Raw genomic sequence first — 57,671 nt, 5'->3', positions numbered from 1 at the left:
AAAGTCCTAGGACGGTCCATGCAGCTGGAATCCCAGCTTTCTCGATCAGTTCCTTCAATTCATCTTCTGCATGACCTAGAATAACCCCTTGACCGAATACGATCATGGGTTTCTTGGCAGCATTGATCATTTGGGCAGCGGCTTCTATTGCCGATGCATCGGGTTTTGGCACCGGATTATAACTGCGAATACCCGTACAATGTTCATAACTGAAATCCAATTCATCGATCTGGGCATTTTTGGTTATATCCACAAGTACGGGTCCTGGACGACCCGATCTTGCGATATAGAATGCCTTGGCCAAAATCTCTGGAATCTCCTCAGCCCTTGTAACCTGATAATTCCACTTGGTTACCGGGGTTGAAATTCCAATAATATCAGTCTCCTGAAAAGCATCGGATCCCAATAACTGGCGTGTTACCTGTCCTGTTATACATACCATTGGGGTAGAGTCGATTTGCGCATCTGCCAAACCTGTGACCATATTCGTGGCCCCAGGTCCCGATGTAGCCATTGCTACACCGACTTTACCCGTTACCCTTGCATATCCTTGGGCAGCATGGGTAGCCCCTTGTTCGTGTCGGGTTAGGATATGGGTCAGTTTATCCTGAAACTTATAAAGTTCATCATAGACTGGCATAATTGCCCCACCAGGGTACCCATAAAGTAAATCAACACCTTCTGCCAACAAACAATGTATTATTGCTTCAGCTCCACTTATCCTAATGGTAGCAGGGTTTTTTGCTTCTTTTTTCTTTTCTTTCAAAGTCTCCATAACTATTAACACTTATTGGGCGGTCGTAATCATCACCCCTTAACTCCCCAAATAAGGGGTACATTTCAATTATAATTTCCTAGAATTCATCGGTAACACAACCTTGGGCTGCCGATGAGACAGAACGGGCATATTTATACAATACCCCTTTTTTGAATTTCAATTCCGGTTGTACCCACTCAGCTTTACGCTGTGCAAGTTCGTTTTCTGAGACTTCTACATTGATGGAATTCGTTTCGGCATCAATTATAATGGTATCACCATCCTTCACCAAGGCTATAACACCACCTTCTTGTGCTTCAGGTGATATATGCCCAACTACAAATCCATGGGTACCCCCTGAAAAACGACCATCAGTGATCAATGCCACTTCTTTTCCCAAACCTGCCCCCATAATGGCAGCAGTTGGTTTTAACATTTCGGGCATTCCCGGTCCTCCCTTAGGACCTTCATACCGAATTACAACGACATCCCCTTTTTTTACGAGTCCGTCACGTATACCATCATTGGCATCATATTCACTATCGAATACCTTTGCCTTACCTTTGAAAAGCAGACCTTCCTTACCTGTAATCTTTGCCACTGACCCATTTTCCGCCAAGTTGCCGTAAAGCATGCGCAAATGGCCGGTAGCCTTGATAGGCTTGTCCAAAGGCATAATTACATCCTGACCTTCCTGCAAATCGGGAACATTCTCCAAGTTCTCCGCCAAGGTCTTACCGGTAACCGTCAAACAATCACCATGCAAAAGACCATTCTTCAATAAATATTTCAATACCGCTGGAATACCTCCAACACGGTGAACATCTTCCATCAAATATTTGCCACTTGGTTTTAAGTCGGCGATAAAAGGCGTTGTATCACTAATATGTTGAAAATCCTGCAAAGTAAAATCGATATCTGCCGCCCTGGCAATAGCAAGGAAGTGAAGTACCGCATTTGTCGAACCTCCTAAAATCGTTACCAAACGAATGGCATTTTCCAAGGATTTTCGGGTTACGATGTCCAAAGGTTTAATATCTTTTTCAATAAGGACCCGCATTTGTTTCCCGGCTTCCAAACATTCCGCTTCCTTATCCTTACTGATCGCTGGGTTAGAGGAATTATAAGGCAATGACATTCCCAAAGCCTCTATGGCAGAAGCCATGGTATTGGCTGTGTACATACCGCCACACGCCCCAGCTCCTGGAATCGATTTCTTAATGATACTTTTGAATTCCGATTCCTCCATGGTCCCGGCAACCTTCTCGCCCCATGCCTCAAAAGCCGAAACGATATCCAATTTTTTATGGTTATGACAACCCGAGGCTATAGTTCCCCCATATACCAAAATAGCGGGTCTGTTTAAACGCAACATGGCCATCAAGGCTCCTGGCATGTTTTTATCACACCCAACCACTGTCACCAAAGCATCATAAGACATGCCCTGTACAACGGTTTCCATAGAATCCGCAATAATATCCCTTGACGGTAAGGAAAAACGCATACCCGGAGTTCCCATTGATATACCATCGCTAACACCAATGGTATTGAATATCAATCCGACGGTTTCCCTTGAATTGACCCCTTCCTTCACCAATTTGGCCAAATCATTCAAATGCATATTACAGGGGTTACCTTCGTATCCTGTACTTGCAATGCCGACCAACGGTTTATTAAAATCCTCATCCTTAAAACCAATACCGTACAACATGGCCTGAGCCGCGGGTTGCGTAGGGTCTTGGGTTACATTTTTGCTATATTTATTCAATTCCATCTAGAAAATAATTATTGATGATTTATGCTACCGCATGTTATTTAACAATCAAATATAATTCAATAATGAAAGCTAAATTTTTAACAATGATGCCTGCTCTAAATCCAAGACTTGTATAATCTACACAAAATACTGTTTATCAATTGTTTAACTTGACTTTTTATACCATATTCAATACTTTTAATATCTTAAAAAAGACATGTTCCCAAGTAAAAACCAAGCCTTTCCCATTACAGGGTAAAAGACAAGGGTGGAATTACTTTGGCTTATTGGTAAGCCCTTTTATCCGGATAGGTCCAATAGCGTTGTAAGCATGACGGTCATCTTTTTATTCGCTACATTTGATTTCATTTCAATCGTATGGATATACTTAAAAGACAACGTGATTTTTTTGATTCCCAACAAACAAAAAATTTGGCTTTTCGCAAAAAGGCCCTAAAGGATTTGCAAAAGGAAATCGAATTGAGGGAAGATGCTATTTGTGATGCGTTATATGCCGATTTCAAGAAGCCCAAGTTCGAAACCTTGGCTGCCGAAACCCAGTTTGTCCTTGCCGAATTGAAATTGGCCATAAAGAATCTTGCCTTGTGGGCGCGCCCCGAGCGAAAATCGGGTACGTTATTGAATTGGCCTTCCTCTGATTGGATCTACAAGGAGCCTTATGGTTCGGTTTTGATCATTGCGCCTTGGAACTATCCTTTTCAATTGGTGTTTGCCCCGCTAATCGGAGCCATTGCCGCAGGCAATACCGCCGTGGTAAAACCCTCTGAAGCCACACCCAATACATCAAGGATCGTTCAGGAAATCATAACCACTGTATTTATGCCGGAACATGTGTCGGTTGTAGAAGGTGGTGTGGAGGTCTCCCAACGATTACTCTCACAAAAATGGGACTATATCTTCTTTACGGGGAGCACCCGTGTAGGCAAGATCGTTTACGAAAGTGCGGCAAAGCATTTAACACCGGTTACCCTGGAATTGGGAGGTAAAAACCCATGTATCGTTGATGACACCGCTGCAATAAACCTTGCTGCCAAAAGAATTGTCTGGGGTAAATTTTTAAATGCCGGACAAACCTGTATTGCACCGGATTATATTTTAGTACATAGCCGTGTAAAGGATAAACTTATTGAGGCCTTAAAACGAAGTATTGAACATAGTTTTGGGAAGTCCGTCGAAACCTCCCCGGATTATACCCGTCTTGTGGATGAAAAACATTATAACGGTTTAAAAGCAATGTTGCAGGGCGAGGCTATTTTATATGGCGGGGAGACCAATGATAGCGACAACTTTCTAGCTCCCACCTTGGTCAATGAACCTAAAGTGGATAGCAAACTCATGGAAGGGGAAATATTTGGCCCTATACTTCCAATCATAGCCTATGACAACCATGAGGTTATTCACAATTATATCACTCGTTATGGTAAACCCTTGGCCACCTACGTGTTTTCCACCAATAAAAAATTCCAAAATAAAATCATCACAGAATATGGCTTTGGAGGTGGGGCCATTAATGATACGGTAATCCAAATCACGAACAAGAAACTCCCTTTTGGTGGTGTTGGTGCCAGCGGCATTGGAGCCTATCACGGAAAGTCCTCCTTCGAATTGTTCTCCCATCAGAAGGCAATCATTAAAAAAGCCAATTGGTTGGATGCCCCACTTCGGTATCCCCCCTACAACCTCCCTTTAAAATTGATAAAAAAAGTAAAACATCTTTTTTAAAACCATGGAAAAAACAGTTACAGAAGCAATTGCATATCGCCGTTCGGTTCGTATCTACAAGGATGATGTTGCCTTGGATGACGAAAAAGTAAAACAATGTCTGGTTAATGCCTCCCTAGCCCCAACCAGCAGTAATATGCAATTATGGGAGTTTTATCATGTGACCGACAAAACAAAACTCAAGGCCTTGGCAAAGGCTTGTTTTGACCAACCTGCCGCCAAAACCGCACAGCAATTGGTGGTAGTCGTTACCCGCAAGGACCTTTGGCGTAAACGGAGTAAGGCAAATCTTGAATTTTTAAAAAAGGGGTATGGCAATAAATCGAAGGAAGATTATTCTACCCGGGAAAAATTCACGCTGAAATATTACAGTCAACTTATCCCTACGCTCTATATGGAGTTCTTGGGTATTTTTGGGGCATTGAAATATGTCTTTTTTCAGACTGTAGGCCTTTTTAGACCTATTTACAGGCAAGTACGAAATTCAGATATGCGTATCGTAGCCCATAAAAGTGCTGCCTTGGCTTCAGAGAATTTTATGGTATCGATGGCAGCTATCGGTTATGATACCTGTCCTATGGAAGGCAGTGATACCTTAAGGGTCAAAAAGATCTTAAATCTACCAAGGGGAGCAGAAATCAATATGGTCATCGGCTGCGGCCTACGGGATGATAAAGGGGTTTACGGACCAAGGTTTAGAATACCCTTTGAAGAGGTATACCATAAAGTCTAGGACATACTTTGCCTATTCGTATACCGGAAGATAATTTCAGGTAAGAACCTTAAGCCAATTTAAAAGTAACTTTATCGCCTAATTTCTTTTGTGCCAAAATAGAGATGGCCTTGTCCCTTAATTGTAGGATCCTAGGATATCCCCCGGTTGTTTGTCCGTCTTTCATCAAAACGATCAATTTGCCCGAAGGTGTTAGTTGCACCGTACCCGGCAGTGTCGCGGAAGTCAACATAGACCAATCATGGCCCTTGATCTTTTCGTTGAATTGGTACCCCATCCTATTGTATTCCTTGGCTACGGTAAATTCCTTAATAAAAATATTCTCCAGTTGCTCATCGTCCAATAACTTGAATTCCGGTCCTTTCGAAACTTCCAAAACCTTTTCATCCAAGAGCGATTTTACCTTTAGCTCACTTATTTTAGGTTCAAAATCAATATACGGGTCATACTTCAATTCCTCATGATCTTTGAGTGAACCTCTTTTCGTTATCGGATAATACTGAGATCGGCTTCCCAACACCTCTTTGGTTTTAAAACCGTTCTTAATGGCTAAATAAGCCCTAAAACCATTAATCAATCTACCATAGGAAAGAATATCACCTGCCTTTACCTTATGGACTTTATTGTTTGAAATCGGTTCATTGTTCAGGGTTGTCGCAAATTCCGCCCCAGCCAATGCAATGTACGTATCCCGTTCAAATTGTAAGGTCGGACCCGTCATGGTTATTTCCAAAACGGCTGCATCGTGATCATTCTCCAATAATATATTGGCATTACGAACCACACCTACATCCATTACCCCTGATACGGGAACACCCTTATCGCGATATCCAAAACGCCCCTCATCCTGAAGGGTTGTGTAAAAACCGGATTTCAATACCTTAAACATCCAACTTTATTTTTTCAAATTGGTAAATTCCTACTTCCCCTTGAATCTTATGCAAATCGTATTCCGCACGGGAAATAGCATAAAACTGTATTCGATCACCCACATTCACAAAACAGGGTTCCTCCCTTTTAGCATCAAAGATAGGAACCGAGCAATTGCCGATTATATTCCACCCTCCAGGTGATTCCTGTGGATAAATCCCGGTTTGTTTACCTGCCAGGCCTACCGCCCCTTTCGCAACCTTCTGACGGGGTTCCAAGCGTCTGGGTACTTCCAATTCCTTTGGCAATCCTCCCAAATACATGAAACCGGGCAAAAAACCGATACCGTATACCGTAAAAATATTTGATGTATGCAGTTCAATAATCCTCGCTACCGACTGTCCCAATCTTTCTGCAACTTCCTCAAGGTCTATGGCAAAATCGAGATCATAGCACACGGGCAATTTCCACAAATACCGCAACCTACTTTTGACCCCAACCCGTTCACGATACCAAGTTTTTAATTGTGCCTTGAACATCTGATAATCGATTGTTCGCTCCCTATCTATCAAGGTAAGGGAATTATAGGCCGGAACCATTTCCCATTCCTGTGGTTCCAAGCAATTTTGTTTTAGAAAGGACCTAAATTGAATTATGTCCTCCAAAATAGCATCATCTACTTCATTAGGCCATTCGATCAAAACAGCATGCTCACCAAAGGATCTAATTGAAATCGGATATTCCATCACTTTTTGATATAGATTTGTTGCTTGGGCAATTCCTGCGAAAGATACATTAAAATTTGAAACGCGTTCGGGGTATCTCCATGAAGACAATAGGTGTCTGCATGTAAGACTCGTTCAACACCATTGATCGTTATCACCTTTTCTTTTTCGACCATGGCAACCAAATGATCCAAAACAGCTTTAGGTTCCCTAATGACCGCTGAGGGAAGGCTTCTGGAAACCAGACTTAAATCATCATTATAATTTCTGTCCGCAAAGGCTTCAAACTTTATTGAGAAACCCTGTTCTTTAGCTTTTAGGGCTATAATGGAATCCGGGGGCACATATAATACCGCGGAGGGTTTATAAGGTTCAATGACCGATAAAAACAAATCGGCCAAAGCAGGGTTCTTGGCCAAATCGTTGTAGAGGGCCCCATGGGCCTTTATATGATTTAATGGAACCTGTTCCCTATTTAAAATGGTTGTCAGGTCGCTTATCTGGCGTTGAATATCTTTTTTTAGCAAATCGTCTTCAATAACCATTGTTGTACGCCCAAAATTCCCGCGATCAGGGTACGATGGATGCGCTCCGACAAGCACCCTATGCTTTTTTGCCAATGCCACGGTCCGGGCCATCGATTCAGCATCACCCGTATGTCCACCACAGGCAATATTGCAGGATGAGATCAAAGGGAGAATATCCGCTTCATTGCCTATCCCCTCACCTACATCACAATTGATATCGATAATTATCTTTTTCATTTATAGAAAACCCAATACTTTAATGATACTTTTTACCCCTAAAACCAACGCCAGAACTATGATCACAAAACCTAGTACATTCTGCATTTTAGAGTTTGTATACTTTCCCATAACCGTTGATTTGTTGACCACCCAGAACAGGAAAATAGCGATTACGGGCAGTAATATTCCGTTGGCCACTTGGGCAAATTTTATAATTTCAATCGGTTTGATTCCAAAGGAAAGAAAAAATACCCCCAACCCCAGAATAAACATCCAAACCATCCTAAATCGCTTATCCTTTAGACCGGCTTTCCAGCCAAAACAACTATTGGCAACATAGGCTGCCGCCAAAGGAGCGGTGATAGCGGATGTTATACCTGCCGCGAACAAACCTATTCCCATAAAGTAATGGGCACTATCCCCATATAGCGGTTCCAAGCCTTTCGCCAGGTCCATGACATTGGTTATCTCCCCACTGGGTATGGAAGCGGCCGCAATAACGATGGCCATGGATACCAATCCCCCTAAAGCTATTGCCATTATCGTATCCTTTCGGGCATATGGTAGATCGGATTCGTGCTTCCATTTTTCACTCACTAGGGAAGCATGTAGAAATAAGTTATAGGGTACCACCGTTGTGCCGACCAAGGCCATCATATTCAAGATACTACCTTCTGGTATTTTAGGTACGAAGGTCCCTTTCAATATGGCAACTAAATCGGGTTTAGTGACCATAGCCGTCAGAAGAAAGGAAAGGCTCATAATCAGGACCAAGGCAATAAACACCTTTTCCAAGACCTTATAACTGCCCACAAATAATAATACAAACGCCAAGGTTCCGATGATTATGGGATAATACACCGAATGTTCCGTTCCGAAAAGGGCGTTCATTCCTAAGGTGGCACCGCCGATATTACCTGCTTCATATGCCGCATTACCCAATACTATGGCGGCCAATACAATACCAATAAGCAGTGTACGGACCCATGGAATATTCAATTCGGCCTTTATGGCATCTGCCAAACCATTTTGGGTGATTATCCCCAACCTAGCAGACATTTCCTGTAAAACACCAGTAGCGATGATAGAAAGTAATAAAGCCCATAAAAGTGCAAAACCAAAGCCCACTCCAGCCAAGGTACAGGCCGTTACAGTCCCTGGACCAATAAAGGCCGCTGCCACCAAAACTCCAGGGCCCATTTTTTTAAACATACTATTCCGAATGGTTTAAGGCGTACAGGGCAAACGTTCCCAACCAATGGGTACCCTCATAATTATCATCTACGATACTTGGCAACGAATAACTTAGATGCTCATCTGCTATTTTATTCAAATACGAATATTCCGGAAGCGTTTTGGCTATGCCATATAAGCACCATGCCCGGCTAAAATTAAGTCCATCGATATGTACCAGTTTCCCATCGGTACGATCGGACACCTTTCCGGGTTCCATAACAAAGGATGGTTTTGTCAATTGCGGTAAAAAATTCTTGATCCAATGTTTGAATTCCTTAGCTGTCAACACCTTTCGAACCACATCTGCCTCTTGAAGGCAAGGTGATAAAAAGTCGAAACCACTTGGCTCCCATTCCAATGGACATTCAATATCTTTTATATAAAAGCGTTTGACACTCTTTTTTATGATTTCTTGAAGCTCCAAATGATTCATTGTTTTCGCATAATCCCATGCCAATGACATACCGAAAGCGGTATTGCTATGTTCCCCAACACGAATGGGATAATTCAATTTGGGAAGAAAATCAATATAGCCCTGTACAATTATATCTACCAAGGGTTGAAGATTAACACTCAATTCCTCTGCCATGGGGTCATCCCAAGTATGGAGTTCCTCTGCCAATTTCAGCAACCAGGCCCAACCATACGTACGTTCATAAGTGGCATTCCCTTCCATCCGGAAATAGCTCACTTCGGATTCTATATTCTCCTTGGATAAGTTCGCTGTTAGTTTTGTTCGAATTGCGGCAGCTTCATTTATATTGGGAAATTGCTTTAAAAGTGAAACCAAGGACCAATGCCCATGCACCGAAGAATGCCAATCATAACAACCATAAAATGCCGGATGCAAGGATTTTGGATTCCTGAGATGGGACGAATCCTGCAATGTTTGCCCCAATCTATTCGGATATTCCGTCTGCATACACCCAAAAGGTAGGCTTGCGAGCCTATTGGCCTCCGACAAGTTCAATTCAGGTCTAATCGCTTCCTTTGTCGTTGTATTTTGTTGGTCAGCCCCTTCCTTACAACCAAACATCAAAAGCAATAAGAAAAGTATCGTGTTATATTTCATATAATTTCCAATCATAATATACCGTCTTGAATAACCCATAAAGTTACACATTATGACCCAATAGAGCGTACCATTCCTTACTGAAAAATATCATGTTTCAAAATGTGCGTTTCACCACAGTTTTAACATTCTAAAATGCAGTTCATCTAAAAAAATGCAGTTCATCTAAAAGTGGGATGCAGTACATCGAAAATTTATAATAATCCTAAAAGTATGCGGTTATAATAATCCCAAATCAAAATCAAACTAATTAAATGACCTGTTTAGAATGTAGTAAGAAACTCGATTACTTAGAACACAGAGAATCAATGGACCTTTTGGGTGTTGAACTTTGTGAAAACCACCAGACCCGAATGGTGAAGTTGATCGAGATGAAGAATACACCTACCGAAGCCATACAACTTTACTATGGCTTAAAAGAGGCCGGTGTAAGCGCCATGTTGGAATGGTGGGATGGCAATAAATCTGTTGATATCGCCATTTCGAGGGTGAAATTGAATATCGAAATCGATGCTGAATATAGTATGTTGACCCATGAACAAGCTATAAATGACTTGGAAAGAACCATGCATTCCTTTAAAAACGGGTTTACCACAATACGTATACCGCATGTTCTGATCAAACATTATTTAAAGGAAACCGTACATAACATCCTAGGAATAATGGAAGGATTAAGGGCAAATATTAAAGTTATTTAACCCTAATGGATAGCATAAGTACAACCATAAAATGCAGTCATGAGCAATACCAAAAAAATATTGACCCAACCCTTACGGATTTTCATTGTAGCCATGTTGATTGGTCTACTAATGAAAATCCTGGGTTGGCCCATGGCTTCACAAGTTATGTTTGTCTCTTTTACGACAATCGGTTTACTCTATGGTTTACGTTTTTGGAAAAAACCCATAAAGCAATTTAAGGATTACAACAAATTGATTTTGGTCCTTTTCTGGGTCATCAATGGTGTTTTAAGTATCTTGGATGTACAACATACGATTTTCATCCATTTGGTCATTGCCATATCCTTTGTGCTTTGGTTTGTACTGGAAGGTGCGGGCTATCTTATACACGGCAATCAACATACAAAAAACAGTACCCTACAATTACTATGGAATATCGCTATGGTCTTTGGCACCTTGGCCATAATCGCAGGGAGCTTAATGAAAATCCTAAATTGGGAATATGCACTTTCCTTACTCGTTCTCGGGATTGTGGTTGTTTGCGCCTATGTGTTCCGGGATACTTTTGCCGTAGAAGGATTAAAGAACGAAGATACGAATGGCGAGGAATTACAGGCATAGGGATTCGTGATCTCCATTCCCAAAACTATTCGTTGACTACCCATTACCCTAATTCAATCTATTGTTATGAAACGTAGGATATTATCCATTTGACAGGGTATTATCCTATCGACCAATATTTTTTTATAGGGTTTAGTTCCTATTTCCCAATCATTGATAAGACAAAATTTCGGGACATAAACAAAGAATCAACCCTACAACGAATTTATTTCCCTTTACTCGAAGCAAAAACGTATTAAGGCAAATTCAACGGTTATTTGTGTACCAAACAAATTAAAATGAAGAACCAAACCAAACCACAATATAGGTGTTACGCATTTTGCGCCTTTTGTTTTTAGGGGCCATGTACGTACTGCTTTTTTGGGCCTAACCATTGGCAGAAACTACCTTGACTTAGATACTACCCAAATAAAAACAAGACATTGATATAAAGCAGATTTTAAAGTATACCGGACACAACAACAGTACGAATACCTCTATAGTTCACCACTAGCGAACCAACCGCCCTGTCGTATTCCCCCCTAATATATTGGTTACTTCTTTGAGTGTTGTTAAATTAACATCACCTTCGTAGGTATGCTTTAGGGCACAAGCCGCACTTGCAAATTCAATAGCCTTATAATCATCATACTGCTGCAACCCATAGATGAGTCCAGCTGCAAAGGCATCACCGGTACCAATACGGTCAATAACATGGGTGATATCCAAATCCTCTGTTTCCCGAAACTCGATACCATTCCACATTCTTGCCCTGATTTTATGCCATGATGAATTTAAGGAGGTCCTGATTTTATCGAATACCTTTTCAATGGATGGAAAAGTCTGCATCAATTGTTTACTCGCTTCAATAAAGTCTTCATTGGAATACCCAAACGAAGTACCCAAGACCTCATTGATCTCATTTATACCTCCGATGAATATGGTTGAATAATGGAGTAATTCGACCAGGGCCTCTTTAGGATCTTGGTCATAATTCCATAAACCACTGCGATAGGTTGGATCGGCAGAGACGGTCATTCCTTTTTGTCTTGCCAGTTTAAGACCGGCCTTCAAGGTATCAAAAGCACCTTTGGACAGTGCCGGGGTAATACCCGTCCAGTGCATCCAAGAGCCGTTTTCCAAAGCTTTTTCCCAGTTGACTTTTTCGGGTACAATTTCAGAAAATGCGGAATGTGATCTATTGTATGATATGGTACTTGGTCGCATTACCGCCCCAACTTCCAAAAAATAAACCCCCAAGGGGCGCTTTGATAATGAAATCATGGAAGTGTCCACTCCGAACTTTCTGATATAAGAAATAGCTGCTTCCCCTATAAAATCATCTGAGACTGCACTTATGTGTTTTACATCCCCTCCGAAATTTGCAATGGAAACACCTACATTCAGCTCCGTACCCCCAAAATAAAATTCGACAATATTCGATTGGATGAATTTTTTATTGCTTGTTGGGGAAATACGCATTAAAACCTCCCCGAATGTTATTATTTGACCCATACTGTAAATTTGCCCCTAAATTACCAAAGGATCACCAAATAATAAACCCTTACCCGAAAAAAACACCCTTTTAAAACGCTTCTAAATTAGTTGTTTTACTACCTATACCGAGGCTTTCATTCCGCTGTTTAGGTTTATAACGTATTATGTTCATAGCGTTATAAAAATACAATCTGATTTCCTCTTGCTGCCGCTCGTTTGTAACGAGTGGTGTCCCATAACTGCCCAATTATCCTTCCCTGTCAAGACTCCTATATTGAATGGCTTCTCCAATATGGCAACCTAAGACTGCGTCGGTATTTTCCAAATGCACAATGGTCCGATCGACTTTAAGAATACGATCATAGGCACGGGTGCAAAGGTTCAAGCGTTCCAAGATTTTCCTTAAAAGTGATTTTGAAGCTTCATCCAACGTACAATACCCGCGATGGACTAGCGTAGTGGATGGTGTTCCTAATGCGTTTATTCATCCTATTCGCTTTTCTGGTTCTTATAGTTGTCTTTCTATTTCTGAAAATGCGATTGCGGGATTATTGTTATTTGTAAAATCCTTATCGAACAAATTAGTGACCAGACCCTTTGACTGCTTACTGAATATCATATCATGTCCTACGCACAACCCCATGGAAATATTCAATTCGGTGCCATGGTCGTTTAAATACTCGGCTTGTCCGGCCGGGTTGCACATTATTCGTTTACTATCCCCTCCAAGTATGTCTTTCTTCCTTACCTTATCATGCTTACAGCCCACTGTGAAAACCGTAAAATATTTGGAAAAGTAGCGCTCCAATACCTGGGCTTCATGAGAGAATGTTATACAGTGTGCAATACCTAATCGGCTGATATGCATTCCTCTCGCAATATTCAATATTTCTTCAATCCGATTTGACCTCATGCTTGTGTAGTCACAATTCGCTTGCATGATCTTGCGAAACCCTGAATTGTAAATTTCATTCATCTTTTACTTTTTTATGTTTTAATATGCTATATGGAAAGAATGAAGATCATTAATCCTCAGCGACCATTTAGAAAGGAAATTTGTATACGTAATAAAATCAATCCACAGGTTTAAGATTAACCATAAAAGGGATATGCAGGCCAAACACAATGTTCCTGCCAATATTATTGAGGTCCAATTGCTTCAAGGAAGACAAATGATCTATATATACTTTATCGAGCAAGTTGTTTACCGATACGTACCAATCAAAACTTTGTTTGCCCATATTGATTTCCGAACCGAAATTAATATTGAAAAGTTCATAGCTACGGCTATAGGTTTCTGACTGTCCCAAGTTTTTTTGACTTTGAAAAGATGAGAAGTTCAAAACAAAATAGGGTTCCTCAAGGACGCCAATTTTGTTCTGTTGCAATTTTACTTCAGCTACATATCTGTTCTGGGGTATTTGCGTCAAACTTCCGCCATCCTTAAGTTCTCCCCTTGTATAGGTGTAATTGGAATGTAGACCCAACCAATTATTCGGATGATAGTCCAAAGCGATTTCACCTCCATACAAAAGGGCGTCATTTTGTACATATTGCCAAATTTTCCCATCGCCTAGCGGTGCGTCCCCTTCTGTCTGAACAATGTAGATAAAGTCATTTACACTATTATAAAAAGGACTGATATCAAAGACCAATTTATCAATATGATAATGGTAATTAAGGTCCAATTGGTAATTTCGTTGTGCCTTTAGATCAATATCCCCCCTTTCAAAACGCGCTTGGTGTATGCCATTTTGTGTAAGCTCGGAGATATTGGGACTTCTAAAACCCGAAGCAATATTTAATTTGAACAAATGGTTGTTTATTTTGTAAGTCGAACCTAAAGAACCGCTTAAACTACTGTAATCATTATCTATTTCGTATTTGTCCAAACCTGTGGATTCAAAAGGGTACGATTTCATTGTCCTGATATCATACCGTAACCCTGCGTTTAGGGTCAATGCATCGGAAAGATCGATCTCGTCCACCACGAAAAACCCAAGGTCATTTATTTTTGTATCTGGCATGGGATTATTGTTTCCATAATAATCATCGGCATCATTCTCCATATAGGCACCATTGAACCCAAAAGTATATTTGCTTGTGTCTTTTCGTAAGCTGTACTTGGAACTATAGGATATCGTTGATAAATCCATAGAAGCAAAGACCATATCGGAATATGCGCTCGATGCATCAGAAATACCTTTTCTCATATTTTGTTGATAAGACATATTAATATCCAAGATGCCGTCCCCTATGAATAGCTTGTTTTTAGAGGCTAAAAGTTTATTATCCAAGTCCACATACCAAAAATCCATTGATCTATCATCATCGGTAATCAGGGTAGTTGATTTTTGATTGGTTAGACCATAGGTTGGTGCATTGTAATCAAAATATAAAGCAAAATTGCCCAATGCACTTCTGTACCCAATGTTCGAACTGAGATTCATGTCCTTAAATCGGCTATTGATAACTTGATCGCCGTTTCCGTCTTTATAATCTTTATGGTTTTTATTGGTAAAGGAAGCCCCTCCAAACCATTTTTCTCCACTTGCCTTTATATCAAAATTAGTAACCAAACCTTCCGTATTGCTGTGGTATTGTGTGTTCACTTTTGCCTCTAGCGTATTGGTGCTGGCGGGATTTTCCTTTATGACATTGATAACACCACCAACGGCATCAGATCCGTATATCAATGATACAGGACCTTTAATAACTTCTATTTTTTTTGCCGAAAATTCATCAGAGATAAAAGGGTGGTTGCTCGAAAATTGGAAATTTTCCGATTTGATGCCATTATTCAAGAAAACAATGTTCGTATTGCTCAACCCCCTAATTACAGGCTTGGTAATGCCAACACCATTACTGGCATTACTTAAACCGGGAAGTTTGGACAGGTTATCCGCCAAAGAAATCTTACCGGATTGGAACAGATCACTTTTCTTGACCGTTTCTATGGCTACGGATACTTTTTCACGACTCTTATTACTATCCCCAGTGATAATCACTTCTTGTAATTCAATGAAATTCTTCGCTAGCTTAATTGTATCAGTACTCGATGGACTTAATGTTATAATTTGGGTTTTGTAGCCATCAGCAGATATTTCAACTTGGATTTCGGACTTATCATTGGTACTTAAATTAAAACTCCCATTGTTATCCGTTACCACGGATTTATTCAATTCGTATGCATAAATAAGAACTTCCCGTATTGGAATTTCCGATTCAGCGTCTATGATTGTCCCTTTTATTTCGGTTTGAGCGACCATTATGTGGGATAAACATAAAGACAAAATGATAATGAAGGATTTCATATCCAATTATTTGAAATATATCTAGCAAATATACTTATTAATTCTTACTATTGTAACGTTGTTACATTAAGAAATGAAAAAAAGACAGACTAAATCCAAAAAGGCTGTATTGAACTGCCTCAAATGTTCCGATAACTATGGTTTAAAGGCAGAAGAGATTGAAAACCAATTGCCACAGTTCGACCGCGTTACCATTTATAGAATACTACAGGGTTTTCTAGATGATGGCATTATTCATAAAGTGATATCCAATGACGGTAAATTCTATTACTTCAAATGTCTTAATTGTAGTGAAATCCATTACCACAACCATTATCACTTTAAATGTGACCAATGCGGCAAAGTAGAATGTATGCACAACGAAATTGAAGTGAAAGTCCCTAAGGATTATATGGTGGAAAATGTAAATTTTTGGATAACCGGAGTATGTGCCCTTTGCAAAAACAACTAACATATTAGTGGGAGCCAAATTATGTTGAATGGTCGCTCCCAAAAATATAAAACACTAAATACTTTATGGAAATCGAAAGAGAATCATATTGACCATATAGGATATAAAGAATAAGAATTTTTAAAATAAATAATTATGGGATGTGCAAGTGGTGTAAAGCCGAGAAAGAAAATCATGGAAAATAATAATTTAAGTACGAATACAAAAGAAGAAGAAACTATGAGCTCAACAATGGTAAGGCAGCAAATGCCAGAATTTACAATGGATGCCTATGATGCTAAAACGGGGCATTACAAAACGGTATCAAGTGAGGATTATAAAGATAAATGGTCAGTGGTATGTTTTTATCCTGCCGATTTTACATTTGTCTGTCCAACAGAAATTGCAGCAATGAATGCCCATTATGATGATTTTCAAAAATTAGGGGTAGAAATTTTGGCTGTTTCCGTGGATTCACAATTTTCACATAAAAGGTTTGTGGAAACAGAACCAATATTAAAGGGATTGAAACTTACGATAGGCGCTGACACCAACCAAGAAGTTAGTCGTGCTTTTGGTGTCTTAATAGAAGAAGAAGGGATTGCCTTAAGAGGTCGTTTCCTGTTTAATGCCGATGGTATTTGTGTAGCCCAAGAAGTTCAGGCTGATTCCGTGGGACGAAATGTAAACGAATTTCTAAGGCAAGTACAGGCTTGGCAGCATGCAAGTAAAACCGGTGAAGTTTGTCCTGCTGGATGGAGACCCGGTAAAAAGACCCTTCCTGTAAATACGGATGCAGAGAACATGACCGGAAAGGTTGGTGACTATATCACTTTAGAAGAAATATTGAGCTAATTCAATGTACTATTGACAAGGGATATCTTAAAGGGCGATACGTTTTTCCGTATGGCCCTTTGTTTATGTAGTCAATTACCGATCTTTAGGAATGTAACTTCCTCTAGGAAACCTTAAAAGGGATATGCAGGCCAAACACAATGTTCCTGCCAATATTATTGAGATCCAATTGCATTAATAATATAGCCTGGATAGAACAAATTATTCGGCGATTTTCAACTTATATTACAATACCACAATGTAATATTAGAAGTTCTTGAATAAGGATAAACACACCTTTGAACCTTGAGATCTGTCTATTGCCCCGAATTCGAATTGACTTCGAAGCTCGAGATTCAATTTCGCCTGAGGTATATAACAAGTAACTTCAGGTCCGACAGCAAAGATTTTATCATGCAGCTCTGGATCATATAAAACATCGCTTCCCTTATCGTTGGATAATTGCCAATGCGAATACCCAGAAACCCCCACATTATAAATGGCTTTGGAAACGATCGTTTTGCCAATCCCCCATTCAAAGGTCAAATCATCCCCAGGGGTTACATCAAAATCCTTTTTCCCACTATGTACCTCATATCTATTTAAAATAGAAGCATGCCATGATTTGTTGGAATCGAAATAATAGGTCCCACCAAAAGTCAACATCCCAGACCAAAAACCTTTCCCGGGCGATGCGGCATTATGACTATCATAACTTCCTACTGGTGCAATTGCCGCTAAGGCCACGGATATATCATATCTTGATTTGTTCCATGACAATAAAAATGGTTCAATTACGATGTCCCCAATACCATATTTGCTATCATCTATACCAAATGCACCAATACGAATATCCGTATAGGTAGTAGGTATGAGTACATGTACCCCGTAATTGGCACCGAACATTACATCTTCCCATACATAAAGAAACCGGTGGACATTGGCGAACACATTCACATCAAAATCAATATCGGATTTATTTCCATCCCCATCATAATAGGTGTCTGCAGCATAAAATACATTATGCATGATGTAATAGAATCCGGGAGGAGGAAGTGTCCCAACTTTAATCCCTTGCACACCCGGGGTATAATGTCCGGTCTCTTGACCATACGATATTGTTGTCCCGATAACAAGCAACATCAATCCCAAAAGACATAACCCTTGCTTTAAACACTTACTATTTTCCATATTAAGTTGATTATTTATAGTTTTTAACCAATAGCTGTTTAGAGTATGTTATGAATGTTCGATTGTAACTCAAGGATTATCAATCCCAAGCATACCCATATCACAGCAATAACAATAGCCTCCCTTAAACGTTTACTTTTTTTCTTTTCCATTTATCCATTATCATTTTTCTTATATAGGTAAAATGTTCGGTGACAGGACCTAAGGGACATAGGTAGTTACACCAAGGCCTTTTAATGAACAAGGATGAAACCAGTACTATTCCCAATATTGCAAATTGAAAATTGCTTCCCGTTAATTTAAACAAGGTTCCGAATACCTCATAACTGGTAACACCGGGGTTTCTCAATAACAATGCGATCACAATCGCCAACAGGACCAGAATCCTCAAAGTCCATTTCAATACAATCTTAAATTTTCCTATTGGTCTGTGTTTTGCACCACCAATCACACCCATACATTCCTGTGCGGCCCCGAAAGGACAAAACCAAGAGCAGTACGGATTTTTATTGTCCACTGTAAATACAAGGAATACACCCCCCAATAACAAATACCAATATAATTGTGAATACAACGGAGGAAAATATCCTAAAAGTAATTGGTTAAACATCGAAAGTGTAAAAGGTTGATTGTAATAAAAACCGATTACGAATAAACCAATGAGCATTGTCCCCCACCGCGCCATTTTTTTATACTTAAAGGTGTTTTTATGGGCGAAATACCCAACGGCAAATAGTAATAACAATACTATTTCCTGAACACCGAACCGAAGTGCGGGTGTTTCATCCTTAGGAATTTCATAACCCAGTACCTTGGCCGCAACAAACCTATTCCCTTTTTTAGTGGCTTCGACTATGGCCCTAGAAGAATACGTTGCACTTGATACAGCATCAACCTCATTGCCTATCGAATATTCATCATCATAATTCTTACCTAAAAGTCCTTCTATAAAATCCGTTTTTAAAACCTTATCCAGATACGATGGTGTTTCCTTTGAATTGATTACCGCCAGATCGAATATCTTCCCTTTGTTATCAACAGCTACTGCCATTTGCAGTGGACCGCCGTACCCCATCGACGATTCTATGGTTACATACCCTAAAGGTTCTTCTTCAGCATTATAAATCTTGTATGATACTTTTCCTATTTCCTCAAGTTTAACGATTTCTGGCATTTTCGCCTTAATGGTGGAAACAATATCAGCTACTTCCAATTGGCCTCCGATAAACCAAGCGACTATAATCACCGCTATGGAAACAATAGCCAACTTAGCTTCAATTTTCTTTGAACTTGTTTTGTTATAGATCATTTAAATAGTTTACATGCTCGATTTTCAACTATTCAGAATGGACTTAATCGACTTGTTTTTTAGTATATCTTTTTCTTAGAGACCTGAATAAGACAACCCCCATTATGAGTACCGGGATTCCCATAAAAATCAATGAAAACCATGCAGCTTTCGGTTCAAACTCTTGAAATGATGCTATAAATGTTTGACACATCAACATAAAAACAAAATAAACCAGTATCATTAAAATCCACTCGTACCAGACCAATTTTAGGTGAACACTTTTTAGAATGTGCCAAATCAATACGGCGCCACCCCCCATTATAAATCCGACCAAAACATACCAAAACCAAATCCAACTTATTAATCTCATAATATCATTTTTTAGTTTTACGAACGTGATTTATCCAGACCATATACAGGAATATCCATTGGATCAAGATCCCATGCTGTTTTGCTCAGATCAGGCTCCTTACCATAGCCAAATACATCATCCATTTTTCGGATCGCGGCATTTAATTTAGAGGTAGACCCGATCGATAATTTGATTAGATCATGTATTACCGCATCATCGAATTTTGTAAACGGACATACGGTTTGACAACGACTACAATCCGGTTCGCCCCCTAACATGTAGGAGTAACATTTTTTATTATCCATATACCAGCCTTTAATTCCTTTTGCCTGACTGGCAGTATTACCTCCCCAGAATGGCTTATCCTCCATACTTATTGCTCCCGAAGGACACATTTCACCACACTTTTTACAAGTTTCGCAAAATTTGGAAATACCTGCATCTATTGGTTTTGTCACAGCCAACGGCAAGTCGGTAATCGTTACCATTACCGTTCTTATGTTGGTACCATATTGTGGACTCACAAGAATACCTGCTCTACCGTATTCCCCCATTCCCGACATGACACCAAAACCTACCAATCGTCCTACGGATTCCGTATCCCCGCCATAAGCTTGGTATCCCAATCCTCTTAGAAACACACTCAATCTATTCCCGTAGATATTGGCTCTTGAATAACTCATCGTATTACTCGATGCCCAGCTCATACGTTCGGTAAATTGCTGCATCCATAACGATTGTGGGATTACGGAGCATATGGCCCATAAATCTTTGTTCGGCAATACATATTTGTTTTTTTCAACCTCTGCATATCCTTTCTCTACGTTTTCAAATTTGATCTTGCCCCAGAGTAATTTTTTCGTTCTTTCGTCGAGTTTTACAAATCCCATATCCGAAGCCCCCATAATCCTTCCTGCAGTCCTAAGCATTCTGGAATTTTCTTCGGGAGTACCATTGTATTTAGGCACCCCATAATCTTCAGGGGTATAAAACATGGTTGGGTGTTCCCACATTGGATTGGCCTTCACTTCAGTACCGGCCCAAGGTGGAGCCAAATCAGCACCGGAACGTCCTCCCCAACCCCAACAGTTGGCATCAGCCAGTGCCCTATCCTTTAACGAAAGTCCGGGAACATTTTCTTGTACATTTTTTTTTGTCGATGCAATGTTCCTATCATAGATATCTTTATAATCTTGGGGATTCTCCCAAGAAGCAGGATTGAACAATGTCTTTTCAGGACCTTCGAATATTTCCATATTCTCCCAATCTATTTTTACCGTAGGTTCATCCACTTCTTTGACCCAGAACGGTAATTTGCGTTCAGCTAATGGGGAAGCCATCATTTCATCAAGATCTTTAAATCCCTCAGCACCGATTCCCGATGCCGCAAACCCGGCAGCCCCCAATCCTAGGGCACCGGCCCCTACACCCAACTTTTTCATGAAATCCCTTCGGCCAACGGTGGAGTGATACTTCTTATTTGACTTTGCCATAATAATCCCTTTTTAAAATTGAACTAATCAAATTTAACTTATTGATTTACTGCAAATAATTAACTAAATACGGATTATATGGTACTTTTCAACGATTTGGATATTACGTTTTCCGAAGGGTTTTACCAGGGTGAATTTGCTCCTTATTTAAAACTGCTTCTATTAAGTGTTTTACCTCTATAAGCCTTGACTTATTTCTTAAAAACACATAAGACCCATTTAGGAAGATAATCCCAAATAGGTCTTACTATTTTTGTAATTCAACCAGAGCAGGAAATGCTTGCTCTGATACTTACAAAAAGACTATTTTACAAGTTCGCCGTTTAAATAGCAGTTGGTATTCATATCCGTTGCATTTTTTAGTCCCTCGCCCGCAAAGCACAACGATAAAGATTTATTATAGAAGGTTTTTAATCGTTCTTGAGATTCATTTGATTCAATTATAATGTATGAATGAACGGTATCAGTATAACTAGCCATGTTGGTAGAATCTATAGCTTCCTGTCTGTAATCCATTTGGTTTTCAATACGATAGTCATTATAGTCCAAGCCCATCATTGCGCTAACCAATGTTGTTTGTGACGTTAAGCATAAAGCAGTTCCTGCCGTAAAGTATTCTAAAGAAGTTGGTGCTACAGGACGGTCATTAGCTCCCATAAATTCATCTGCGTATATTTCCCAAGTTTCTGACGAAGGTGTTGACAGCGTGATTTTGTTCAAATAGGGTCTATCACTGTTTTCGGTAGATTCAGAGATTGCAAATATTTCAAACTCCATATTCGCCAAGGCATCAAAGCCAATATCTCCTTCGTCCTTAACAACAGGCTTTAAATACTCCGGTTTTATGGATACCTTAGTAATAGAACTTAATTTAAGTCCATCAACAATAGATATCTCAGAAAGGGTTGTTCCTGACGTGGCATGATAATCTTCAAAGTCGTTATTATTTACAATTAAAGTAGGTTCAATCACTGTTTCATTTCGGATAGCTTCACCTGCAGTCCATGAATTTAGAGCCATTTTTTTTATTTCCCCAATTAGTTCTTTAGACACTTTACTTTTTATAATTATATTTGTAGTTGTTACATCTAGAAATCCAGCACCTTCAGGAGACATCATTTCATTCCAACGAAATTTATTTAATATTTCTACTTTAACATTATCTAATTCAACACCTTTGACTTCTGCGGCCTTAAGAATTTGCGTATGTAGATTTGCTGCCAAACCACTGGTGTAATAACTAAGGGGAGAAGGTCCAAAAGGGTTTGCTCCTTTCTTAGCACCTTCGTCAGCGATTAAATGCCATCCTGTGTAATCATCAATACCCGTAGCTTGTACCATTGCTTTTTTCATCATCTTTGAATTTTCATTCTTTACCATTTCGGTGATTGCAACTACATTACGATTATTATTTCCTGCAATTGTATCTGCGACATCAGGTTCAAAAGATGTTGGCACTAAGGCTTTATCATTACGGTCAATTACCTGATATTCTTGATAATTATCATAACTATCTCCGTTTAGTGTCATGAATGAAATCATGTGCCTTTGCTCACTGGGCATTGAAAACCAAAAGATGACCGCTATTACTGCTGCTGCGATTACAATCGCTATGCTAATCTTATATCCTTTTTTCATTTTTATTTCCTCCTCAATTATTTAATGGGTTTTCCGTTTTGATAAACACCGATTTCCGTTGTTGTTGCTCCTGTAACCGCTTCCACAGCGAAACAAGTACGAAGGGCATGTCTGGCATAATCGCCCATTACTTTCCCGCTATTCCCACTTTTTATAAGGATCCTTGTAGTTACCCCATCTACATGTCCTACTGCCGATGGCGTCATATAATTATCCACTTGATAATTGAATTGGTGTTCCACACGGAAATCATCGAATTCAATACCCTGATGTTTATAAAACTCCGACCACCCGGTTAGTTGACTCATTAAGCATAAACTAGTGCCTGCCGTAAACAGATCACTTGAAGTCGGGGCTTTGTCCACACCCTTAAATCCGTGACTGTCATCCGTATAAATATCCCATGCCAGATAGTTTTCCTGAATGGCCCTGATTTTCACTTTATGCAAATAAGGTCATTGGGTGTCATTGGCGGATTCCGAAACACTTACCACTTCGAAAATAAATGGATCGGTGAATTTCTCCATACTGGCATCAGCACCCAGTGAAAAACTTTCGGGTTGTGGGCTATTACCTTGTGAAGAGATTTTCAAACCATTATCAAACGAATCCGGACCGGCTACTTTCCCTGGCCTGGCAGAATCTGTTTCCCAAATTTTGGTATTATACTCAAATTGTGCATCCACAGGAGTAGTATTCATAATACATTCCCCAATAGCCCATGCCTGAACGGCCATCTTCTTCATCACTGCAATTTTTTCCGCAGGTTCATCACTTTCAATAAGGATATTGGCAATAAGTTTATCGGTATATCCTCTCCAATTCGGTGTCATAGGCTCATCGAATCTATAAAACACTTTCGCTTCAACTTTTGCACTGGCAACATTTAAATCCATAACCCTTATAGCCTGTTCCACACGTGTCAGCAAACTGGAAGAAATACCTCCTACCATATAACTTAATGGGTTTGGAGCCGATTGTTTGTAGGTATGGCCACCTTCATCACATAATAATTCCCATGCGCTAAATTCTTTTTCGCCAATAGGCTGCACGTTCACTTTTTTTAGCATGACCGTTTCTTCATTCAACACCCTGCTTGAAGCCGTAGCTACACTCTCACTATAGGCACCATTAGCAGGTGCTGCTTTTGTTGGTTGAAAGCCCGCTGGCCTAGGTCCAATATCACTTCTTGATATTACATTGTAGTCTTTATAAGCTTCTTTGTTTTGAGCTTGAACTGTTCCAGCACTAATTAAAAAAGCAACCAGTACGGTAATGAGGTTCACATTTTTTATTGTTTTCATTTTTCTCCTTTCAAATTATATATTATTTCTTAGTGAATACTTGCTTGTACCGTACAAATGTATTCGCGAAGAATTAGATATATAAGAGACTAAATACGGATAATATGGCACTTTTCAATGCCCATGGAAATAGGATCCTCTAGCTATTATGGCTTATAATTCCTTAGATTACCAAGATCGTAAGTAGTTACTGAAAATAATTGCATATAAATACACGCTTGTTATATGCTTCTTTTAGACTTTTAAATTTTTTAATGGACCCTTCAAAACCTCTTTGGTTCATTACACTAGCGGGTAGATTACCCTATCTATGTATAAAATGCATGCCTTTTAATTTCATATGGGTACCCTTTAAGAATATTTTTTCGAACCATACCTGCACAATTGCTAAAGGAATCATTACGAATATCCCAAAGAAGATTCCCATCTCATGTTTAAATTTACTGCCTTCCATTTTTCTTCCTTTCAACCTACTTTGCAATGCATCCAATGCAATACCGTGAATATTTCCGACCATGATCAGTCGTATCATAGCCATGATATCCGCTGCTTTCTGATTTCCATAGTGTTCAACAAATTTTACATAGGTTTTCTTGTCGGGATATCCATCGGTGTAAGCATAATGTTGGGCAAACAGAAGTGCCACGGATTCATCGCTACCGATTTCGCCGAATTCCCCATTAAGCATGGATTTTAATTCATCTTCCGAAGTTCCTGCATCAATTGCATTTTTAGTATGGAAATAATTACAATACCTACAACCATTCACGTGGGTAACTGCCAACATTATCTTGGACCGAAACGCTTTATTGACATTCCCGGTTTTTCTGGATTTAAGCACATCGGAAAAGTTAGCAATCACTATTTTTAAATGCCTGTAAAAGGTTGATGTTGTAAATATTTTAGCTTTTAATTTATTTGATTCCATGATACTTATTTTTAGAAGGCATACTTAAAAAAGCCCTGAACATCTATATATTCAAATACAAAGTTATTGGTACTGTAATTGGTAGATAAGACACTGATTACCGAAAGTATGGCACTTTTCAATGATTTAATCCAAAGGACTTTGAAATATTAAATCTTGATATTGTATTTCTTTCTGATTTCCTCTCTGTAGCGCGATGGACATTCACCGGTTTCACGCTTAAAAAACCTACTGAAATAGGAAGTATCCTCAAAATTAAGGGAATAACCGATTTCCGCCGTTGTTAATTCGGTATTCGCCAATCTTCTTTTTGCTTCAAAAATCAGTTCTTGTCGTATAAGTTGCCCTGGGGAATAACCAGTAATATTCTTTACGGTATCCCTAAGGTGCGTCGCACTGATTCCTATCAGATCGGCATACTCTTGAACGGAACGGACCCTAAGATAATTTTCAGAAACCAACTGTCGGAACTTACGAACCATTGCATTGGTATTATCTAAAATATCGCTTTTCTGGCCGTGGGCATAAACACGAAACAGATTCCCCAGTAAAATATGCAAGTAAGCACGGAGCATGGAAAGACTACAGTCGGATTGCCTCAAGAATTCTTCATTGATATTCTTTAATAATCCATGTATTTTAGAAAAATTATCATCGTCTAAGAGAACATAAGGCGCTTTACTTAACGTATTGAAAATCGCCAAATCCCCTTCTTGATTCAAAGCGGTTGTAGGAGGGATCAGAAATTCCCTTGGAAAAAGTAATACACTCCCTTGTAATCCTTTTGTCAATTTCCAAAAATGTATCTGTCCCTTAGACAGTAAATAAAAAGCAGGGGTTTGTATTTCGTATGATTCATAATCAATGATATGTTGTCCTGCGCCGTCTTCCAAAAATATGATTTCAAAATAATCATGGCGATGGGGAATTTCGGCCTGTGCCCTGCGACCCATCAGGTCGAATCTCGTCATTACAAATGGGAAATCAGGATTAATTGAAAGGGCAGGATGACCGTCCGTAATATTTACATATTTGTACGTCTCCGAATAATGATGGAATGGTATGTCCTTTGTAGTTTGCAAATGAACTTAACTTATGACTGATAATCTTATCGTAATTACTCCTTGGGTTTATTGCAATCAAACCAACTTTTTCCAAACATTGAACACAATAATACTTACGGGTATTAAGATAATGAAAATTAGCCTAAAAACATAGAAAACAATAGAGTTTTCCCTCTTTAATCCTAATAAAAAACAATTTGTCCAAGGTTGGAAATATTGAAAAAAAAGGGCCTACGCCTTTGATTATAATATTAGTTTCAAAAAGTGTTTCTAGAAAAAATAGTGAAGTTTTAACCCATTATCCGGGAACCTTCAAGATTGACTATACGCACTCGCTATTTAAACTTAAAACTTCGCACTTTCAACTACCCCAACCAACCTTCCCTGTCAAGACTCCTATATTGAATGGCTTCACTAATATGGTTTCCTGAGACTGCGTCGGTATTTTCCAAATCCGCAATGGTGCGGGCGACTTTAAGAATACGGTCATAGGCACGGGCGGAAAGGTTCAAACGCTCCATGGCGTTCTTTAAAAGCAGTTTTGAAGCTTCATCCAACTTACAATACTCCCGAATTTGTTTGGTATTCATTTGGGCATTGTAATGCACGTTTTCCAACTCCTTAAAACGTTCGGTCTGCAGTTCCCGCGCGGCAGTAACCCGCTTCCGTATCTCAACACTACTCTCCCCTTTCCGGTCTTCTGAAAGCTTTTCGAACGGTACAGGCGTTACTTCGATATGGATGTCAATACGATCCAAAAGTGGACCCGATATCTTACCCATATATCGCTGCATCTCCGCCGGGGATGAGGTCACGGGAGCATCCGGGTCATTGAAATAACCACCTGGACTAGGATTCATACTGGCGACGAGCATAAAACTACTGGGATAGGTTACGGTAAATCGCGCCCTTGAAATAGTGACTTCCCTATCTTCCAAAGGTTGGCGCATGACTTCGAGCACCCCTCTTTTAAATTCAGGAAGTTCGTCCAAGAACAACACCCCATTATGGGAAAGGGAAATCTCCCCTGGCTGCGGATAGGCGCCGCCACCGACAAGGGCAACATCCGAAATCGTATGGTGGGGACTACGGAAAGGGCGTTGACTCATTAACCCCATATTCTTTATCTTCCCGACAACACTATGTATTTTGGTCGTTTCCAAGGCTTCATGCAAGGTCATCGGTGGTAATATGGAGGGCAATCGTTTGGCAAGCATCGTTTTTCCTGACCCCGGAGGACCTATTAAGATTATATTATGTCCGCCAGCCGCTGCAATCTCCATACAGCGTTTTATACTTTCCTGTCCCTTTACATCTGAAAAATCAAATTCCGGAAAATCAAGTTTTTTGTAAAACTCAGCCCGGGTATCGACTATCGTTTGTTCCAAGGGTTCGTCCTTATCAAAAAAATCAATGACCTCTTTAATATTCTCAATGCCATACACCTGTAAATCGGAAACAATGGCAGCTTCCATGGCATTATCCTTCGGCAAAATAAAGCCCATAAAGCCTTCTTCCCTGGCTTTAACGGCTATGGGCAATGCCCCTTTTATGGGCTGCAGGCTACCATCCAACGACAGTTCCCCCATGATAAGGTATTTCTCCAAGTTGTTGGCCTTTATCTGTCCTGATGCAGTTAAAATCCCCAAGGCGAGGGTCAGGTCGTAGGCCGATCCTTCCTTGCGAAGATCCGCCGGAGCCATATTGATGGTGATTTTTTTTCCAGGGATCTTGTAACCATTGTTCAATAAGGCCGCTGCAATTCGATAATTACTTTCCTTAATCGCATTATCGGGCAATCCTACCAAATGATACCCCACTCCTTTGTCAATATTCACTTCTACCGTAATCGTTGTTGCCTCTACCCCAAATACGGCACTTCCAAAAACTTTTGTAAGCATACTATTTAATCTTGTGTAGGTTTAAATGTAAGTAAAGATTTTGAGGTGTCCTTAATTTCTTTTTCATTCAGCATCATTTTTCGAAATTCCCCTTTTACAAACATTTCAGCTTGATCGCTGTAATGTTCACTGAACGGATTACCTGATTGTCCCGTTGGTGATATCCCCAAACTGTTCTCTATATCGGCAAAATCAATAATACGTCTTGTAGACGGTCCTGCGGTAACTTCGTACATGCCATCACCATCATAATTGAATGCCATATTATTGATAACTTCCCTTGTGCCCGAAACAGGATAGGGCCCCACATTGAAAAACGAACGCAAAGCGGCCACCTGCCCTATAGGATGTGGATGTTCCAACGTATGCACTTTGTCCCATGTCCAACCCCCACTTTCGGGTCCAAAGTCATTCACCAAGGATTCATAGGCTTGGATAAAAGATGCTGTTACGATCTGTGATTTGGTTTCCTCTTGTTCCGTAGTTATATTATTCCACCAAACCGATTCCTTTTTTGATGCCATCGGGGCTATGGTTCTCTTTAATAAATGGGTGGACAAGAATTGTTTGAACATTTCTTCCCCTAATTCATCGGCAAAGGTGTTCTTTAGAAAAAAGTACACCCACCGATGGAATACCGTGGGCTCTGTATTGTCCAGATTGTTCTCTCCCTGCCAATCCAACAGTTTATCCAAGACCGAAATTTGGGCGTCGGATAATTCTTCCCTATTGACATCTCCATTCAAGTCCGCAATAATCGAAGGGTTTACGGAAGAGACGACATCATTGATCATTTCCTTGGCATCTTCCAAATCCCAATCATTTTTTGCCTCCAATAAGTTTACAATACGTTTGGCCCTATTTTCCGGTAAATAGTATCCTGGATATTGAATACCTGCAATGGAATCGGGTTGGTTGTTTGCAGAATACACATACTTCCATGGTGGGTTGATCGCCTGCGGATTCTGGGAAAAATCCAAATAACGTTCTGGTGCATTCAAATCGGAAGTATCCTGCAAAACGAATTTGGTATTTGTACTATTCACATCTTTATACAATTTTGCCGAGGCCCACCACGCTACATTTCCTTCAGCATCACCATACATAATATTCAAACCGGGGGCATGTATTTTGGGTAAGGCATTTTGAAATTCCGTTTTGTTCTTTGCATGGGTCATACCGTACAACGCATCCATCACCTCATTCTTATGCTGGGTGTACATCCACCACATGGCAATGGGCCGCTCCCCTGTTACTTGATCTGCGATTCCATTCATTATAGGTCCGTGTACCGTTTTCCTGTACGTGAACTTATAATCCGTAGAATCCTTTATCTTGATGATTTTATTCACCTCTTCATAGGTAGACCACCCTTCCTTAGTCCTGTACTTTTCTTTTTCCGTTGGATGTGTTTCCTCATAAAAAAAATCAATATCGTCATTTTCAAACATGGTCATCCCATACGCTAAATGATGGTCATGGGCCAATAAGGGGAAGGGTATACCCCCCATGAAAAACCCATATTTCTCAAAATTGGGGGCGCTTACATGGGCCTCATACCAAACAGCTGGTTGTGAAAACCCTATATGCGGGTCATTGGCAAATATCACCTTGCCATTCTTTGTCTTTTCCGGGGCTATCACCCAACTGTTACTACCTTCGAACAAAGGCAGGGAAAGGGCTCCCAAGGCTTGGGATACTGTCGCGGCAATGGAATTCCGTATTGTTTCTTTTGGTGCATCCTTATGGTTTTTTATCCAAATAGTATTCGGATCCACGGACAGGTCTAAATCGTCCAAATATTCCGGTCCCAATTTATCTTTGATGTTGGTCAGTAAGGGATCGGTCTTATGGGCCATGGCAAAACTAAAGGCCATATAGCCGACGGTATTGAAAATATCCTCCAATTGGAAAGGGGCTTTGTCAATGCCCGTTAAGTAAAATTCTATAGGAGTTGGTCCTTCTTCAATAAATTGGTTGATACCATCCAAATACGCTTGCGATAATTGAACCGTTGGATTATTCCCATCCAATTCAGCGACTTTTTGTTTTGTAGCCTCATCTATCCCAAGGGATAGGAAGAACTTGTCGGTATCCAACATTGTACCACCGAAAACCTCGGAAAGTCGACCTGAACCGATTCTTCGCAACAACTCCATTTGCCATAAACGGTCTTGGGCATGAACATAGCCCAAGGTTCGGAAAGCATCTTCCTCATTGGCTGCATAAATATGTGGGATTCCATAGGAATCGTAATATACATTGGTCTCATTCAAGAGTTTAGGAAGTGCCCTTTTCCCATCATATGTAGGCGATAGGGTGTTCACGGACACTCCTGCGAAGATGGCTATCACTGCTAGAATTACCACTACGATAATTCCAATTTTTTTAATACGTTTCATACAGGGGGTTTGAATCAATCAGAAAGATAGGATTATTTAGGGTATAAAAAAAGCACCCTCTTGGGGTGCCTTAAGTCTTATAAAGATTGAACATATCCTATTTGTCCATGCCTTTTTTATAGTTTTTCAACCCTTCCAACAACCAATCCCGATATTCATCCTTATCCGCGCTTTGAATGGCACTATTCAGGATCTCCATCTCTGGTGAAAGAAGCACATAATAGGGTTGGGAGGCCGAGTTGAAATTAATGGTCTGAAATGTACCCCACTTTTGCCCCACGGTGGTAATGGCCTTTACCCGACCGCTATCAAATTTATAATCGAACTGTTCTTCCTTGGGCAACTCCTTACGATCATCGATATACAGGGAAATCAACACATAATCATCTTTCAATAAACGGTATACTTCTGGGTCGCTCCATACATTTTCCTCCATCTTTCGACAGTTTACACAGGCCCATCCTGTAAAGTCCAACAAGACCGGCTTATTGACCGATTTGGCATGTGCCAACCCTTCTTCAAAATCCTTATAACAATCGATTCCCAATGGACAATCGCTCTCTTGCTGAAAAACACTATAGAATTGAGGTGGAGGAAAACCGCTCAATAGTTTTAGATTGACCAAATTGCCCAATCCAAGCCCCAGATAGACCGTAAAGGCCAAGCTTAGCAATCCAGTCATTTTTCTACCTAATGACAATTTCTGTTTGGGTCCGTCATGCTTGAACCTGATTACCCCAAAGAGATATAATGTCAACAATACAAAAAGTAAGATCCAAACCCCTAGGAAAATCTCCCGTTTAAAAATGCCCCAGTTACCCACCAAATCGGCATTGGAAAGGAATTTAAAGGCCAAGGCCAATTCCAAGAAACCAAGTACGACTTTTACGGTGGTCATCCATCCCCCGGATTTGGGAAGGGAGTTCAGCCATGCGGGGAACATTGCAAACAAGGCAAAGGGCAAGGCCAAGGCCACTCCGAAACCAGTCATGCCCGCAGTAAGATTATTGGCTACTTCACCTTCCGCCAAAGTAGTACTCCCCAGCAGTCCACCAAGAATTGGTCCCGTACATGAAAAAGATACGATTGCCAGGGTAACCGCCATAAAAAAGATTCCGATGCCACCACCTACCTTATTCGAGGCGGCATCCATCTTATTGGCCCATGAACTTGGGAGGGTCAATTCATAATACCCGAAAAACGAAAAGGCGAAAAAGACGAAAATGATAAAGAAGGCAAGGTTGAGCCAAATATTCGTAGCAATGGTATTCAATATCTGGGAATCGACCGAATCGAAAATATGGAAAGGCAGACTCAATAAAAAGTAAATCAGAACAATGAAAAACCCATAAAGAACCGCATTTACAATACCTTTTGACTTATTCTGCGATTGTTTGGTAAAGAAAGATACGGTCAACGGAATCATCGGGAATACACATGGGGTCAAAAGGGCTATGAGTCCTCCCAAAAAACCCAATCCAAAGACCACCCATAAACTGGATTGGCCTTCATTCTGATCGTCACCCTCATTTAATATGTCCTTATTCTTAAGGTCCAATTTTAAGGCGGAGCCCATGGCCAAGCTTCGGTCATCAACCGTTTTTTCAACAGTTACGGCCTCACCCCCATCGAGCACAAAATGGAAATCCTTATCCACCGCCAAACACACCTCCTTACAAACCTGATAAAAGAGGTTTACATCGATTTGCCGAACATCGGGATTCAATAATTTAATCCTTTGGGTAAAAATGGCCTCTTTCTTAAAAAAGGTTTCATCGACCTCGAAGATATCGCTATAGGCGGTTTCAGTCGGACTCTCTTTGGTAGCTCCTACCAATTCATAATCGACCCCCGCTTTTTTATAGGTGAACTCACTCGGCAAAGAACCCCCATCCGATGTGAATTGGGAATACACATGCCAACCTTTGAAAATATCCCCTTTAATGATCAAGTCGTATTCCGTATCTGAAACCTTGTTCACTTCATGGGACCAGGATACCGGATTTTCATCGTCCTGGGCATAGGTTGATAAACTAAAAACCAATAGTGCAAATACAATTATTTGTCTCATCAATTCAATGTTATTTTTAAAATCTTCTTGGTACTGGGCGTTATTTTAAAACGATTGTCAAGGCGTTTGCCCACTACCCAAACAATATCGGTATCGGAACAAAGCAACCACTGCTTTTCCTTTGAAAAAACATCCATCTTCTCATCCTTAAAGAATTTGGACAATTTTTTACGGCCTTGCATTCCCAATGGATAAAAATAGTCGCCTTTTTGCCGCTTTCTTAACACTAGGGGATACTTTAACGTTTCTTTATCGATATATAGTACATCTGGGCCTGTTTCCCCAATATTATTCACCAACGTAATGGTCATCGCCACTGGCTCTTCTATAGCCGTGGTAGTTTCCTCAATGGTATAGGAATTGATTTGTTCTTCCTCTATTTTGCCCAAAATCAATTCGTCCCTATCCTTTAGCAATCGATGTGTCTTTGAACGTATCTCCTTTCCGCTCATCGCCGTAATCAACTGTACAACATCGCTCCAGGCGGTAAAACCATATGCATTGAACAAACCGTACATGTACGCCCCAATAGGATCGAGTGCCAGTAATGCTTCTGTTGAGATACGAACAACCTCACCATCTTCCCTGAAAAGTTCCTTTTTTAGGTTTGATAAATGGATATCGGAAATAGCTACGATTTGTTGCAGATTTCTTTGGGTGGTTTGAAAATTATGTAGAAACGTTGGGTGGGTTTCTTTCAATAGAGGGATAATATCATGACGAATCTTGTTTCGTAAATATTTCGTTTCGGCATTACTCCGATCCTCCCTCCATTGGATATTATTTTCCTTTGCATATTCCGACAACTGCACCCTGGAATAAGGTAAAAGGGGACGGGAAATCATGTCGGTTTTAGCTGGAATACCACTCAAACCCTTTAAACCTGTACCTCGGGAAAGGTTTATAAGAAAAGTTTCGAGGTTATCATCGGCATGATGGGCCGTAACCAAGGTTTTTATCTGATGCTTGGCCATCAAGTCCTTAAACCAATCATAGCGCAGTTCCCTTGCTGCCATTTGCACAGAAACCTTATGGTCATTTACATAAGCCTTGGTATTGAAATGTTCAACCCAAAGGGATTTATTCAATTGTTTGGCCAATTCCCTGACAAATTGCTCATCCTGATCACTATCGGTCCCACGGAGTTGAAAGTTACAATGGGCCAATGAAAAATCAAGTCCACATTGGTTACATAAATGGGCGAGCACAACACTGTCCAACCCCCCACTACAGGCCAAAAGAAATTTATTTTGCAATAATTCGGGGAAGTGTTCTTCTATATGTTTTCTAAATTCGTTCTGCACGCTGTAAATTTACTTAAAGTTGTTGCCGTAGCCAACTCTGTATGACATTGAATACTTCTTCGCGACAACGGTCGTGATGCAATTCGTGATATCCATCCTTAAAAAGCTCCAAAGTGGTAAAATCGGGGTTGTTTTTATGGAATTCCGCACTTCCGTTAAAATCAATTATGGGATCGGCCGTACCGTGTATCAGGAGTGTGGGTATACGCAGGTTGGCCGCATTGGCTATGGCCCATTCACCCGCCTCGATAATAGGAAACGAGAACATGGGACTTACCTTATCATGCACCATGGGGTCTGCCTTATACAGCGCTACTTCTTTCCCTATGCTGGATATTCCGTTGGGATCCAGACCTGAAGGCATCGTTAATGATGGCCAAATTTTCAACATGGCCTTCCCCAAGACCATTTTCCATTTGGGAGGTTGAAAAGCCAACCTTAGATAAGGACTGGAAGCAATGATACCCGTAAGGGAACTTTCATTCCGCAACGCATAGTTTAGAACCAAATTCCCACCCATACTATGACCATAAAGAAATTGGGGTACTTTTGGGAACAACGCCCCACTTTTTTCAAGCATTTCCGCCAATAGTTCCATAAGTGCCCCATAACTGGGACAATGCCCTCGTTTGCCACCGGATTTGCCATGTCCAAAATTATCGTAGAATAAAACAGCTAGGCCTGAATCGGTGAACATAGGGATCACGTCTTTTAAATAACGTCCGGAATGTTCCCCAAAACCATGAACCAACACCACTAGCCCCCTTATTGTTTTGGGCTGCACATACCCTCCATAAATAGGAATGCCACTTGATATTGTTTTGAAATGATGTATTTCCATAAAGCAACTATGACCATTATTCATTTGACTTCTCCAAAACCTCCCGCATCGCCTTCGCTTTCAACAAACATTCCTCATATTCGGCTTCTGGTGAAGCCTTGGCTGTTAATGCACTACCTACGGCGTAAGAAACATACCGCTTCGATGCATTGTATAAAATACTACGTATAACCACATTAAAATCAAAATCATTATCTGGGGTAAAATAACCTACCGCCCCACTATAAAGTCCTCTCTTAAAGGCTTCCATCTCCTCAATCAATTGCATGGCGGAAATTTTAGGGGCGCCCGTCATACTACCCATAGGAAAGGTTTCCCTGATTATATCGACGGGGTTCTTACCCGCTTCAACTTCAGCGACTACGGTCGATACCATTTGATGTACCTGATCATAGGAATACACCCCACATAACTCCTCTATTACCACGGAACCCTTTATTGCACTTTTGGACAGGTCATTCCTAACCAGATCAACAATCATGATATTCTCCGCACGTTCCTTGGGATCTAGCTTTAATCGATTCCTTAAACCGTCATCCTCTTTGGTGTCGGTAGATCTTTTAGCCGTCCCTTTGATAGGTTGCGAAATGATTTTACTCCCCTGTTTTCTTAAATAGCGTTCGGGAGAGGCCGATAACAGATACTTGTCATTCAATTTCAAGAATGTGGCAAAGGGTGCTTTTGAGATCGCATTCAAACTATTATAGGTCCGAAGGGGGTCTATTTGCGTATCCTCCGCATAAAACTCCTGACAAAAATTAGCTTCATAGATATCGCCCCTGTGAATGTGCTTAAGCATTTCATGGGCCCCATGAAAATACTCATCCTTGAAAATGCGCATTTTTATTCGGATATCCCTTGTGGGGGTGATGGGTACATACCCTGAAATACCTTTTATGATCGTATCAAAATCTTCCTCTATTTCATCGGCCACCATATTCAAGTAATGGAATTCAACCTTATTACCAATGATTTTGATGACCTTTTTGGGTTGAAAGAAGAAGAGCTCCGGAAAATGCAGCTGATCCGGGTTCCTTGAGGAAAGATTTTCCACATCGTTCTTTAGATCATAGGTAAGATAACCAAAAATCCAGTCCTTGGTTTCCTTCTGATAGGCCCTTAAATCCTCAAATGCACCTGTTGAATCCGTTTGGATCAAGGTAAGGGCGTCCACGGCCAAAACAGCATCAAATGAACTATAGTCCTTGGTATGCGCATTACTTTCCAGCCAAACCGCTTCATAAAATTCTTGGGACCACTGTAACAGATGATCCCTAAAGACCATTCCACTTAAAATTTCGAACGATTTTACGGTGCGCAAAGTACTATAATTGTTGTAAAAAGCTATCCAAGGCGATTTTATGCGCCAATCTTAATTCCTGATCAACAATACCTTGTGTCTCTTCGAAATTAGTATTGAAAGAAGGTAGGCTAAAGGTTGCTGATACTTCCCCCCCCACTCTAGGTAAAGTATTCTTAATGAACTCATGGGCACCTATGGCAGCTCTTTGTCCGGGTGAGGTGGACATTAAAAAAATCTTTGTGTTCTCTAAATAGTTTCTGTTGGATCGGGACATCCAATCCAATAAATTCTTAAAATAGGCTGAAGGCCCTCCATTATGTTCATTAACTGAAACCAAAATCGCATCGGATGTTTCTATTTTTTTTTGAAATTTAACCAACGCTTCGGGAAAACCTAGCTGTTTTTCCCGATCTTCACTGTACATGGGGAAAGTTTCACTGGCCATATTCACTAATTCAACTTCATGGCCATGGATTAAGGAGGATGTATATCTCACCAACTTAAAATTAATTGATGAGGCCGAATTGCTCCCAGCGAAAGCTAGTATTGACGACATAGTACGGATAGTTAGTTTGTGTTCAACCAAAAATACCTCAAATAACCTCTAAATGCGAGTATTTTATCTAATTTTGCAGGCAAAAACATCTAAATACCTTGTAATTCAAGTATATAGAAGAGATTAATTTTTCAAAAACATTGAATATATATTAATATTTTACCCTTGGAGAAGAAAACTGCCAGATTATTTTTTATCGACGCCATGCGTGCTTGGGCCATTTTGATGATGCTCCAAGGACACTTCATTGACGGACTTTTGGATGTTGCCTTTAAGGACAACACCAATACAACCTATACGATCTGGAAATATTTCAGGGGTATTACCGCTCCGGTATTTTTTACCGTTTCTGGTTTTATATTCACTTACCTACTTATTAAAGTACCTCAAAAAGGCTGGCAAAACCCAAGGGTTTTAAAGGGAATAAAACGGGGATTGCAATTGTTGTTCATCGGATATCTTTTAAGGGCCAATCTTTTTGGGATATTGAAAGGGGAAATCTATGATGCCTTTTTCTTGGTGGATGTACTCCATTGCATAGGTCTTTCCTTATTGGGGATCATAGGGATCTATCTCTTGGCGCAAAAAACCAACAAAGCATTGCTTTCAACCCTATTATTGGGGGTAACGGTACTCCTATTCCTGTTTGAGCCCCTTTACGAAAAATGGACTTTTGGTTTTTTACCCCAGGCTTTGGCTAATTTCCTTACCAGGGCCAATGGTTCTGTATTCACTATTATACCTTGGTTTGGTTATACCACATTCGGTGCATTCCTCTCAGTTTTGTTTACCCGCTATAAAAACCACAAATTTCTGTATGAATATGCCATTCTATTGTCGCTTTTGACCGGCATTGTTTTAATATTCTTTTCTTCGGATTTATTTTTAGGGTTGTCGGATTTGACTGGAGCAACCCTTTTCGAGGCCATTGCCATGAACAATTACCTTTTCATAAGATTGGGGGATGTCTTCCTGGTTTTTGCCGTTTTTATGCTCTTTAGGGGATTAATGACACACCCAACCCTACTCAAGATCGGTCAAAGCACCTTGAGTATTTACATTATTCATTTCATTATACTTTATGGCAGTTTTACAGGACTTGGGCTTTATAAGTTCTTTCATCATCAATTGAGTCCAATGATGGCCATTTCGGGCGCCATCGTTTTCATGACCGTATGCGCCTTTACGGCCCTCCAATATGAAAAAAACAAAGTAATGATCAAATCGGGCATATCGATAGGTACAAAGCAGTTGTATCGAAATCTGCAGCCTTGGTATTTGTTTTCACAAAAACTTATCAAAGGATACCTCTCCAAGGTATTGAGATCCGTTGGACGAACAAAAACCAACTAACTAATCAACCCACTTTAAATTTCTTTTTTAGCCGACTTTAAGAATTAGCATCAATCAACTTTAATTCTTCATCGGTAAACTCCAACTGATTCAATGCCCCTATATTCTCCTTAAGTTGTTTGGGGGAGCTTGCCCCTATTAAAACGGAAGCAACATTTGGCCTACCCAATAACCAAGCAATCGCCATTTGCGACAATTGTTGCCCTCGTTGATCGGCGATATCCGCAAGATTCCTGATCTTGGCCATATGGCTTTCGACCGCAGAGGCGTCCAAATAGGTAAAGTCCTTGGCTGCCCTGGAATCCGGTGGAATACCATTAACATATTTATTGGTAAGCAATCCTTGTGCCAATGGGGAAAAGGTTATACAGCCAACCCCCTCATTCCCCAAGGTTTCCAAAAGTCCATCCTCAACCCATCGATCAAAAATAGAATAACGTGCCTGATGCAAAATAAAAGGCACTTTCAATTCCTTTAATAATTTACTTGCTTCTGCGGTCTCCTTGGGTTGATAGTTGGAAATACCCACATAAAGCGCCTTTCCCTGGCGTACAATATCAGCCAAGGCAAGCATGGTCTCTTCAAGGGGTGTATCTGGATCGGGTCTATGGTGATAAAAAACATCGACATAGTCCAACCCCATTCTTTTTAGACTTTGATCCAGACTCGAAATCAAATATTTTCTGGATCCAAAATTCCCATATGGACCAGGCCACATGTCGTACCCCGCTTTTGAAGCAATGAAAAGCTCATCGCGGTAAGGCTTGAAATCCTTTTTGAAAAGTTGTCCGAAATTTTCCTCAGCCGAACCATATGGAGGTCCGTAATTATTGGCCAAATCAAAATGGGTAATCCCTAAATCAAAGGCACACCTCAAAATTTCCCGAGCGTTCTCGGTACTATCGACAAAACCGAAGTTGTGCCACAACCCAAGGGATAATGCCGGCAATAGAACGCCACTTTTTCCACATCGATTGTATTTCATGGATTCGTACCTATCCGCTACGGGTAGATAATCCTTAACTCCGGTTTTATCGTTGATTTCCATCATTATATTTTATAATTATCAGCTTCGATGTATACCTTATGGTACATATCAGTTATTATAGGAACTAAAAAAATTATCGAACCTTACTTAGACATGTAAGGCCCTATCATCAGTTGCAGCCAATGCCGCTTCCTTCACCGCTTCCGAATAGGTCGGATGCGCATGGCTCATTCTGGCGATATCCTCGGCAGATGCCCTAAATTCCATGGCAGTAACCCCTTCGCTGATCAAATCGGCACAACGTGCCCCGATCATGTGAACACCGAGTACTTCATCGGTACTGGCGTCGGCCAATATCTTCACAAAACCATCAACATCCATACTGGCACGGGCACGCCCTAAGGCCCGCATTGGGAATTGACCAACCTTATAGGCAATACCGGCTTCCTTCAATTGCTCTTCCGTTTTGCCGACTGCTGCGACTTCAGGCCAAGTATAGACAACCCCAGGAATCAAATTATAATCAATATGGGGTTTTTGACCCGCAAGGATCTCTGCCACCATGGTACCTTCCTCCTCTGCCTTATGGGCCAACATGGCACCACGAATCACATCCCCGATGGCATATATATTCGGGACATTCGTCTGTAAGTGGTCATTAACGGCTATCTTACCTCGATCATCCATTTGTACACCGGCCGCTTCTACGTTCAAACCATCAGTATAGGGGCGGCGACCAACGGAAACCAAACAATAATCACCCGTAAAGGTAACTTCGTTGCCCTTTTTGTCATCAGCCTTTACAATGACCTCTTTTCCCTTGCGCTCAACGGATTTTACCTTATGCGAAAGATTGAATTTCACCTTTTGCTTTTTCATCGCTTTCATCAGTTCCTTCGATAAACCGGCATCCATGGTTGGAATGATTCGATCCATATACTCAATAACCGAAACCTCTGAACCTAAGCGTTTGTACACTTGGCCCAACTCCAAACCGATGACACCGCCACCAATGACGATCATATGCTTGGGGATTTCCTTCAATTCCAAAGCTTCCGTAGAAGTGATAACACGTTCCTTATCCAATGTGATAAAGGGTAAGGTTGAAGGTTTTGAACCTGTGGCGATAATGGTATTTTTGGCTAGGATGGTTTCATTTTTACCATCGCTCTTTGCTATATCAATATGTGTGGCATCCTTAAAACTACCGACCCCCTCATAAACATCTATCTTATTTTTATCCATCAAAAATTGGATTCCTTTGGTCGTCATATCCACAACACCCTGTTTACGGGTAATCATTTGTTTTAAATTGACCTTTATCTCCCCGGGAATATCAATACCATGTTCCTGAAAATGTTTTACGGCGTCCTCATAATGGTGGGAAGAATCGAGCATCGCTTTGGAAGGAATGCACCCAACATTTAGGCAAGTACCACCCAAGGTGCTGTACTTTTCAATAATCGCTGTTTTCATTCCAAGTTGGGCGCAACGAATTGCAGCTACATATCCGCCAGGTCCAGAGCCGATTACGGCCACATCATATTCAGTCATAATAGTTTTTGATTTTTAATGTCTAACAAAATTAGCACTATTTTCCGATTTTATAAGGGTATTCTTGTGGTATGCTTAACCTCATTGATTACAAAAGAGCTTTGTGTGCTACCAATATGATTCAAGGCCGTGAGTTTGGTGACCATGAAATCCCTATACGCTTCCATATCGCGAACGTAGATTTTCAGAATATAGTCATAATCCCCACTGGTATGGTAACACTCGACCACTTCCTGCAAACCCTGCACTTCCTTTTCAAACTGGAGCACATAGGGTTTGGCGTGTTGTATCAGTTTAACATGGCAAAGTACAACAAAGGCCTTACCTACTTTTGCCTTATCAACCAAAGCCACATACTTTCTAATCATCCCTGATTTTTCCAAACGCTTAATACGCTCATAAACCGCTGTAACCGAAAGATTTAAATTATTCGCGTATTCTTTTGTTGTCTTTTTACTGTTCTCCTGCAATAATCCAAGTAGTCGACTATCGATTGTATCAAATTTCATTTGGAATATTTTTCGTTAAATAGGTGTTGTTCCATTCGGAAACAATTAATTATTCTATAAAAATACCATATAATAGTTTTATTATCCAAGTTATGTGTCAGTCATTGATTTTAAAACGCCATTATCGTAAATTTAATGTTTAAAATATAACTTTTATGAAAAATAAGGCTACGGATAATCTACAAGATCTACAATATTTCGGCGAATATGGGGGTGTTAATCCTTCCATATCCGATTCATCAACCTATACTTTCCTGTCAGCCAAAAAAATGTTCGACACTTTTGAGGGAAATACGGAAGGTTGTTATCTATATACACGGCATTCCTCTCCCTCCAACCTCTATTTGGGTGAAGCCTTGGCTGCATTGGAAGGAACCGAAACCGCTAATGTTACCGCCAGCGGTATGGGTGCCATTACAGCGGTTACCCTACAATTATGTGATGCAGGCGACCATATTGTGAGCAGTAGAACCATTTATGGAGGAACCTATGCCTTTATGAAGAATTTCCTCAAGAAATTCAATATTTCCACCTCCTTTGTGGATATCACCAATCTAGAGGTTGTTGAAAAAGCCATTACCCCTAGAACTAAAATGATCTATTGTGAGGCCGTAAGCAATCCCTTGTTGGAGATTGCCGATATCAAAGCCTTATCGGAATTGGCAAAAAAACATGGAATCCCCTTAGTCGTGGACAATACCTTTTCACCACTTTCGATTTCGCCCGCTAAACTTGGGGCCGACGTCGTGATCCACAGTTTGACAAAATTCATCAATGGTTCAAGTGACTGTGTGGCTGGAGTGGTTTGTGGTACAAATGATTTTTGCCTTGCCCTAAAGGATGTACACAGTGGGGCTGGAATGTTACTGGGCAGCACATTGGATAGCCTTAGGGCCGCATCAATCCTAAAAAACATGCGTACGCTTCATATCCGTATAAAGAAACATAGCGAAAACACCCAATATTTGGCCGAGAGTTTCGAAAAAGACGGACTCCGAGTGGTATACCCCGGATTAAAATCACATAAAGGCCATGAAAAATTAAAAAGTTTTATGAACCATGAGTTTGGATTCGGCGGACTAATGACCATAGATATGGGGTCATTGGACAAAGCCAATGCCCTTATGGAACTTATGCAAGAGCGAAAATTAGGTTATTTGGCCGTAAGCCTAGGTTTTTACAAAACACTTTTCAGTGCTCCAGGAACCTCTACGTCTTCCGAAATTCCTTTGGAAGAACAAAAACAGATGGGGCTCTCTGACGGATTGGTCCGTTTTTCAATAGGACTTGACAATGATATTGAAAGAACCTATAATATCATGCGGGAATGCATGGTAGAACTTAATATTCTTGAACCCAAAACGGCAATGGTTTAATGTCCTTTTATATTTAGGTTTGCAGAACAAATGGTAAAATCGTAATATTACGAACGAACCAAAACTAAGTCAATGCAAATAAACAATCCCGATGGACATAGAGCGGATGAGCATATCGTAAATAATAAGGAGCTGAGTATTTGGGAAGCCTTGATTCCCGTTATAGCATTGGTGGGTATGCTTGCCTACAACGTTTATGTTTTTGGGGATGAAGCTATTGGAGGTTCCAATCAGTTCATACTTTTACTTGGTGGTGCCGTGGCGGCGATTGTTGGTTTTTTAAACAACGTGAGCTACACACAGATGTTGAACGAGGTGGCCGAGAACATAAAATCGACCACTGGGGCATTACTTATCCTATTATTGGTGGGATCATTGGCCGGTACATGGCTGATAAGCGGAATCATTCCCGCTATGATTTATTATGGACTGCAAATATTGAACCCTACCATATTTTTGGCTGCATGTGTTGTCATCTGTGCCATCATATCCATTGCCACAGGGAGTAGCTGGACCACTTCGGCAACCGTTGGTATTGCCCTGATCGGTATTGGTGAGGCCTTGGGGATCTCATTGGGTATGACTGCCGGTGCCGTGCTATCCGGAGCCTATTTCGGCGATAAGATGTCACCCTTAAGTGATACGACCAATTTAGCCCCTGCCATGGCCGGGGGTGATCTGTTCGACCATATAAAATACATGTCACTCACTACCATACCCACGATAATCATTACCGTATTGGTCTTTATTGTCCTTGGGTTTGTGATAGACACCACGGGTTCGGCGGATACTGCCGCCATATTAAGTGATATCGACGCAACGTTCAATATCAATGGTTGGCTCTTTTTGGTGCCCATTGCTGTAATATTCCTAATCATTAAAAAAACACCCCCATTGGCCGCCTTATTGATCGGCACACTTTTGGGTGCCGTTTTCGCGCTTATTTTCCAACCGGAGATTGTAACCGGACTCACCAACTCTAAAAATCTGACTTTTGAATCTGGATATAAAGGGGTCTTAATGGCCATTACCGTCAAGACCCATGTGGCCACTGACAATCCCGCATTGAACGATTTATTCACCGGTAAAGGCATGGAAGGAATGCTCGGCACCATTTGGCTCATTGTATGTGCTATGTTCTTTGGTGGGGTTATGGATGGCATTGGCGCCTTATCCCGAATCACGAAGTCGTTACTGCACATGGCTAAAACAACATTCGGACTATTTGCCAGTACCGTTGGTAGCTGTATAGCCCTGAATATTACGGCCTCTGACCAATATTTAGCCATTGTGGTTCCTGGAAAAATGTTCGCCAAAGCCTATTCGGATAGAAATCTTGCCCCGGAAAATTTAAGTCGTACCCTTGAGGACTCAGGAACGGTCACTTCGGTGCTGATTCCTTGGAATACCTGCGGGGCATACCATAGCGGGGTTTTGGGTGTAGGAGTGGCCGAATACTTTCTATATGCCATTTTCAACTGGCTGAGCCCTATCATGACCTTGATTTTCGCGGCTTTCCAGATCAAAATAAAGCAATTGGTCAAGGGACATTGAACCCTTTGAAATTTTTTAAAAAACAAATTTGCGAAGTCGGTAATTTACACCCTTATTTTTTATCAAACCGACAACCACAGGCCTTTTTTAATTCCCTTTTTTTAACGAAATCCCTTTTTTTCAATTAGTATTTACAATAGTTATAAGGCTATTGATTTTACTAATTAACATATATCATTATCTTAGTATCATGTCTTAATTTTGCAAGAGAAATAATAAACTCTAAAAAATATTATATATGGCTTTTGTAGGAAAAAAATTTCCGGATTTAGATGTAAACGCAATGAATGAAATGGGTGATACTTTCAAATTGAACGTATTGGAAGAAGCCCAAAAGAACAATAAGAAGGTATTGCTTTTTTGGTACCCAAAGGATTTTACCTTTGTTTGTCCTACTGAATTGCTTGCTTTCCAAGATTCATTAAAGGAATTCGAAAAGAGAAACACCATTGTTATCGGTGCTTCATGTGATACTGCCGAAGTTCACTTTGCTTGGTTGAATACCGCTAAGGACAATGGTGGTATCGAAGGCGTAACCTATCCCATATTGGCAGATAGCAACAGAAACCTTGCATCTACCTTAGGTATCCTGGACATCACCAATGAGCAATACAATGAAGAAACAGGTGTAGTTACCGTTGAAGGTGACAATGTAACCTATAGGGCTACTTATTTAATTGATGAGGAAGGCACTGTCTTTCATGAAGGTATCAACCATATGCCATTGGGCAGAAACGTGAATGAATTTTTACGTTTGATCGATGCCTATACCCATGTTCAGAAAAACGGGGAAGTTTGCCCTGCAAACTGGGAAGAAGGCAAGGATGCGATGACTGCTGACAGAAAAGGGGTTTCCCAATATTTGGCTACGCATTCCAACTAACAGTGGGAGTTATGGCAATGTCCTTTATTTAAAAGGACATTGCCTTGATTTTTGTTTTACATCAATAAAAAAATAATCCTATGCTTTTAGAATTGGAAAAGGATAATTTAAATGAAATTATCTCTGAAAATAAAAATGTTGTGGTACAGTATTCGGCAACATGGTGCGGCAATTGCCGGATCATGAAACCTAAGTTTAAAAAAGAATCCACAGTGAATGAAGATGTGACCTTTGTTTTGGTCGATGCCGAAAAATTTCCGGAGTCAAGGAAATTGGCCAAAGTGGACAACCTTCCCACATTTGCCGCATTCGTGAATGGGGAGTTGAAAAATCAGATTCAGACAAATAAATATGATGTCTTAAAAGAATTGATCAGTGAAGTTACCAGTAATTAAACATCTGACCGGTTTTATAGAAGAGAACGATGAGGATTATATCATCGAAACGCTTGAGACCTTGGAAGCCCTTACGGAAGTACCCTCATTGAAGGATGAGGAACTCGATGTGATCGGTGAGATCATCTCAAATATGTATGGGGCGCTCGAAGTACACAAAGCGATAAAGGAAGGCAAGAACAAAAAGGATGCCTTAAATGAGTTTATGCAACGTGTTGTGGGGGCCATTGATTCTTAAAACATTTTTGTTAAGGAAATTAAAGTCCGTTCCGTAAGGGTACGGACTTTTTTATTTGATAATCATTCCTTTTCAGGTATATATTTTTTATTTTCACCATTCATTTAAAATAGACTATTATGGCTACTGTAACACTAAAAGGAAACGAAATACATACTGTTGGTAATTTACCTGCCAATGGCAGCGCTGCCCCGGAATTTAAATTGACCTTGACGGATCTTTCTACCCGTTCACTATCGGAATACGAAGGCAGAAAATTGGTCCTTAACATATTTCCAAGTATCGATACAGGTACTTGTGCAGCTTCCGTACGACAATTCAATAAAGAAGCGGCAGAATTGGAAAACACCATTGTTCTCTGTATCTCCAAAGATCTTCCGTTTGCCCAAACCCGTTTTTGTGGTGCCGAGGGTATTGATAACGTAGTAATGTTATCGGATTACAAGGATGGTAACTTTGGTAAAGCCTACCAGGTTGAATTTACCGATGGTCCTTTGCAAGGTTTGTTATCCAGATCGGTTGTTGTGATCAATGAAAAAGGTAACGTTGTTTACTCTGAGCAAGTTGCTGAAACTGTTGAAGAGCCTAATTACAAGGCTGCCTTGGAAGCATTGATGGATGCCTAAGGAATCATTTCTTCAAAATAGGATCCGTAGTGTGGGTTTTGCCCTCAAAGGGGCACTGCTTTTGATAAAAACAGAAGCCAGTATAAAAATCCAGGTGTTTATCGCTTTGGTGATGACCGCTGGCGGATTCTATTTTGATATATCCGCTACGGAGTGGATACTTCAGATTTTCGCGATTTCCTTGGTCCTGGGCATAGAAGGATTGAATACCGCTGTTGAAAAATTAGCTGATTTCGTACAGCCCGAATTCGATGAAAAAATCGGTTTTATCAAGGATATTTCTGCCGGCGCCGTTATGCTAGTGTCCATCGGCGCAAGTATTATCGGACTGATTATCTATCTACCTAAAATTTTTTAAAAACATTCATCGCTTTGGCTTAGGGTGTAAATTTGTATTTTTGCGCCAAGAATTATTCTATTAATGGCAAAAAAAGGGAGAAAGTCAAAGCCTAAGACCCCAAAAAAGGGCTTATCATTTAAGTTATCCAATCAAAATAAAATTATTCTGGGAAGTCTTTTGATGCTTTTCAGTGTAGCTTTATTTTTCTCTTTCGTATCGTTTTATTTTACATGGCAAGATGACCAAAGTCTATTGACTGAATTTGCCAATCGCAATGAACAGGCGAAAAACCTATTGAATAAATTTGGGGCTAGTGTAAGTCACTTATTCATATATAAGGGATTTGGATTGGCATCGATGATATTCCCCTTCCTTCTGGGATATACAGGACTCTATATGTTCCTAAACCTTAAAGGACAAGGGTTGCTTAGAAAATGGATATGGGGGTTGATTTTTATCATTTGGATATCCATCAGCCTTGGTTTCTTTGCTACGACCAAACCTTTATTAGGGGGTATCGTTGGTTATGAGATGAATGATTTTCTTCAGGACTATGCCGGTAAGATCGGGGTGTTGCTGCTTTTGTTATTTGGGCTCATCTTTATATTGGTGCGATTGTTCCATTTTACACCAGAAGATTTCATCCACTATTTTAAGGCCAAAAAAGAATCCATTTCGTCAGAATTCAAATCCAATGCACCGGAAGATGAAGATACCGTTGCCATCGAAAAAGATAATGACGTTCCGGTCATATTAGACCCCTATACCCACAAAAATGATATTCCCCCCATAGAGAAAGAGGAACCTATCGATGATTTTGAGGTCAATGTACCCACTGAGGAAGTCATTGAAGAGGATGTTTTGGCCATGGAGGTAGAGAAAATAGTCGAAGAGCAAGAGGATACCGATATTTTGGCCAATAAGTTGGTTGATGATTTTGGGGAATTCGACCCCACCTTGGAATTGGGGAATTACAAATTCCCAACCATAGATCTTCTCGAACAACATGGTGCCGCGGGCGGAATTACCATCAATCAAGAAGAGCTCGAGGAAAATAAGAACAAAATTGTCGATACCCTTAAGAATTATAAGATAGGTATCGCCCAGATCAAGGCGACCATTGGTCCAACGGTCACCCTTTATGAGATCGTGCCCGAAGCTGGGGTGCGTATCTCCAAAATAAAGAACCTGGAAGACGATATCGCCCTATCATTGGCTGCTTTGGGAATTCGTATCATTGCCCCTATTCCTGGAAAAGGCACCATCGGTATTGAAGTTCCCAATAAAAATGCAACAGTGGTATCCATGCGGTCGGTCATTGTCTCAAGCAAGTTCCAAAAAGCGGAAATGGAATTGCCCATTGCCTTTGGGAAAACGATAAGCAATGAGACTTTTGTTGTTGATTTGGCCAAAATGCCACACATGCTTATGGCAGGTGCTACCGGTCAAGGTAAATCAGTAGGATTGAATGCGGTAATAACTTCCCTACTCTATAAAAAACATCCAGCGGAAGTTAAATTCATCCTAGTAGACCCCAAAAAGGTAGAGCTTACGCTATATAATAAAATCGAAAGACATTTCTTGGCCAAACTCCCAGATTCGGAAGAAGCCATTATTACCGACAATAACAAGGTAATCAACACCCTGAATTCCCTTTGTATCGAAATGGACAATAGGTATGAGCTATTGAAATTGGCCATGGTACGAAATATCAAGGAATACAATACAAAGTACAAAGCACGTAAACTGAATCCGAATGACGGACATAAGTTTTTGCCCTATATTGTTTTGGTCATCGATGAGTTCGCCGATTTGATCATGACCGCAGGTAAAGAGGTCGAAACCCCTATTGCCCGTTTGGCACAATTGGCGAGGGCCATTGGTATTCACTTGATCATCGCCACCCAAAGACCATCGGTAAACGTAATTACCGGTATCATCAAGGCAAACTTCCCGGCACGTATTGCCTTTAGGGTTACCTCAAAAATCGATTCAAGAACCATTCTGGATGCCCAGGGAGCCGACCAATTGATCGGACGTGGCGATATGTTGTTTACCCAAGGAAACGAAGTTACGCGGTTACAGTGTGCATTTGTGGATACTCCCGAAGTTGAAAAAATAACGGCCTACATCGGCGCTCAAAGGGCATATCCCCAGGCGCATGAATTACCCGAATACGTTGGTGAGGATTCTGGCACAAGTATTGATTATGAAATAAGCGAAAGGGATGCGATGTTTAGGGAAGCCGCCGAAGTCATCGTAATCGCACAACAAGGATCGGCCTCATTATTGCAACGAAAGCTAAAGCTGGGGTACAATCGTGCAGGACGTATTATTGACCAGTTAGAGGCTGCAGGCATTGTGGGACCTTTCGAAGGCAGTAAGGCCAGACAGGTTTTAGTGCCGGATATGATAGCATTAGATCAATTATTGAATAACGAGTTAAAGTAAATTTTGATGAAGAAAATATTTTTAATCGCAGTTACCTTTTTAAGCCTAAGTATTTCAAATGCCCAGAATTCGGAAAAAGCCAAGGCGCTTTTAGACGAAGTCTATAATAAAGTCGAAGGGTACGATAATATTTTTGTGGACTTTAAATATGTGCTCAACAACAAAGAAGCGGGCATCAACGATGAGACAAGAGGTAATGTCACTATGCAAGGTGATAAATACCTTGCCAACTTTTTCGGTGCCCAACAACTGTACGACGGTAGTAAGGTATACACGATAGTCCCAGAAAATGAAGAAGTTACCATTGAGGACAAATCAGAGGATGAAAACACCATTACCCCCTCAAAAATGTTGACCTTCTATCAGGAAGGACATACGTATAAATGGGATATCCTACAGAACGTACAAGGAAGAAAGATACAATTCATTAAATTGACCCCGATTGATACCAATACGGAAATCAAATCTATTCTGTTAGGTATTGATGCGGAGACCAAACACATTTACAAAGTAATTGAAACAGGCAAAAACGGTACAATGACGACCATTACTGTTAATTCTTTTAAAACAAACCAACCTTTATCGAAAACCTTATTTACATTTGATGAGAACAAGTATAAGGATGAAGGTTATTACATCATAAGGAATTAATACTGGTTACGTAGAAACAAAAAACAGGACAATGTTGTGTCTCATGCTGGTTCATACCAATGCATCGTTGTTTGTTTGGGGTACAGGATGATGTTTTAAACATTGGACGCGCATGACAATTGACACTATTTGTAGGTTTTATTTAAATTAACATTACTACATTGAGAATTCTAGACCGGTATATTTTATCGAGATTCCTTTTTAACTTTTTCAGCTCGTTTGTAATATTGATGTTCATCTTCATATTTCAGACGATTTGGCTTTTTATAGATGATTTGGCCGGTAAGGGCCTAGACATCGTAATCATCGGTAAGTTTCTTTTTTACCTTATGCCCAATTTAACCGAAAAAGTACTTCCATTAACGGTTTTACTTTCTTCGATATTGACCTTTGGCACCTTGGCGGAAAACTATGAATTCGCGGCCATGAAGGCTTCGGGGATTTCTTTGCAAAGATCCATGTTGAGCCTAATCATCTTTATTGTCTTTTTGGGTGGTGTCACATTCTATTTTGCCAACAGTGTCATTCCCGCCTCTGAACAGAAAATATACAATCTACGACGTAATATTGCCAAGGTAAAACCTGCCGTGGCCATTGTTGAAGGTGTATTCAGTGACTTTGAGGGAGCTGACATGAATATAAAGGTCGATAGGAAATACGGTGAAAACGATCGTTTTCTTGAAAACGTAACCATTCACCTAAAGACCAAGACCAAAATAAATTCAACAGTTATAAAAGCCAAGACCGGGGAGCTGAAAAGTAGCGAATCCTCCGATATTCTGCAGTTGGTATTATATGATGGGCATTATTACCGTGATTTGGAAAAGAGCACCACCAAGGGCAAGAATACCTACCCTTTCGCCAATGCGGATTTCGACACCTATACCATGAATATCGACCTATCGGAGTTCAATAATGTTGATATGGATGAGGAACGGGACATCAGTACGGAAAAAATGAAAAATGTATCCCGACTTACCAAGGATATAGATTCATTAAAACATGATAACCTTAGGATCGTAGGTGCCTTTGCAAAAAATATACAAACCCGAATAGGGGCTTTTATTGAAACGAAAAAAGATTCCTTATTGATTCCTGAACTAGCAGCACAGAAAGCGAAACCCAAGAAGTTTGAAAATGACTCCATAAAGTCAGACACTATCCTATCGCGTAACGATGTGATCAATCTTTTTCAAGACTGGCAGAAGGTACAGGTTATAACCGCTGCCAAAACCAACGCTTCGAATTTATTGACTTCGATCAAGGGCAAAAAGAATGAACTGGACAAACGTTATGAAATTTATAACAGGCATATTTTGGCTTTACACAAAAAGTTCGCCTTGGCCCTCTCCTGTGTCATTTTGTTTTTTGTTGGTGCCCCATTGGGCGCCATCATACGCAAAGGGGGTATTGGGCTACCCATGGTAATCGCGATTATCTTGTTTCTTACGTATTATTTTATCGGGGTTTTTGCAGACAATTATGCTAAGAAAAATGAGATACATCCCATTCTTGGAGCATGGTTATCTACCATGATTATGTTACCTTTGAGCATTGTTTTGACAAAAAGGGCAACTGCAGACCGTGGGTTGATGAATTTGGATGGGGTTGTTGAATTTTTTCAAAAAATATTCAAAAAGAAAGAAAAGAAAACAGTTACGACATGATGATCGAGATGAAAAACAAAATACAATTAAATACCATTGAAGAGGCAATTGAAGCCATTGGTAAAGGAGAGGTAATCATTGTTGTAGATGATGAAAATCGTGAAAACGAAGGGGATTTCATCGCAGCGGCTGAAAAGGTAACCCCTGAAATGATAAACTTTATGGCCCAACACGGGCGCGGGTTGATCTGTGCCCCATTGACCGAAGATCGATGTAAGGAATTGAATCTTGATTTGATGGTACAGCACAGTACCGTATTGCACCATACCCCCTTTACAGTGTCGGTCGATTTAATCGGGCATGGTTGTACCACGGGAATCTCGGTACATGATCGGTCGAAAACAATTTTATCCCTGGTGGAAGAATCCACAAAACCCCATGATTTAGGTCGTCCTGGACACATTTTTCCATTACGGGCAAGGAATGGTGGTGTACTGCGCAGAACAGGCCACACAGAGGCCGCAATCGACCTTGCAAGATTGGCTGGGGCTAAGCCTGCAGGTATCTTGGTCGAAATATTGAATGAGGATGGAACCATGGCCCGTTTACCACAATTGGTAAAAGTGGCCCATAAGTTCAATTTAAAGATTATATCCATTGAGGATCTTGTTGCCTACCGTATGGAGCATGATAGCCTCATTGAGAAGAAAGAGGATTTTGAAATCACTACCCGATTCGGCAAATTTAGGCTACATGCCTATCAACAAACAACGAACAACCAAGTCCATATTGCACTGACAAAAGGAAGCTGGGAGGTAGACGAGCCCGTTTTGACCCGCATTAATGCCACATTGGTCAACAATGACATATTGGGAACCTTGACCAACAATCCTGACAAGAAGTTACAACAAATGTTCAAGGCCATCAATGATGCCGAAAACGGTGCTTTTGTTTTCATCAATCAGGAAACCCAATCCTTAAACCTTTTAAAAAGGTTGTCCGAATTGAAAAAATTACAATCCGAGGGCGTTTTTGAAGCCCCTAAGATTGAAATGGATTCCAGGGATTTTGGTGTTGGTGCGCAAATACTGCACGACCTTAAAATAACCAAAATACGATTATTGACCAATACCCAACAATCCAAACGTGTTGGTATCGTCGGGTACGGTCTGGAAATTGTGGACTACGTCAACTACTGAAATCTATAGGAGGTTTCTTAAAACCGCGGCCATTTTTGTGGCCCGTTCCCGTACTTCGTCCTCTGACCAACTTAATTTGATCAAGCAGGAAATATTTCGGCGAATCCACTGATCGGATTTCGAAAAATCGGATTGGGTATAATCGGGCAATTGGTCTTTTACCTCTTGGGTCATATTACCCAAGGATTTCCTATGGATCAAATGCTCCCATTTACGGTAATAGTGCCAGTTGTTATCATACCAATAAAAGCAACCGTCTACTCCTGCTTCTGAAAATCCTTTTTGTGCTGCTTTCGCCTTTTCTCCATCGGGCAGGAAAAAACTAAGAAAGGAATAATTTTCTATCCCACCTTCAGGAACCGTCCTAAAGGAAATACCCTTAACCTGATCCAAGGTATTTCTCAAAATGGAATAATTACGTTGTTGTAAATCTATAAATTCATCCAACCTGCTTAATTGGGCTACACCCATAGCGGCATTAAGCTCTGAGATACGATAATTATAACCTAAAAAGGGATGGCTTTCCGCCCCCCTATCATTTCCAATATGATCATGGCCGTGATCGGAATAATGGTCTGCGTTTTTATAATAGCTTGCATTATTAGTAATCAAAGCGCCACCTTCACCACAGGTGATGGTTTTTACATAATCGAAAGAAAAACAACCTAAATCCCCATAGCTTCCCAGTGGTTTACCTTTATAACTGCCTCCGATAGCCTGACAAGCATCTTCCAGTAACAATAAACCGTGCTTATCACAAATCGACTTCAATGCATCCAAATCGGCCATGGAACCACACATATGTACCGGCATAACAACCTTGGTTTTTTTGGTAATGGCTTTTTCCACCGATTCGGGAGCTAAGGTCAAGGTATCATCAATATCAACCAATATAGGGATTGCCCCCAATACCAAAACGGCTTCAAAACTGGCCACGAAAGTAAAGGTGGGTATGATTACCTCATCCCCTGCCCCAACACCGGCACTGGCCAAAGCCACAGTCAATGCGGCCGTACCACTACTTACGACATGGGCGTATTTAGACTTCATACGTTCAGCCAAGGCCGATTCCAATTCCTTTGCTTTCCATTGGTCCTGCCGCATACCGTCAAAACCATAGCGCATTAGGACTCCAGTATCCAATACATTTTGTACTTCATTTTTTTCTTTTTCTCCAAAAAGTTCAAATCCAGGCATACTAATTTATTTTTTTAACTTCAATCAAATATTTCAATGATACTTTCCTCAATGTTCTTTCTTACTTTTTCCATCTTGGAAAAAGGATCGTTCTGGGATCGATACCCTACTGGCAATACCAAAACCGATGTTAGACCCATTTTTTCCAATCCCAATATTTTGTCATAGTCCCCTGGCACAAAACCTTCCATGGGGCATGAATCAATTTCCTCCAAGGCACAATAAGACAAAAGGTTCCCCAATGCCAAATAAGCCTGATTGGTTGCCCATATCTTAATTTCCTCTGTTTCTTTCTTTCCAAAATCCTGGACCAATGTATCCTCAAACGGTTTCAATATAGCCTCATCGGTACGTCTAACCTCCTTCACCAGATTGAAATATTGCTTAATGAATGCGGTATCGATTTTCTTCTCAATACAAATAACCAATACGTGTGAGGCATTTCCAACCTGACGCTGGCCATAGGAGTAGGAAACCAATTTCTTCTGTATTTCCTTGTTTTGCAATACTACCATTTTTATGGGTTGCAAACCGTAGGATGTTGCTGTCAGGTTAAAGGCATGTTTTAACCCTTCAACCTTTTCATTGGGCAATAAACGCTTCGAATCGAATTTTTTAACGGCATAACGCCATTTTAAATGTGCAATACTTTCCACTATCACTAACTCTTTATCAATTAATAAATCCTACAAATCAAAAAACCATAGTTTAATTGCCATAATGGATACCATTATGACCAGAAAGCTCTTAATAAACCCATCTCCCTTATCCACTGACACCCTACTGGCCAGCCATGCACCGGATCCGTTTCCTATGGCCAAAATCAACCCTATTTTCCAATTTACCTTATCGTTCAAGGCAAATACCAACAAGGCCGAAAGCGTATAAAGGAATACCACAGCCACTTTTGTGGCGTTGGCCCGAACCAATGTCATTCGATTTACAAAGTGCAAAAATAGTATCATAATGAAACCAAGGCCGGCATTAATAAAACCACCATAGATTCCAAAAAAGAAAAAGGAGATTATACCGATCCAAAGATACTTACCCGTAATACGCTCATGTAGGGTTTCCAATCTGATTTTAGGTTTAAAAACAATAATGAACACTACGAGCATCATTACTATGGCCAAAATCTTATTAAAAGTCTCCCCATGGATATCCACTGCGATATAGGCCCCAATAATGGCCCCTAACAAACCGGAAATACCCAAATAAAGATTAAAAGGAAATGTTGAAACCTGTTTGCTTTTAAAGCCAGCCGTGGCCAGGGCCGTTTGTATGACAATGGCTACCCTATTGGTTCCATTGGCGACACTGGGAGGAAGTCCCAAGAATATCAAAACGGGCAATGCTATTAAGGATCCACCTCCTGCAACGGTATTGATAAAGCCTACTACAAACCCCATTCCAATCAAAAGTACATAATGGTACCACGCTTCCATTATACAAAAATAGCTTCTAGAATAGAATAATACTGACTTTGTTGAAAATAATAATGCACTTTCCCTTTTTGGAATAGAAAAAGGTTTCTATATTTGCATCCGCTAAGGAGAAATGGCAGAGTGGTCGAATGCGGCAGTCTTGAAAACTGTTGAGGGTCACACCTCCGGGGGTTCGAATCCCTCTTTCTCCGCTAGGAATTTACCAAATTCCACTAAAAGCCCGTAAACATTATGTTTATGGGCTTTTTTAATTTTCCTTCATATCAAATAAAACCATATAATATCAAATAAAAGGTGCGGTATTCGGTGCGTAAATTTTTGAATAAAAACACGCACCGAATTAATTGTTAAATACTGCTATTCAATACCTTACATGTTATTTACATTTAAATATTTTGTATCTTTAAAAGGAACGAAAACCACGCACCGATGCAAACTACATTCTCTGTCCTTTTTTATCCTAGGGGAAATGATGTAGATAAAAACGGTAACAGTACCATTTACTTAAGGATTACCGTAAATGGTAAGCGCAGTGAGTTTAGTATTAGACGAAAGGTATTATTGACTAAATGGAATTCTGAAGCTGGTAAGGTTAGAGGAACCACAGCCAATGTTCGCGAGCTTAATAGATATATGGACTCTATTAAAGTCAAGGTGCATAAGATTCATGAAACCCTTTCGGACAACAAACAATTGATTTCATCGGAAATTATCAAGAACATTTATCTGGGCAAAAATATAAAGCATAAGATGTTATTGGAAATCTTCCAAGCCCATAACGATAAGATTGAAAGACTAATGGGTAAAGAATTTGCTCCTGGAACTGTCGAGCGCTATAAGACGGCCAAAAAACACGTTGATGATTATATTAAACTAGAATATGGTGTTACTGATATTCCCGTAAAAGATGTAGATTATAAATTCATTTCTGGTTTAGAATACTACCTTAAAACGGAACGTAAATGTGCTCATAACACAGCAATTAAATACATCACCAACTTTAAAAAAATTATTCGCATTGCCTACGCGAATGATTTGATTACCAAAGATCCTTTCCTGAATTGGAAAGCGAAACTAAAAATTGTAGAACGTGAGTTTTTAACCGAAGAAGAAATACAAGGGATGGTTGAAAAGGAACTGCATACAGAGCGCTTATATCAAGTGAAAGATATCTTTTTGTTTTCTTGTTTTACGGGATTGGCCTATGCCGATGTTAAAAAACTATCTAGAGATGATATAGTAATTGGTATTGATGGAGACAAATGGATAAAAATTAAGCGGTCTAAAACCGACACACGAAGTAGTATTCCATTATTACCCACTGCTCTTGACATATTGGTTAAGTATAAAGATCATCCAGATGTTTCAAATAAAGGAAGGTTATTACCCGTTCTAAGCAATCAAAAAATGAATGCATATTTAAAGGAAATTGCCGTCCTATGCAAGATTACCAAAAATCTTACATTTCATTTAGCTAGGCACACGTTCGCTACTACCGTCACATTGTCCAATGGGGTTCCTATAGAATCTGTCAGTAAAATGCTCGGTCATAAATCGCTACGAACCACGCAACATTATGCCAAAATATTAGACAGAAAGGTTAGCGATGATATGCAATTGCTTAGATATAAATTATCTAACAAATAGATTTTCAACACCTTACACCGAACATAAATATTATCTTACTTTTTATTCTTGTTAATTTTTAGTAGATTAAGGAATTGGCAAAACTTTGTTTTGCAATGATGTAGCTCCTTTTTTCCTTTTACATGATTAAAAAAATCATATCATGATTAAAATCTTTACAACTGGTGGAACCATTGGAGGTTTGGAATATGTAAATAGTACGGACAGATCTTTGGAAGATAGCATTGACATATCCATATTTTTAAAAGCGCCTAATATTTCTGATAGCTATACTATAGATTATCTTTTGGATAAAGATAGTCGCCATATCACCTTAGAAGATAGAGAGCTTATTCGAGATAGGATTAAACTTTCGAAGGAGGAACGTATTGTAATCACTCACGGAACGTATACGATGATAGACACTGCTAAGTATCTTGGAAAACTCAATTTAAAGAAGACCATAGTTATAACTGGATCTTTCATTTTAGGTTCGGAAAAACATTCAGATGCTCCATTTAACTTAGGATTTGCAATAGGTGCTCTTAAATTCTTAGAAAACGGAGTATACATTGCAATGAACGGTGAAGTTTTTTTGCATGGGAATGTGGTGAAAAACATGCAAGAAAATCGCTTTGAACGGAAATTCTAAAATCAATATCGATGTTTGGTACAGAAATACATTGGACAACCTTTTTTTATCTCTTGATCGATGTATTCATTGTGCTTGTAGCATACTCAAAATCCCGTCGACTTAGGCACGACAATTTAAATCGGTTTTTGATACTAGGCTGCCTATTCGTAACTTATAATCTTACAGGAGGGCTATTACCCATCGAGAATTTTCCGGGGCCATTAATCGTACAGTATATCATAACATACGGGGTAGCCATAACTATGTGCCTTTATGTAGTCCACTATTTTTATAATGAATATGATATTACGTTTTTGAAGTTCCAACTCACAATTACCAACATTACTTTTTTAATCGTAGCCTGTTTCCTTTTATTGTTTCTGGGCCCTTATTTCTGGACTGATTCTATTGAT

The 57,671-nt window shown here is 40.2% G+C and carries 51 protein-coding genes, 1 tRNA gene and 1 pseudogene (1 of these 53 only partly in view); 21 read left to right on the top strand and 32 right to left on the bottom strand.

Annotated features, from left to right (window positions below; translation table 11 throughout):
• Both ilvB and ilvD read right to left on the bottom strand, forming a co-directional pair.
• Nucleotides 1-775, bottom strand: partial view of a biosynthetic-type acetolactate synthase large subunit gene (gene ilvB / locus LX92_RS17545; RefSeq protein WP_109653433.1) — the 5' portion only. It extends 959 nt beyond the left edge of the window; the window shows 775 of its 1,734 coding nt (coding positions 1-775); the start codon lies at nucleotides 773-775; its stop codon lies beyond the left edge, outside the window.
• A gap of 79 nt (nucleotides 776-854) precedes the next feature.
• On the bottom strand, nucleotides 855-2,531 hold the full coding sequence (ilvD, locus tag LX92_RS17540) for a dihydroxy-acid dehydratase (protein ID WP_109653431.1): 1,677 nt from the start codon (nucleotides 2,529-2,531) through the stop codon (nucleotides 855-857).
• A 360-nt stretch (nucleotides 2,532-2,891) separates the two neighbouring features.
• On the opposite strand from ilvD, the gene LX92_RS17535 reads away from it, so the two are divergent.
• Complete coding sequence (locus LX92_RS17535; RefSeq protein WP_109653429.1) at nucleotides 2,892-4,256, top strand: aldehyde dehydrogenase; 1,365 nt, start codon at nucleotides 2,892-2,894, stop codon at nucleotides 4,254-4,256.
• Nucleotides 4,257-4,260: 4 nt separating this feature from the next.
• Nucleotides 4,261-4,989 (top strand): nitroreductase family protein, encoded by a 729-nt coding sequence (locus LX92_RS17530; RefSeq protein ID WP_109653427.1) that lies wholly within the window; start codon nucleotides 4,261-4,263, stop codon nucleotides 4,987-4,989.
• A 49-nt stretch (nucleotides 4,990-5,038) separates the two neighbouring features.
• Here the strand turns inward: LX92_RS17530 and LX92_RS17525 are convergent, their stop codons facing one another.
• The 5 genes from LX92_RS17525 to LX92_RS17505 are packed head-to-tail and all read right to left on the bottom strand — an operon-like array spanning nucleotide 5,039 to nucleotide 9,653.
• Nucleotides 5,039-5,878 (bottom strand): 5-oxoprolinase subunit C family protein, encoded by an 840-nt coding sequence (locus LX92_RS17525; protein WP_109653425.1) that lies wholly within the window; start codon nucleotides 5,876-5,878, stop codon nucleotides 5,039-5,041.
• Nucleotides 5,871-6,605, bottom strand: a complete 735-nt coding sequence (pxpB, locus tag LX92_RS17520; RefSeq protein WP_223308397.1) for a 5-oxoprolinase subunit PxpB — start codon at nucleotides 6,603-6,605, stop codon at nucleotides 5,871-5,873. Before pxpB ends, LX92_RS17525 begins: the two co-directional genes overlap by 8 nt.
• The gene (gene pxpA / locus LX92_RS17515; protein ID WP_109653421.1) at nucleotides 6,605-7,348 is read right to left on the bottom strand and encodes a 5-oxoprolinase subunit PxpA; all 744 of its coding nucleotides are present in this window, start codon (nucleotides 7,346-7,348) and stop codon (nucleotides 6,605-6,607) included. Before pxpA ends, pxpB begins: the two co-directional genes overlap by 1 nt.
• Complete coding sequence (locus LX92_RS17510; RefSeq protein ID WP_109653419.1) at nucleotides 7,349-8,542, bottom strand: Nramp family divalent metal transporter; 1,194 nt, start codon at nucleotides 8,540-8,542, stop codon at nucleotides 7,349-7,351. It lies immediately after the preceding gene.
• A gap of 1 nt (nucleotide 8,543) precedes the next feature.
• Complete coding sequence (locus tag LX92_RS17505; RefSeq protein WP_211315888.1) at nucleotides 8,544-9,653, bottom strand: DUF2891 domain-containing protein; 1,110 nt, start codon at nucleotides 9,651-9,653, stop codon at nucleotides 8,544-8,546.
• 239 nt (nucleotides 9,654-9,892) lie between these two features.
• Here LX92_RS17505 and LX92_RS17500 point away from each other — a divergent pair, with 239 nt between their 5' ends.
• Complete coding sequence (locus LX92_RS17500) at nucleotides 9,893-10,336, top strand: hypothetical protein (protein WP_109653417.1); 444 nt, start codon at nucleotides 9,893-9,895, stop codon at nucleotides 10,334-10,336.
• 39 nt (nucleotides 10,337-10,375) lie between these two features.
• Entirely contained in the window at nucleotides 10,376-10,939 is a 564-nt protein-coding gene (locus LX92_RS17495; RefSeq protein WP_109653415.1) for a hypothetical protein, read from the top strand.
• 489 nt (nucleotides 10,940-11,428) lie between these two features.
• On the opposite strand, the gene LX92_RS17490 is transcribed toward LX92_RS17495, so the two are convergent.
• The 4 genes and pseudogenes from LX92_RS17490 to LX92_RS17475 all read right to left on the bottom strand — a co-directional run bounded on the left by LX92_RS17490 (nucleotide 11,429) and on the right by LX92_RS17475 (nucleotide 15,729).
• Complete coding sequence (locus tag LX92_RS17490; RefSeq protein ID WP_109653413.1) at nucleotides 11,429-12,433, bottom strand: sugar kinase; 1,005 nt, start codon at nucleotides 12,431-12,433, stop codon at nucleotides 11,429-11,431.
• A 229-nt stretch (nucleotides 12,434-12,662) separates the two neighbouring features.
• A pseudogene (locus LX92_RS17485) lies at nucleotides 12,663-12,860 on the bottom strand (magnesium chelatase subunit ChlI family protein); the annotation flags it as partial.
• Between the two features lie 63 nt (nucleotides 12,861-12,923).
• A complete protein-coding gene (locus tag LX92_RS17480) occupies nucleotides 12,924-13,391 on the bottom strand; it encodes a DUF1847 domain-containing protein (protein WP_109653409.1) in 468 nt (155 codons plus the stop codon).
• Between the two features lie 97 nt (nucleotides 13,392-13,488).
• Entirely contained in the window at nucleotides 13,489-15,729 is a 2,241-nt protein-coding gene (locus LX92_RS17475) for a TonB-dependent receptor (protein WP_109653406.1), read from the bottom strand.
• 73 nt (nucleotides 15,730-15,802) lie between these two features.
• On the opposite strand from LX92_RS17475, the gene LX92_RS17470 reads away from it, so the two are divergent.
• Together LX92_RS17470 and LX92_RS17465 are read left to right on the top strand one after the other, a co-directional pair.
• Nucleotides 15,803-16,180 carry a Fur family transcriptional regulator gene (locus tag LX92_RS17470; protein WP_109653404.1) on the top strand — a complete coding sequence of 126 codons (378 nt, stop codon included), beginning with the start codon at nucleotides 15,803-15,805 and terminating at the stop codon, nucleotides 16,178-16,180.
• Nucleotides 16,181-16,354: 174 nt separating this feature from the next.
• Nucleotides 16,355-17,014, top strand: coding sequence for a peroxiredoxin (locus tag LX92_RS17465; RefSeq protein WP_223308396.1), 660 nt, complete (start codon nucleotides 16,355-16,357; stop codon nucleotides 17,012-17,014).
• Between the two features lie 246 nt (nucleotides 17,015-17,260).
• Here LX92_RS17465 and LX92_RS17460 read toward each other — a convergent pair whose 3' ends face one another.
• The 15 genes from LX92_RS17460 to LX92_RS17385 all read right to left on the bottom strand — a co-directional run bounded on the left by LX92_RS17460 (nucleotide 17,261) and on the right by LX92_RS17385 (nucleotide 36,632).
• Complete coding sequence (locus tag LX92_RS17460) at nucleotides 17,261-18,184, bottom strand: SphA family protein (protein ID WP_109653400.1); 924 nt, start codon at nucleotides 18,182-18,184, stop codon at nucleotides 17,261-17,263.
• Between the two features lie 124 nt (nucleotides 18,185-18,308).
• On the bottom strand, nucleotides 18,309-19,493 hold the full coding sequence (locus tag LX92_RS17455) for a 4Fe-4S binding protein (RefSeq protein ID WP_109653398.1): 1,185 nt from the start codon (nucleotides 19,491-19,493) through the stop codon (nucleotides 18,309-18,311).
• Nucleotides 19,494-19,862: 369 nt separating this feature from the next.
• Nucleotides 19,863-21,320 carry a reductive dehalogenase gene (locus LX92_RS17445; protein ID WP_109653556.1) on the bottom strand — a complete coding sequence of 486 codons (1,458 nt, stop codon included), beginning with the start codon at nucleotides 21,318-21,320 and terminating at the stop codon, nucleotides 19,863-19,865.
• Nucleotides 21,321-21,623: 303 nt separating this feature from the next.
• Nucleotides 21,624-22,958, bottom strand: a complete 1,335-nt coding sequence (locus LX92_RS17440; protein WP_109653394.1) for an OsmC family protein — start codon at nucleotides 22,956-22,958, stop codon at nucleotides 21,624-21,626.
• A 17-nt stretch (nucleotides 22,959-22,975) separates the two neighbouring features.
• Nucleotides 22,976-23,407, bottom strand: a complete 432-nt coding sequence (locus tag LX92_RS17435) for an OsmC family protein (RefSeq protein WP_109653392.1) — start codon at nucleotides 23,405-23,407, stop codon at nucleotides 22,976-22,978.
• A 6-nt stretch (nucleotides 23,408-23,413) separates the two neighbouring features.
• Nucleotides 23,414-24,262: a hypothetical protein gene (locus LX92_RS17430; protein WP_109653390.1), complete on the bottom strand. Its 849-nt coding sequence runs from the start codon at nucleotides 24,260-24,262 to the stop codon at nucleotides 23,414-23,416.
• 304 nt (nucleotides 24,263-24,566) lie between these two features.
• The gene (locus LX92_RS17425; protein WP_109653388.1) at nucleotides 24,567-25,190 is read right to left on the bottom strand and encodes a carboxymuconolactone decarboxylase family protein; all 624 of its coding nucleotides are present in this window, start codon (nucleotides 25,188-25,190) and stop codon (nucleotides 24,567-24,569) included.
• A gap of 149 nt (nucleotides 25,191-25,339) precedes the next feature.
• On the bottom strand, nucleotides 25,340-26,272 hold the full coding sequence (locus LX92_RS17420; RefSeq protein WP_146197860.1) for a helix-turn-helix domain-containing protein: 933 nt from the start codon (nucleotides 26,270-26,272) through the stop codon (nucleotides 25,340-25,342).
• Nucleotides 26,273-26,619: 347 nt separating this feature from the next.
• Nucleotides 26,620-28,155: a YifB family Mg chelatase-like AAA ATPase gene (locus LX92_RS17415; RefSeq protein WP_109653384.1), complete on the bottom strand. Its 1,536-nt coding sequence runs from the start codon at nucleotides 28,153-28,155 to the stop codon at nucleotides 26,620-26,622.
• Between the two features lie 5 nt (nucleotides 28,156-28,160).
• Nucleotides 28,161-30,557: a penicillin acylase family protein gene (locus LX92_RS17410; protein WP_109653382.1), complete on the bottom strand. Its 2,397-nt coding sequence runs from the start codon at nucleotides 30,555-30,557 to the stop codon at nucleotides 28,161-28,163.
• 97 nt (nucleotides 30,558-30,654) lie between these two features.
• Entirely contained in the window at nucleotides 30,655-32,628 is a 1,974-nt protein-coding gene (locus LX92_RS17405; protein ID WP_109653380.1) for a protein-disulfide reductase DsbD family protein, read from the bottom strand.
• Nucleotides 32,628-33,932: a tRNA lysidine(34) synthetase TilS gene (tilS, locus tag LX92_RS17400; protein WP_109653378.1), complete on the bottom strand. Its 1,305-nt coding sequence runs from the start codon at nucleotides 33,930-33,932 to the stop codon at nucleotides 32,628-32,630. The genes LX92_RS17405 and tilS overlap by 1 nt, the downstream gene beginning before the upstream one ends.
• Before the next feature lie 13 nt (nucleotides 33,933-33,945).
• Nucleotides 33,946-34,773: an alpha/beta hydrolase gene (locus tag LX92_RS17395; RefSeq protein ID WP_109653554.1), complete on the bottom strand. Its 828-nt coding sequence runs from the start codon at nucleotides 34,771-34,773 to the stop codon at nucleotides 33,946-33,948.
• A gap of 16 nt (nucleotides 34,774-34,789) precedes the next feature.
• Nucleotides 34,790-36,094 carry an anthranilate synthase component I family protein gene (locus LX92_RS17390; protein WP_223308395.1) on the bottom strand — a complete coding sequence of 435 codons (1,305 nt, stop codon included), beginning with the start codon at nucleotides 36,092-36,094 and terminating at the stop codon, nucleotides 34,790-34,792.
• A 4-nt stretch (nucleotides 36,095-36,098) separates the two neighbouring features.
• Nucleotides 36,099-36,632: an NADPH-dependent FMN reductase gene (locus LX92_RS17385; protein WP_109653374.1), complete on the bottom strand. Its 534-nt coding sequence runs from the start codon at nucleotides 36,630-36,632 to the stop codon at nucleotides 36,099-36,101.
• 165 nt (nucleotides 36,633-36,797) lie between these two features.
• Here LX92_RS17385 and LX92_RS17380 point away from each other — a divergent pair, with 165 nt between their 5' ends.
• On the top strand, nucleotides 36,798-37,985 hold the full coding sequence (locus tag LX92_RS17380) for a heparan-alpha-glucosaminide N-acetyltransferase domain-containing protein (RefSeq protein WP_109653372.1): 1,188 nt from the start codon (nucleotides 36,798-36,800) through the stop codon (nucleotides 37,983-37,985).
• Nucleotides 37,986-38,022: 37 nt separating this feature from the next.
• On the opposite strand, the gene mgrA is transcribed toward LX92_RS17380, so the two are convergent.
• The 3 genes from mgrA to LX92_RS17365 form a co-directional block, all read right to left on the bottom strand.
• Nucleotides 38,023-39,033, bottom strand: coding sequence for an L-glyceraldehyde 3-phosphate reductase (mgrA, locus tag LX92_RS17375; protein WP_109653552.1), 1,011 nt, complete (start codon nucleotides 39,031-39,033; stop codon nucleotides 38,023-38,025).
• Between the two features lie 87 nt (nucleotides 39,034-39,120).
• Nucleotides 39,121-40,527: a dihydrolipoyl dehydrogenase gene (lpdA, locus tag LX92_RS17370; RefSeq protein WP_109653370.1), complete on the bottom strand. Its 1,407-nt coding sequence runs from the start codon at nucleotides 40,525-40,527 to the stop codon at nucleotides 39,121-39,123.
• Between the two features lie 50 nt (nucleotides 40,528-40,577).
• Complete coding sequence (locus LX92_RS17365; protein ID WP_109653367.1) at nucleotides 40,578-41,036, bottom strand: Lrp/AsnC family transcriptional regulator; 459 nt, start codon at nucleotides 41,034-41,036, stop codon at nucleotides 40,578-40,580.
• 155 nt (nucleotides 41,037-41,191) lie between these two features.
• On the opposite strand from LX92_RS17365, the gene LX92_RS17360 reads away from it, so the two are divergent.
• From LX92_RS17360 to ribB, 11 genes are all read left to right on the top strand, one after another.
• Entirely contained in the window at nucleotides 41,192-42,412 is a 1,221-nt protein-coding gene (locus LX92_RS17360) for an aminotransferase class I/II-fold pyridoxal phosphate-dependent enzyme (RefSeq protein WP_109653365.1), read from the top strand.
• 72 nt (nucleotides 42,413-42,484) lie between these two features.
• The gene (nhaC, locus tag LX92_RS17355; protein ID WP_109653363.1) at nucleotides 42,485-43,966 is read left to right on the top strand and encodes a Na+/H+ antiporter NhaC; all 1,482 of its coding nucleotides are present in this window, start codon (nucleotides 42,485-42,487) and stop codon (nucleotides 43,964-43,966) included.
• 238 nt (nucleotides 43,967-44,204) lie between these two features.
• Nucleotides 44,205-44,849 (top strand): peroxiredoxin, encoded by a 645-nt coding sequence (locus LX92_RS17350; protein ID WP_109653361.1) that lies wholly within the window; start codon nucleotides 44,205-44,207, stop codon nucleotides 44,847-44,849.
• 80 nt (nucleotides 44,850-44,929) lie between these two features.
• Nucleotides 44,930-45,244: a thioredoxin family protein gene (locus tag LX92_RS17345; protein WP_109653359.1), complete on the top strand. Its 315-nt coding sequence runs from the start codon at nucleotides 44,930-44,932 to the stop codon at nucleotides 45,242-45,244.
• On the top strand, nucleotides 45,225-45,482 hold the full coding sequence (locus LX92_RS17340) for a DUF6952 family protein (RefSeq protein ID WP_109653357.1): 258 nt from the start codon (nucleotides 45,225-45,227) through the stop codon (nucleotides 45,480-45,482). The genes LX92_RS17345 and LX92_RS17340 overlap by 20 nt, the downstream gene beginning before the upstream one ends.
• Nucleotides 45,483-45,601: 119 nt before the next feature.
• Nucleotides 45,602-46,108: a thiol peroxidase gene (gene tpx / locus LX92_RS17335; protein ID WP_109653355.1), complete on the top strand. Its 507-nt coding sequence runs from the start codon at nucleotides 45,602-45,604 to the stop codon at nucleotides 46,106-46,108.
• A complete protein-coding gene (locus tag LX92_RS17330) occupies nucleotides 46,101-46,466 on the top strand; it encodes a diacylglycerol kinase (protein WP_109653353.1) in 366 nt (121 codons plus the stop codon). Before tpx ends, LX92_RS17330 begins: the two co-directional genes overlap by 8 nt.
• Before the next feature lie 63 nt (nucleotides 46,467-46,529).
• Nucleotides 46,530-48,899: an FtsK/SpoIIIE family DNA translocase gene (locus LX92_RS17325; RefSeq protein ID WP_109653351.1), complete on the top strand. Its 2,370-nt coding sequence runs from the start codon at nucleotides 46,530-46,532 to the stop codon at nucleotides 48,897-48,899.
• A gap of 6 nt (nucleotides 48,900-48,905) precedes the next feature.
• Nucleotides 48,906-49,550 carry a LolA family protein gene (locus LX92_RS17320; protein ID WP_109653349.1) on the top strand — a complete coding sequence of 215 codons (645 nt, stop codon included), beginning with the start codon at nucleotides 48,906-48,908 and terminating at the stop codon, nucleotides 49,548-49,550.
• Nucleotides 49,551-49,732: 182 nt separating this feature from the next.
• Nucleotides 49,733-51,217 carry an LptF/LptG family permease gene (locus tag LX92_RS17315; protein ID WP_262509856.1) on the top strand — a complete coding sequence of 495 codons (1,485 nt, stop codon included), beginning with the start codon at nucleotides 49,733-49,735 and terminating at the stop codon, nucleotides 51,215-51,217.
• On the top strand, nucleotides 51,217-52,356 hold the full coding sequence (gene ribB / locus LX92_RS17310; RefSeq protein ID WP_394340351.1) for a 3,4-dihydroxy-2-butanone-4-phosphate synthase: 1,140 nt from the start codon (nucleotides 51,217-51,219) through the stop codon (nucleotides 52,354-52,356). Before LX92_RS17315 ends, ribB begins: the two co-directional genes overlap by 1 nt.
• Nucleotides 52,357-52,359: 3 nt before the next feature.
• Here the strand turns inward: ribB and LX92_RS17305 are convergent, their stop codons facing one another.
• The 3 genes from LX92_RS17305 to LX92_RS17295 are packed head-to-tail and all read right to left on the bottom strand — an operon-like array spanning nucleotide 52,360 to nucleotide 54,998.
• Nucleotides 52,360-53,553: a DegT/DnrJ/EryC1/StrS family aminotransferase gene (locus LX92_RS17305; protein ID WP_109653343.1), complete on the bottom strand. Its 1,194-nt coding sequence runs from the start codon at nucleotides 53,551-53,553 to the stop codon at nucleotides 52,360-52,362.
• Between the two features lie 20 nt (nucleotides 53,554-53,573).
• Complete coding sequence (locus tag LX92_RS17300) at nucleotides 53,574-54,209, bottom strand: nitroreductase family protein (protein WP_109653549.1); 636 nt, start codon at nucleotides 54,207-54,209, stop codon at nucleotides 53,574-53,576.
• Between the two features lie 30 nt (nucleotides 54,210-54,239).
• A complete protein-coding gene (locus LX92_RS17295) occupies nucleotides 54,240-54,998 on the bottom strand; it encodes a sulfite exporter TauE/SafE family protein (RefSeq protein ID WP_109653341.1) in 759 nt (252 codons plus the stop codon).
• Between the two features lie 106 nt (nucleotides 54,999-55,104).
• Between LX92_RS17295 and LX92_RS17290 the strand changes: the two genes are divergently transcribed.
• The 3 genes from LX92_RS17290 to LX92_RS17280 all read left to right on the top strand — a co-directional run bounded on the left by LX92_RS17290 (nucleotide 55,105) and on the right by LX92_RS17280 (nucleotide 57,276).
• Nucleotides 55,105-55,189, top strand: a tRNA-Ser gene (locus tag LX92_RS17290).
• 238 nt (nucleotides 55,190-55,427) lie between these two features.
• Entirely contained in the window at nucleotides 55,428-56,645 is a 1,218-nt protein-coding gene (locus LX92_RS17285; protein WP_109653339.1) for a site-specific integrase, read from the top strand.
• A 142-nt stretch (nucleotides 56,646-56,787) separates the two neighbouring features.
• Complete coding sequence (locus LX92_RS17280; protein WP_109653337.1) at nucleotides 56,788-57,276, top strand: asparaginase domain-containing protein; 489 nt, start codon at nucleotides 56,788-56,790, stop codon at nucleotides 57,274-57,276.
• Nucleotides 57,277-57,671: the final 395 nt, after the last annotated feature.

Source organism: Maribacter polysiphoniae (genome assembly GCF_003148665.1).
Taxonomy (GTDB): domain Bacteria; phylum Bacteroidota; class Bacteroidia; order Flavobacteriales; family Flavobacteriaceae; genus Maribacter_A; species Maribacter_A polysiphoniae.
Note: the sequence above shows the minus strand (reverse complement) of the source record. Positions and strands in the feature narration are given on the sequence as shown.

What these genes read in the sequence shown, in the direction of transcription:
- LX92_RS17345 (WP_109653359.1), top strand. Translation starts at nt 44,930, where the DNA reads ATGCTTTTAGAATTGGAAAAGGATAATTTAAATGAAATTATCTCTGAA.
- LX92_RS17385 (WP_109653374.1), bottom strand. Translation starts at nt 36,632, where the DNA reads ATGTCGTCAATACTAGCTTTCGCTGGGAGCAATTCGGCCTCATCAATT.
- LX92_RS17490 (WP_109653413.1), bottom strand. Translation starts at nt 12,433, where the DNA reads ATGGGTCAAATAATAACATTCGGGGAGGTTTTAATGCGTATTTCCCCA.
- LX92_RS17410 (WP_109653382.1), bottom strand. Translation starts at nt 30,557, where the DNA reads ATGAAACGTATTAAAAAAATTGGAATTATCGTAGTGGTAATTCTAGCA.
- LX92_RS17460 (WP_109653400.1), bottom strand. Translation starts at nt 18,184, where the DNA reads ATGGAAAATAGTAAGTGTTTAAAGCAAGGGTTATGTCTTTTGGGATTG.
- LX92_RS17495 (WP_109653415.1), top strand. Translation starts at nt 10,376, where the DNA reads ATGAGCAATACCAAAAAAATATTGACCCAACCCTTACGGATTTTCATT.
- pxpA (WP_109653421.1), bottom strand. Translation starts at nt 7,348, where the DNA reads ATGAAAAAGATAATTATCGATATCAATTGTGATGTAGGTGAGGGGATA.
- ilvD (WP_109653431.1), bottom strand. Translation starts at nt 2,531, where the DNA reads ATGGAATTGAATAAATATAGCAAAAATGTAACCCAAGACCCTACGCAA.
- LX92_RS17365 (WP_109653367.1), bottom strand. Translation starts at nt 41,036, where the DNA reads ATGAAATTTGATACAATCGATAGTCGACTACTTGGATTATTGCAGGAG.
- LX92_RS17425 (WP_109653388.1), bottom strand. Translation starts at nt 25,190, where the DNA reads ATGGAATCAAATAAATTAAAAGCTAAAATATTTACAACATCAACCTTT.
- LX92_RS17455 (WP_109653398.1), bottom strand. Translation starts at nt 19,493, where the DNA reads ATGATCTATAACAAAACAAGTTCAAAGAAAATTGAAGCTAAGTTGGCT.
- LX92_RS17440 (WP_109653394.1), bottom strand. Translation starts at nt 22,958, where the DNA reads ATGAAAAAAGGATATAAGATTAGCATAGCGATTGTAATCGCAGCAGCA.
- pxpB (WP_223308397.1), bottom strand. Translation starts at nt 6,605, where the DNA reads ATGGAATATCCGATTTCAATTAGATCCTTTGGTGAGCATGCTGTTTTG.
- ribB (WP_394340351.1), top strand. Translation starts at nt 51,217, where the DNA reads ATGATCGAGATGAAAAACAAAATACAATTAAATACCATTGAAGAGGCA.
- LX92_RS17305 (WP_109653343.1), bottom strand. Translation starts at nt 53,553, where the DNA reads ATGCCTGGATTTGAACTTTTTGGAGAAAAAGAAAAAAATGAAGTACAA.
- LX92_RS17470 (WP_109653404.1), top strand. Translation starts at nt 15,803, where the DNA reads ATGAAAAAAAGACAGACTAAATCCAAAAAGGCTGTATTGAACTGCCTC.
- LX92_RS17430 (WP_109653390.1), bottom strand. Translation starts at nt 24,262, where the DNA reads ATGAAAACAATAAAAAATGTGAACCTCATTACCGTACTGGTTGCTTTT.
- LX92_RS17325 (WP_109653351.1), top strand. Translation starts at nt 46,530, where the DNA reads ATGGCAAAAAAAGGGAGAAAGTCAAAGCCTAAGACCCCAAAAAAGGGC.
- LX92_RS17510 (WP_109653419.1), bottom strand. Translation starts at nt 8,542, where the DNA reads ATGTTTAAAAAAATGGGCCCTGGAGTTTTGGTGGCAGCGGCCTTTATT.
- nhaC (WP_109653363.1), top strand. Translation starts at nt 42,485, where the DNA reads ATGCAAATAAACAATCCCGATGGACATAGAGCGGATGAGCATATCGTA.
- LX92_RS17530 (WP_109653427.1), top strand. Translation starts at nt 4,261, where the DNA reads ATGGAAAAAACAGTTACAGAAGCAATTGCATATCGCCGTTCGGTTCGT.
- LX92_RS17295 (WP_109653341.1), bottom strand. Translation starts at nt 54,998, where the DNA reads ATGGAAGCGTGGTACCATTATGTACTTTTGATTGGAATGGGGTTTGTA.
- LX92_RS17500 (WP_109653417.1), top strand. Translation starts at nt 9,893, where the DNA reads ATGACCTGTTTAGAATGTAGTAAGAAACTCGATTACTTAGAACACAGA.
- LX92_RS17350 (WP_109653361.1), top strand. Translation starts at nt 44,205, where the DNA reads ATGGCTTTTGTAGGAAAAAAATTTCCGGATTTAGATGTAAACGCAATG.
- LX92_RS17405 (WP_109653380.1), bottom strand. Translation starts at nt 32,628, where the DNA reads ATGAGACAAATAATTGTATTTGCACTATTGGTTTTTAGTTTATCAACC.
- LX92_RS17480 (WP_109653409.1), bottom strand. Translation starts at nt 13,391, where the DNA reads ATGAATGAAATTTACAATTCAGGGTTTCGCAAGATCATGCAAGCGAAT.
- LX92_RS17330 (WP_109653353.1), top strand. Translation starts at nt 46,101, where the DNA reads ATGCCTAAGGAATCATTTCTTCAAAATAGGATCCGTAGTGTGGGTTTT.
- LX92_RS17465 (WP_223308396.1), top strand. Translation starts at nt 16,355, where the DNA reads ATGGAAAATAATAATTTAAGTACGAATACAAAAGAAGAAGAAACTATG.
- LX92_RS17280 (WP_109653337.1), top strand. Translation starts at nt 56,788, where the DNA reads ATGATTAAAATCTTTACAACTGGTGGAACCATTGGAGGTTTGGAATAT.
- LX92_RS17320 (WP_109653349.1), top strand. Translation starts at nt 48,906, where the DNA reads ATGAAGAAAATATTTTTAATCGCAGTTACCTTTTTAAGCCTAAGTATT.
- LX92_RS17285 (WP_109653339.1), top strand. Translation starts at nt 55,428, where the DNA reads ATGCAAACTACATTCTCTGTCCTTTTTTATCCTAGGGGAAATGATGTA.
- LX92_RS17535 (WP_109653429.1), top strand. Translation starts at nt 2,892, where the DNA reads ATGGATATACTTAAAAGACAACGTGATTTTTTTGATTCCCAACAAACA.
- LX92_RS17415 (WP_109653384.1), bottom strand. Translation starts at nt 28,155, where the DNA reads ATGCTTACAAAAGTTTTTGGAAGTGCCGTATTTGGGGTAGAGGCAACA.
- tpx (WP_109653355.1), top strand. Translation starts at nt 45,602, where the DNA reads ATGGCTACTGTAACACTAAAAGGAAACGAAATACATACTGTTGGTAAT.
- LX92_RS17505 (WP_211315888.1), bottom strand. Translation starts at nt 9,653, where the DNA reads ATGATTGGAAATTATATGAAATATAACACGATACTTTTCTTATTGCTT.
- LX92_RS17360 (WP_109653365.1), top strand. Translation starts at nt 41,192, where the DNA reads ATGAAAAATAAGGCTACGGATAATCTACAAGATCTACAATATTTCGGC.
- LX92_RS17395 (WP_109653554.1), bottom strand. Translation starts at nt 34,773, where the DNA reads ATGGAAATACATCATTTCAAAACAATATCAAGTGGCATTCCTATTTAT.
- mgrA (WP_109653552.1), bottom strand. Translation starts at nt 39,033, where the DNA reads ATGGAAATCAACGATAAAACCGGAGTTAAGGATTATCTACCCGTAGCG.
- LX92_RS17475 (WP_109653406.1), bottom strand. Translation starts at nt 15,729, where the DNA reads ATGAAATCCTTCATTATCATTTTGTCTTTATGTTTATCCCACATAATG.
- lpdA (WP_109653370.1), bottom strand. Translation starts at nt 40,527, where the DNA reads ATGACTGAATATGATGTGGCCGTAATCGGCTCTGGACCTGGCGGATAT.
- LX92_RS17445 (WP_109653556.1), bottom strand. Translation starts at nt 21,320, where the DNA reads ATGGCAAAGTCAAATAAGAAGTATCACTCCACCGTTGGCCGAAGGGAT.
- LX92_RS17525 (WP_109653425.1), bottom strand. Translation starts at nt 5,878, where the DNA reads ATGTTTAAGGTATTGAAATCCGGTTTTTACACAACCCTTCAGGATGAG.